The 57671-nt window shown below is 45.6% G+C and carries 27 protein-coding genes, 2 tRNA genes, 15 pseudogenes and 1 other annotated feature (2 of these 45 running past the window's edge); of the genes and pseudogenes, 17 read left to right on the plus strand and 27 right to left on the minus strand.

Features of this window, described 5'->3' with window-relative positions:
* The 10 genes and pseudogenes from infB to rlmE form a co-directional block, all read right to left on the minus strand.
* Window positions 1-1658: the 5' portion of a translation initiation factor IF-2 gene (gene infB / locus AC0L66_RS14815; protein WP_265673715.1), read on the minus strand. The gene continues 1060 nt to the left of window position 1, outside the view; 1658 of the gene's 2718 nt are visible here — the first part of the coding sequence; the start codon lies at window positions 1656-1658; the stop codon falls past the left edge of the window.
* A 22-nt stretch (window positions 1659-1680) separates the two neighbouring features.
* Window positions 1681-3169: pseudogene (gene nusA / locus AC0L66_RS14820) on the minus strand (transcription termination factor NusA).
* 33 nt (window positions 3170-3202) lie between these two features.
* Window positions 3203-3658 carry a ribosome maturation factor RimP gene (gene rimP, locus AC0L66_RS14825; RefSeq protein ID WP_250615706.1) on the minus strand — a complete coding sequence of 152 codons (456 nt, stop codon included), beginning with the start codon at window positions 3656-3658 and terminating at the stop codon, window positions 3203-3205.
* Window positions 3659-3903: 245 nt separating this feature from the next.
* Window positions 3904-3981: transfer RNA gene (locus tag AC0L66_RS14830), tRNA-Met, on the minus strand.
* A 55-nt stretch (window positions 3982-4036) separates the two neighbouring features.
* Window positions 4037-4121: transfer RNA gene (locus AC0L66_RS14835), tRNA-Leu, on the minus strand.
* A gap of 13 nt (window positions 4122-4134) precedes the next feature.
* Entirely contained in the window at window positions 4135-4473 is a 339-nt protein-coding gene (gene secG / locus AC0L66_RS14840) for a preprotein translocase subunit SecG (RefSeq protein ID WP_250615707.1), read from the minus strand.
* Window positions 4474-4763: 290 nt separating this feature from the next.
* Complete coding sequence (gene glmM, locus AC0L66_RS14845) at window positions 4764-6101, minus strand: phosphoglucosamine mutase (protein ID WP_473567819.1); 1338 nt, start codon at window positions 6099-6101, stop codon at window positions 4764-4766.
* A 20-nt stretch (window positions 6102-6121) separates the two neighbouring features.
* Window positions 6122-6953: pseudogene (gene folP, locus AC0L66_RS14850) on the minus strand (dihydropteroate synthase).
* Window positions 6954-7020: 67 nt separating this feature from the next.
* Window positions 7021-9007 (minus strand): annotated as a pseudogene (gene ftsH / locus AC0L66_RS14855) (ATP-dependent zinc metalloprotease FtsH).
* A 105-nt stretch (window positions 9008-9112) separates the two neighbouring features.
* Window positions 9113-9742, minus strand: a complete 630-nt coding sequence (rlmE, locus tag AC0L66_RS14860; RefSeq protein WP_265673710.1) for a 23S rRNA (uridine(2552)-2'-O)-methyltransferase RlmE — start codon at window positions 9740-9742, stop codon at window positions 9113-9115.
* Window positions 9743-9854: 112 nt separating this feature from the next.
* On the opposite strand from rlmE, the gene yhbY reads away from it, so the two are divergent.
* Window positions 9855-10151 carry a ribosome assembly RNA-binding protein YhbY gene (gene yhbY / locus AC0L66_RS14865; protein ID WP_250615712.1) on the plus strand — a complete coding sequence of 99 codons (297 nt, stop codon included), beginning with the start codon at window positions 9855-9857 and terminating at the stop codon, window positions 10149-10151.
* Window positions 10152-10334: 183 nt separating this feature from the next.
* Here the strand turns inward: yhbY and greA are convergent, their stop codons facing one another.
* Window positions 10335-10808: a transcription elongation factor GreA gene (gene greA / locus AC0L66_RS14870; protein ID WP_265673709.1), complete on the minus strand. Its 474-nt coding sequence runs from the start codon at window positions 10806-10808 to the stop codon at window positions 10335-10337.
* A 427-nt stretch (window positions 10809-11235) separates the two neighbouring features.
* Here greA and dacB point away from each other — a divergent pair, with 427 nt between their 5' ends.
* Window positions 11236-12675, plus strand: a complete 1440-nt coding sequence (dacB, locus tag AC0L66_RS14875; protein ID WP_473567821.1) for a serine-type D-Ala-D-Ala carboxypeptidase — start codon at window positions 11236-11238, stop codon at window positions 12673-12675.
* A 71-nt stretch (window positions 12676-12746) separates the two neighbouring features.
* On the opposite strand, the gene AC0L66_RS14880 is transcribed toward dacB, so the two are convergent.
* On the minus strand, window positions 12747-13592 hold the full coding sequence (locus tag AC0L66_RS14880; RefSeq protein ID WP_265673707.1) for a magnesium transporter: 846 nt from the start codon (window positions 13590-13592) through the stop codon (window positions 12747-12749).
* Between the two features lie 470 nt (window positions 13593-14062).
* On the opposite strand from AC0L66_RS14880, the gene AC0L66_RS14885 reads away from it, so the two are divergent.
* A complete protein-coding gene (locus AC0L66_RS14885) occupies window positions 14063-15823 on the plus strand; it encodes a hypothetical protein (protein ID WP_473567824.1) in 1761 nt (586 codons plus the stop codon).
* Between the two features lie 68 nt (window positions 15824-15891).
* Here AC0L66_RS14885 and AC0L66_RS14890 read toward each other — a convergent pair whose 3' ends face one another.
* From AC0L66_RS14890 to thrA, 4 genes and pseudogenes are all read right to left on the minus strand, one after another.
* A complete protein-coding gene (locus AC0L66_RS14890; protein WP_473569272.1) occupies window positions 15892-16674 on the minus strand; it encodes an arylamine N-acetyltransferase family protein in 783 nt (260 codons plus the stop codon).
* A 185-nt stretch (window positions 16675-16859) separates the two neighbouring features.
* Window positions 16860-18141: pseudogene (gene thrC, locus AC0L66_RS14895) on the minus strand (threonine synthase).
* Window positions 18138-19101 (minus strand): annotated as a pseudogene (thrB, locus tag AC0L66_RS14900) (homoserine kinase). The pseudogenes thrC and thrB overlap by 4 nt, the downstream one beginning before the upstream one ends.
* A gap of 1 nt (window position 19102) precedes the next feature.
* Window positions 19103-21564, minus strand: a pseudogene (gene thrA, locus AC0L66_RS14905) (bifunctional aspartate kinase/homoserine dehydrogenase I).
* A 29-nt stretch (window positions 21565-21593) separates the two neighbouring features.
* Window positions 21594-21711: a sequence feature (Thr leader region), on the minus strand.
* A gap of 277 nt (window positions 21712-21988) precedes the next feature.
* Between thrA and AC0L66_RS14910 the strand changes: the two are divergent.
* Window positions 21989-22459: a ribonuclease regulator gene (locus AC0L66_RS14910; RefSeq protein WP_473567825.1), complete on the plus strand. Its 471-nt coding sequence runs from the start codon at window positions 21989-21991 to the stop codon at window positions 22457-22459.
* A gap of 7 nt (window positions 22460-22466) precedes the next feature.
* Here the strand turns inward: AC0L66_RS14910 and AC0L66_RS14915 are convergent, their stop codons facing one another.
* Together AC0L66_RS14915 and AC0L66_RS14920 are read right to left on the minus strand one after the other, a co-directional pair.
* Complete coding sequence (locus AC0L66_RS14915) at window positions 22467-22949, minus strand: putative 4-hydroxy-4-methyl-2-oxoglutarate aldolase (RefSeq protein ID WP_265673700.1); 483 nt, start codon at window positions 22947-22949, stop codon at window positions 22467-22469.
* An 85-nt stretch (window positions 22950-23034) separates the two neighbouring features.
* A complete protein-coding gene (locus tag AC0L66_RS14920) occupies window positions 23035-23427 on the minus strand; it encodes a DUF3293 domain-containing protein (protein ID WP_473567826.1) in 393 nt (130 codons plus the stop codon).
* Window positions 23428-23756: 329 nt separating this feature from the next.
* Here AC0L66_RS14920 and arcA point away from each other — a divergent pair, with 329 nt between their 5' ends.
* Window positions 23757-24473, plus strand: coding sequence for a two-component system response regulator ArcA (gene arcA, locus AC0L66_RS14925; protein ID WP_265673698.1), 717 nt, complete (start codon window positions 23757-23759; stop codon window positions 24471-24473).
* A gap of 58 nt (window positions 24474-24531) precedes the next feature.
* On the opposite strand, the gene AC0L66_RS14930 is transcribed toward arcA, so the two are convergent.
* The 3 genes from AC0L66_RS14930 to mnmL form a co-directional block, all read right to left on the minus strand.
* Entirely contained in the window at window positions 24532-25020 is a 489-nt protein-coding gene (locus AC0L66_RS14930; RefSeq protein WP_473567828.1) for a hypothetical protein, read from the minus strand.
* The gene (arcB, locus tag AC0L66_RS14935; RefSeq protein WP_473567829.1) at window positions 25020-27374 is read right to left on the minus strand and encodes an aerobic respiration two-component sensor histidine kinase ArcB; all 2355 of its coding nucleotides are present in this window, start codon (window positions 27372-27374) and stop codon (window positions 25020-25022) included. The genes AC0L66_RS14930 and arcB overlap by 1 nt, the downstream gene beginning before the upstream one ends.
* 69 nt (window positions 27375-27443) lie before the next feature.
* Window positions 27444-28382 (minus strand): tRNA modification radical SAM protein MnmL/YtqA, encoded by a 939-nt coding sequence (mnmL, locus tag AC0L66_RS14940; RefSeq protein WP_265673695.1) that lies wholly within the window; start codon window positions 28380-28382, stop codon window positions 27444-27446.
* Between the two features lie 526 nt (window positions 28383-28908).
* On the opposite strand from mnmL, the pseudogene gltB (AC0L66_RS14945) reads away from it, so the two are divergent.
* The 12 genes and pseudogenes from gltB (AC0L66_RS14945) (at window position 28909) to AC0L66_RS15000 (ending at window position 48277) form a co-directional block, all read left to right on the plus strand.
* Window positions 28909-33458 (plus strand): annotated as a pseudogene (gltB, locus tag AC0L66_RS14945) (glutamate synthase large subunit).
* Window positions 33458-34928, plus strand: a pseudogene (locus AC0L66_RS14950) (glutamate synthase subunit beta). Before gltB (AC0L66_RS14945) ends, AC0L66_RS14950 begins: the two co-directional pseudogenes overlap by 1 nt.
* Window positions 34929-35295: 367 nt before the next feature.
* A pseudogene (gene gltB, locus AC0L66_RS14955) lies at window positions 35296-39760 on the plus strand (glutamate synthase large subunit).
* A gap of 18 nt (window positions 39761-39778) precedes the next feature.
* Window positions 39779-41192, plus strand: a pseudogene (locus AC0L66_RS14960) (FAD-dependent oxidoreductase).
* A 160-nt stretch (window positions 41193-41352) separates the two neighbouring features.
* Window positions 41353-41787, plus strand: a complete 435-nt coding sequence (locus tag AC0L66_RS14965) for a DUF1499 domain-containing protein (protein WP_473567831.1) — start codon at window positions 41353-41355, stop codon at window positions 41785-41787.
* Between the two features lie 108 nt (window positions 41788-41895).
* Window positions 41896-42591, plus strand: coding sequence for a 5'-methylthioadenosine/S-adenosylhomocysteine nucleosidase (gene mtnN, locus AC0L66_RS14970; RefSeq protein WP_265673689.1), 696 nt, complete (start codon window positions 41896-41898; stop codon window positions 42589-42591).
* Between the two features lie 95 nt (window positions 42592-42686).
* Window positions 42687-43640, plus strand: coding sequence for a cobalamin biosynthesis family protein (locus tag AC0L66_RS14975; protein WP_473567833.1), 954 nt, complete (start codon window positions 42687-42689; stop codon window positions 43638-43640).
* Between the two features lie 3 nt (window positions 43641-43643).
* Window positions 43644-44464, plus strand: a pseudogene (gene btuF / locus AC0L66_RS14980) (vitamin B12 ABC transporter substrate-binding protein BtuF).
* Between the two features lie 98 nt (window positions 44465-44562).
* Window positions 44563-45180 (plus strand): TRIC cation channel family protein, encoded by a 618-nt coding sequence (locus AC0L66_RS14985; RefSeq protein ID WP_265673686.1) that lies wholly within the window; start codon window positions 44563-44565, stop codon window positions 45178-45180.
* Between the two features lie 147 nt (window positions 45181-45327).
* Window positions 45328-46798: pseudogene (gene modF, locus AC0L66_RS14990) on the plus strand (molybdate ABC transporter ATP-binding protein ModF).
* Window positions 46788-47360 (plus strand): flavodoxin family protein, encoded by a 573-nt coding sequence (locus tag AC0L66_RS14995; protein WP_265673813.1) that lies wholly within the window; start codon window positions 46788-46790, stop codon window positions 47358-47360. The pseudogene modF and the gene AC0L66_RS14995 overlap by 11 nt, the downstream one beginning before the upstream one ends.
* A gap of 48 nt (window positions 47361-47408) precedes the next feature.
* A pseudogene (locus tag AC0L66_RS15000) lies at window positions 47409-48277 on the plus strand (LysR family transcriptional regulator).
* On the opposite strand, the gene AC0L66_RS15005 reads toward AC0L66_RS15000, so the two are convergent.
* The 6 genes and pseudogenes from AC0L66_RS15005 to secA form a co-directional block, all read right to left on the minus strand.
* Window positions 48207-48986 (minus strand): TSUP family transporter, encoded by a 780-nt coding sequence (locus AC0L66_RS15005; protein WP_265673683.1) that lies wholly within the window; start codon window positions 48984-48986, stop codon window positions 48207-48209. The pseudogene AC0L66_RS15000 and the gene AC0L66_RS15005 sit on opposite strands and share 71 nt — an antisense overlap.
* A gap of 231 nt (window positions 48987-49217) precedes the next feature.
* A pseudogene (carB, locus tag AC0L66_RS15010) lies at window positions 49218-52450 on the minus strand (carbamoyl-phosphate synthase large subunit).
* A gap of 16 nt (window positions 52451-52466) precedes the next feature.
* The gene (carA, locus tag AC0L66_RS15015) at window positions 52467-53606 is read right to left on the minus strand and encodes a glutamine-hydrolyzing carbamoyl-phosphate synthase small subunit (RefSeq protein ID WP_265673681.1); all 1140 of its coding nucleotides are present in this window, start codon (window positions 53604-53606) and stop codon (window positions 52467-52469) included.
* 550 nt (window positions 53607-54156) lie between these two features.
* Window positions 54157-54969, minus strand: a pseudogene (gene dapB / locus AC0L66_RS15020) (4-hydroxy-tetrahydrodipicolinate reductase).
* Window positions 54970-55042: 73 nt separating this feature from the next.
* Entirely contained in the window at window positions 55043-55441 is a 399-nt protein-coding gene (gene mutT, locus AC0L66_RS15025) for an 8-oxo-dGTP diphosphatase MutT (protein ID WP_265673679.1), read from the minus strand.
* 58 nt (window positions 55442-55499) lie between these two features.
* Window positions 55500-57671 carry the 3' portion of a preprotein translocase subunit SecA gene (gene secA, locus AC0L66_RS15030; RefSeq protein WP_265673678.1) on the minus strand. 561 nt of this gene lie beyond the right edge of the window, so 2172 of the gene's 2733 nt are visible here — the last part of the coding sequence; the start codon falls outside the window, past its right edge — the gene reads right to left on this strand; its stop codon occupies window positions 55500-55502.

A 57671-nucleotide genomic window follows, 5' to 3' on the forward strand; every position in this document is an offset into this window, starting at 1 on the left:
CCCTGTTTTGCAGAGATGTGAACGAAGATGTTCTCACCGCCCCACTCTTCAGGAATAACGTCGTATTGAGCAAGCTCATTCTTAACGTTATCTGGGTTTGCACCCTCTTTATCAATTTTGTTTACTGCGATAATCAAAGGTACGCCAGCCGCTTTCGCGTGTTGGATAGCTTCAACAGTCTGTGGCATTACGCCATCATCTGCAGCAACAACTAGAACAACGATATCTGTCGCTTGAGCACCACGAGCACGCATTGCAGTAAATGCTGCGTGTCCAGGAGTATCAAGGAAGGTAATCATACCGTTTTCAGTTTCTACGTGGTATGCACCGATGTGCTGAGTAATACCACCCGCTTCGCCTGACGCTACGTGCGTACGACGAATGTAGTCAAGTGTTGATGTCTTACCGTGGTCAACGTGACCCATGATAGTCACAACTGGAGCACGAGATACGGCTTCAGACGTTGCATCACGATCAGATAGTACCGCTTCTTCAAGTTCGTTTTCTTTACGAAGCACCACTTTGTGACCCATTTCTTCAGCAACAAGCGCTGCTGTTTCTTGGTCAATCACTTGGTTGATTGTCGCCATTGCACCCATTTTCATCATTACTTTGATGACTTCGGTGCCTTTTACTGACATCTTTTGTGCCAGTTCAGAAACAACAATCGTTTCGCCAATAACAACATCTTGCTTAGCAACGGTTGCAGACTTATCAAAGCCATGTTGCATTGAGCTAGGTTTCGCCAACTTGCCTTTACGACCACGTTGGTTACGACCACCACGGCCACCGCGAGAATCATCACGATCTTGCGTTGATTTCTTTTTACGACGACGAGGGGTTTTCTCTTCGCTACGATCTTGAGCATCTTCCGCTTCACGAGCGTAAGTTGAAGTCGTTACGTGATAGTCACCTTTCTCGCTTTCTTTCGACTTCTTCTCTTGCTCAGACCAGCGCTCAGCATTCTCTTCAGCTAGCTTCTTCGCTTCTTCCGCGAGACGAGCGGCTTCCGCTTCAGCCTTGCGTTGTGCCTCTTGTTCTTGACGGCGCTTCAACTCGTCAGCTTCTTTTTTCGCTTCAGCATTCTTTGCGTTCATTTGTTTCTTGGCCTTTTCCGCTTCGTCGCGCTTTTGATCTGTTGAATCTGCATTGCGTTTTTCATCAGCTTTACGGTTAGCAGTTTCCTCTGCTGCACGTTTTTCTTCAGCTTCTCGCTTTGCTTTCTCTTCAGCTTCGCGCTGTGCTTTCTCTGCAGCGTCACGTTTGGCTAGCTCTTCGGCTTCACGTTGTGCACGTTCTTCCGCCTCGCGTGTTGCTGCTTCCTCAGCTTCACGTTTCTCTTGCTCGTCAATAGCGCTGCGCTTTACATAAGTACGCTTTTTACGTACTTCGATTTGTACATCTTTGCTCTTACCACCACCTGACGCAACAGATAGCGTACTACGTGTTTTACGTTGTAGCGTTAGTCGCGTTGGTTCTGATTCGCCAGATGTATCACCATGTTCTTTTTTCAGGTGTGTAAGAAGCGTTTGCTTCTCATCATCATTGACCTGATCACTTTCTGATTTTTTAAGACCAGCATCAGCAAGTTGTTCAATTAGGCGTTCAACTGGCGTACCAATTTCTTCGCTAAGTGCTTTAACCGTAAGTTTTGTCATGCAACTACCTCCTTGCTGATTATTATTCTTCGTCGCCGAACCAACAAATGTTACGTGCAGCCATGATAAGTTCACCTAGCACGCTCTTCCGTTAATCCTTCGATACCCTCAAGCTCGTCGACACCTTGGTCAGCAAGATCTTCAAGAGTGGCTACACCTTTAGCAGCCAGTTTAAATGCCATTTCACGCTCAAGACCTTCCAATGCAAGTAAGTCTTCAGCTGGCTCAACGCCTTCAAATGATTCTTCTTGTGCAAGAGCCATTGTTGTTAGTGCGTCTTTAGCACGGCCACGAAGTTCTTCAATGATTTCTTCGTTCAGGCCATCGATGTCTAGAAGCTCGTTCACTGGCACGTACGCCACTTCTTCTAGAGTCGAGAAGCCTTCTTCTACTAGCATCTGTGCGAAATCTTCTTCAATATCAAGATATTTCATGAAGTTTTCAATTGAAGCAGACGCTTCTTCTTGGTGTTTCTTCTGTAGATCAGCAACTGTCATTACATTCAGTTCCCAACCAGTCAGTTGAGAAGCAAGGCGAACGTTTTGACCGTTACGACCAATCGCTTGTGCTAGGTTATCGGCTTCAACCGCGATATCCATTGCATGAGCGTCTTCATCAACAATGATTGAAGCAACATCTGCTGGTGCCATTGCATTGATAACGAATTGTGCTGGGTTATCATCCCAAAGCACGATATCAATACGTTCACCACCAAGCTCACCAGAAACGGCTTGTACACGTGCACCACGCATACCAACACACGCACCTACAGGGTCGATACGACGGTCGTTTGTTTTCACTGCGATCTTAGCACGAGAGCCTGGATCGCGAGCGGCTGCTTTCAGTTCGATTAGCTCTTCCGCGATTTCTGGCACTTCAACACGGAATAGTTCTGCTAGCATTTCAGGCTTAGAGCGAGTAATGAATAGTTGGAAACCACGCGCTTCAGGGCGAACAGCGTAAAGCAAACCACGAACTCGGTCACCTGGACGGAAGTTTTCACGTGGCAGTTGGTCATCACGCAGGATAACGGCTTCAGCGTTGTTACCTAGATCAAGAATGATCGTTTCACGAGTCACTTTCTTAACAACACCAGTAACTAAGTCACCTTCGTTATCAATGAATTGCTCAACAATTTGAGCGCGCTCAGCTTCACGAACTTTTTGTACGATAACTTGTTTCGCAGTTTGAGTCGTAATACGGTCAAACGTTACCGATTCAATTTCATCTTCAACGTAGTCGCCGATTTGAACAGATTCGTCTTCAAATTGTGCTGCTTCAATTGAGATTTCGGTGGTTGGCGTTTCTACTTCAGCAACGGCCATCCAACGACGGTAAGTCACAAACTCACCTGTTTTACGATCAATTTCAACGCGAACTTCAATTTCTAGTTCGTGCTTCTTCTTCGTTGAAGTTGCTAGCGCTGTTTCTAACGCTTCGAAAATACGCTCACGAGGTACCGCTTTCTCGTTAGAAACCGCCTCAACTACCGCTAAAATTTCTTTACTCATTTATCTAGCCTCTAAGCTTTCTTTTTTAGGGACCTAAAATTTAGGAATCAGGTTAGCTTTAGAAATGTTGCTAAGCACCATTTCTTCTTCGTTACCATCAGCAAGGATTGTGATGTTTTCGCCATCAACAGATTGGATAGTGCCTTTCCACTTACGACGGTTACCCACAGCCATTTTGAGAACGATGTTGACCTCGTGACCAATGAATTGTACGTAGTGTGCTGCTTTAAACAGTGGACGTTCAAGACCTGGTGAAGACACCTCTAGGTTGTAAGCCACCGTAATGGGATCTTCGACGTCCATCACTGCACTTGTTTGACGACTCACTTCTGCGCAATCATCAACGGTGATACCATTTTCATGGTCGATATACATACGAAGCGTTGAATGCTCACCAGCACGGATGAACTCTAAACCAACCAATTCGTAACCTAAAGCTTCAACCGGAGCTTCAAGTAATTCTGTAAGTTGTCTTTCTAAACCAGTCATTTAACCACTCCAGAAACAAAAAAAGGGCTTAAAGCCCAATTTAAATTCCAAGCACACATACCTGAACTTTAAAAAGCTCAGATAACAAAAAACCCCGAAAAAGTCGGGGTTTTTTGTTGCTGGACCCTGATGCATTAAGGATAAGCAATAAATGATAAACTTAAAAAATTATTCATTTATTTCCTTAATGTGCAGTGATTTTTTCACACTGCTAAACTTGCAATCCATCAACACTTAGAAAGTATTGGTTGCGGGGGCCGGATTTGAACCGACGACCTTTCGGGTTATGAGCCCGACGAGCTACCAAACTGCTCCACCCCGCGTCCGACTTGCTGTGCATTATACGCTCAACAAACTGTATTACAAGTTTATAAATAATGGTGCCGAGAGAGGGACTCGAACCCTCACACCATAAGGCACTAGCACCTCATGCTAGCGTGTCTACCAATTTCACCATCTCGGCTTAAGCTGTTCGCTTATTGAGGAATTTCGTCGCTTGATTTAGCTGGAATTTCACTCACAGTATTATCAGCTTGCTGTTCAATAACTTGACCTTGTGAAGGGTCAACCCATTGAGACTCGCCTTTGTGGGTATACATGTTACCCAACACTAAGCTAATAACAAAGAATACAATTGCAAAAATTGCAGTCATTCGGGTTAGAAAATTTCCTGAGCCGCTAGCACCAAACACTGTGTTTGACGCGCCAGCACCGAATGAGGCTCCCATGTCTGCGCCTTTACCTTGTTGAATCAACACTAGGCCAATAACACCAAGCGCCGCCAACAGGTAAATCACAAGTAGAACTTGAATCATATGTCCACCTATGTTCCTAATTGTTGAGCCAGCGCTGCTTTCTTCATAATGGTAAAGTATTCACCATATTTAGAAAACCTGGCTATGACCTCCTAAGAGAAGGCGGTGGCAATACTAACGAATGCCGCACTGACTGACAAGATAAAAATAAGAAAAACCGTAGCTTTAGAGCCTAAATGCTCAAAAAAGGGGCAAATAGGCTCATTTCAATAAAAACTCACGATACCGATTGACTATAATAAACAGAAATCAATCCCATTATTCCTAGTGCTCGTACCCATCGGTTGTGATTAGCAACTCGCTTTAACAGCATCGGCAATATACTGCGCCGATTGATTCACTAAAGCATCGTCTTCGCCTTCCACCATGACACGAAGCAAAGGCTCCGTACCTGATTTACGTAAAAGCACTCGACCTTTATCACCTAATTCACTTTCTACTTTTAACACAGCTTGCTTAACGGCATTAGCTTCGAGTGGATTAGCATCACCACTAAATCTTACGTTGATAAGTACTTGAGGATAAAGTGTCATGCCACTTGCTAGTTCATTGAGTGTCATTTTCGAACCAACAACTGAGGCTAACACTTGTAAACCAGCAACAATCGCATCACCTGTGGTCACTTTATCAAGCAAAATGACATGACCTGAGTTTTCTGCACCAATTCTCCAGCCCTTTTCTAGCAATTGCTCCATAACATAGCGATCACCGACAGCTGCACGCACAAATGGGATACCTAGCTGCTTCAATCCGTTTTCCATACCAAGGTTAGTCATTAATGTTCCAACAACACCACCTTTAAGCTCGCCGCGACGTAATGCATCTCGAGCGATGATATAAGCAATTTGGTCGCCATCGACTTTATTGCCTAAGTGATCAACCATGATAATACGGTCACCATCACCATCAAACGCAAGACCAAGTACCGCCTGCTCTTCTAATACACGAGCTTGCAATGCCGCGACATCGGTTGCACCAACTTTATCGTTAATGTTAGTACCATCCGGTTCAGCGCCCATCACAATCAAGTCTGCACCTAGTTCACTAAAGACCGCTGGCGCAATTTTGTATGTGGCACCGTGTGCACAGTCGATAACAATTTTCACGCCTGATAAATCTAAGTCGTGCGGAAAAGTACTTTTACAAAACTCAATATAACGCCCTGCCGCGTCATTCAAACGACTTGCTTTACCTAATTGCGCAGATTCGACACATTCAATGTCTTTGTCGAGTTCAGCTTCAATAGCAAGCTCAATCGCATCAGGAAGCTTTGTCCCTTCGGAAGAAAAGAATTTAATGCCATTATCATAGTACGGGTTGTGAGAGGCAGAGATAACAATCCCCGCCTCGGCACGGAACGTTTGCGTCAAATACGCCACGGCAGGAGTCGGCAATGGGCTGCAGAAAATTGCTTTTAGCCCCGCCGCCGATAAACCAGCCTCTAATGCTGATTCCAGCATATAACCAGAAATACGGGTGTCTTTGCCAATAATGACTTTTTTTGTGCCTTGCTTTGCAAGAACACGACCTGCAGCCCAGCCAAGCTTTAGTACAAAATCAGGGGTGATTGGATATTGTCCTACCTTACCGCGTACACCATCAGTACCAAAATAACGTCGTTGTGACATGTGATTTCCTTTTTCTATTTTTATATATTGTTCTGCATCATCTCAACAATAGCCATTGCTTCGATGGTTTCTTTTGTATCGTGCACCCGAATAATTTGCGCCCCTTTTTGTGCAGCAAGTATTGCGCAGGTGACACTTCCGACCATGCAATCATGCCGGTTTTTTATCGAGTAATTTAAATATCATCGATTTTCGCGACATCCCCGCCAGCACAGGTAAACCAAACTGATGAAATTTATCGAGATGGGCCAATAAGTGGTAATTGTGCTCAAGAGTTTTACCAAAACCGAACCCAGGGTCAAGAATCAGCTGTTCTCTTGAAATGCCGACACTTTCACAAGCTTTAATCCTTTCGTCCAAAAAATCCTGTATATCCTTAAGCAGATCATGATACGTCGGTGCGTGTTGCATGGTTCTCGGTTGACCTTGCATATGCATAAGACAAATAGGCACATTAGCCGCTGCTGCTACCTCTAGTGCTCCGGGCTCTTGTAGTGCCCGCACGTCATTGATGATATCAGCACCAGCTTCAATAGCTTGCTTCATAACTTCAGCTTTACTGGTATCAATTGAAATCCAAACATCATGATGTTGACGAATAGCCTGGATAACCGGAATAACACGTGACAACTCTTCACTTAGCGTAACGTCAGGCGCGCCCGGCCGTGTGGATTCACCACCGACATCAATAATAGTCACACCAGCTTGGATCATTGCTGCTGCTTGCTCAAGCGCATTATCAATCGAGTTGAACTTACCGCCATCTGAGAAAGAGTCAGGCGTCACGTTGAGGATGCCCATAATTTGCGGACGATCTAAATGAAGGGTTTTATTATTAGCATTTAATAACATGGCAATAAATCGTGGCTGTATAAACGAAAAAAGCCCCGAGAAATCCTCGGGGCTTAATAATTAAAGACTACTCAGAATCTTTTTTTGAGGATGCTGTTGAACTGTTATCGTCAACCTCTTCAGCGTTAGTCTCTGCTGCTTTAGTTTCGGCAGTTTCAGGCTCTGGTGTTGCCTCTGCTTTCGCAGGCTCACTCTTAGCTTCTGATTTTGAAGCGTCTTGAGTGTTGGCTTGGTCACCCCAACCAGCTGGTTCACGAATGGTCTCTTTGCGTTCCATCAAGTCATCAATTTGACCCGCATCGATGGTTTCATATTTCATGAGCGCATCTTTCATTGCATGCATCAAATCCATGTTGTCTTCAAGGATCTGCTTAGCTCGATCGTAGTTACGGTCAATTAATACGCGAATTTCTTCATCGATTAATCGAGTCGTTTCGTCAGAAACATGCTTCGCTTGACTCATGCCGCGACCTAGGAAAACTTCACCTTCTTCTTCAGCATAAAGAAGTGGACCAAGTTTTTCAGAGAAGCCCCACTGCGTCACCATCTTACGAGCGATATCTGTTGCTCGTTCGATATCGTTTGATGCACCAGTGGAAACATTGTCTTTACCGTAAATAAGCTCTTCTGCTAGTCGACCACCATACAAACTAGAAATCATAGACTCTAGATGCTGACGAGACATACTGACGCGATCTTGTTCTGGCAAGTACATAGTTACACCGAGCGCTCGACCCCGTGGAATGATTGACACTTTGTATACTGGATCATGCTCTGGTACTAAACGACCTACAATTGCGTGACCCGCTTCGTGATACGCAGTTGAAGCCTTCGTCTCTTCAGACATCACCATAGAGCGGCGCTCCGCACCCATCATGATCTTATCTTTAGCAAGTTCAAACTCCACCATAGATACATTGCGCTTGTTACCACGCGCAGCAAATAGTGCAGCTTCGTTAACCAAGTTAGCAAGGTCGGCACCAGAGAAACCTGGTGTACCACGTGCAATCAATGATGGCTCAACGTCTGATGCTAGAGGGACTTTACGCATGTGAACTTTCAAAATCTGTTCACGACCACGAACATCAGGTAGACCAACCACAACTTGACGGTCGAAACGACCAGGACGAAGCAGTGCAGGATCAAGTACGTCAGGACGGTTAGTTGCTGCGATAACGATAATACCTTCGTTACCTTCAAAGCCATCCATTTCAACTAGCATTTGGTTAAGGGTCTGCTCACGCTCATCGTGACCACCACCTACACTCAGCGCCACGCTGACGGCCAACGGCATCGATTTCATCGATAAAGATGATACATGGTGCCGCTTTCTTCGCTTGTTCGAACATGTCACGCACACGAGATGCACCAACACCCACAAACATTTCTACAAAGTCAGAACCTGAAATTGTGAAAAACGGCACTTTCGCCTCACCCGCAATGGCTTTTGCAAGCAAGGTTTTACCCGTACCAGGAGGACCGACTAAAAGAATACCCGTTGGGATTTTACCACCGAGTTTTTGGAATCGGCTTGGGTCACGTAAGTAATCCACCAGCTCTTTCACGTCTTCTTTTGCTTCGTCACAGCCTGCAACGTCAGAAAACATCGTTTTGATTTGCTCTTCACTCATCATTCGAGCTTTGCTCTTACCAAACGACATGGCACCTTTGCCACCGCCGCCTTGCATTTGACGCATGAAGAAAATCCAAACACCAATAAGAAGAATCATTGGGAACCACGAAATAAAGATAGTGCCTAATAGGCTCTGCTCTTCTGGCGGTGTACCTGAAACTTTTACGTTTTGGTTGATAAGGTCATCAAGAAGTTTTTGATCATAAACAAGCATGTAAGTCACAAAGCGACTACCGCCACGGCGAGTAAAGGTTATCTCGCTGTCTTTAAACTGCGCTTCTTGAATCTGGCCATTGCCAACTTCCTGTACGAACGTGGTGTAATCTACCGCTCGACCATTGCTCTCGCCAGGTCCAAAGCTTTGGAATACCGACATCAACACAACGGCGATGACTAACCACAAAATTAAATTCTTTGCCATGTCACTCAAGGTGTCAGTCCTCGATAACTAATTGTAATTAAAGGTAGGGTACTACAGTTTTTCAGCTGTAGCTACAATGTTAATTTTCTCTTTGTAAACTAATGTTCAGCCTTTGTATCCATTAGCTACAATAAATACCTCACGAGAGCGAGCTCTAGATGAGTCCGGTTTGCGAATCTTCACAACTTTGAACATTTCGCGCACTTCTTTTACGTACTGATCAAACCCTTCGCCCTGAAACACTTTGACGACAAAACTGCCTCCAGGAGCCAAGGCTTGTCTACACATATCTAATGCTAGTTCAACAAGATACATTGCTCTAGGTTGATCAACAGATAAATTTCCAGCCATGTTTGGTGCCATATCTGACATCACAACATCGACCATATCTGGTTGTATTTTTTCCAACAGTGCATCCAGTACCGCTTCATCTCTAAAGTCACCCTGTAAAAAACTGACTCCAGCAATCGAATCCATCGGCAATAAGTCACAAGCAATGACCTGTCCTTCGTCACCGACAACTTTAGCGGCATACTGTGACCAACCTCCAGGTGCTGCACCCAAATCGACCACAGTCATTCCAGGTTTCAGTAACTTATCTTTGTTTTGAATCTCTTCAATTTTAAAGATAGCACGAGATCGATACCCTTTTCTTCTGGCTTCATTCGCATATTTATCATCAAAATGCTCCTTCAACCAACGGCCTGAACTGGCCGAGTGTTTTTGCTTACTCATTCAAAATCCAACGTAACAAGGGCAAACCCTTAGAATAAAGTATAGTCTTCGTCATTAGATGGCGTTAAAATACGACTTTTCAACCCTAACACTAAATAAATTTGGCCGCGTTATGAACTTAAGCACGAAACAAAAACAGCACCTAAAAGGCCTAGCACACGCACTGAAACCCGTTGTGCTTCTAGGCGCAAATGGACTAACAGAGGCTGTTCTAGCGGAAATCGAAATCGCTCTTGACCACCACGAACTAATTAAAGTTAAAGTGGCTTCGGAAGACCGTGAAACTAAGCTATTGATTGTTGATGCGATTATCCGTGAGACAAAAGCAGAAAAAGTACAAGTTATCGGTAAGACACTTGTTCTTTATCGCCAATCAGAGCAAAAGAAAATCGAATTACCTCGTAAGTAACGAGTACTCTATTCGTCACATTGTTGAAACATTTCGTTTCAACTTAAAAAGGTCGTGTAATGCGGCCTTTTTTGACCGTGGCGAAAACATCTTACTCACTAATGGTATGCACGAACCGTACACACCAACGATACAACGTATAAAAAAAGCCGCGCAACGCGACTTTTTATCATAAGTGAAGATTTAGATGTATGCGACTTTGTCGATATCAAAATCTTTTTGACCACCTGGCGTTGTGATCGTCACTTCATCACCTTCCATTTTGCCAATCAAACCACGTGCAATTGGAGAACTGACCGAAATACGACCCGCTTTAATATCCGCCTCATCATCACCAACGATCTGATACGTCTTTTCTTCGTCAGTATCAACATCAATCAAGGTAACGGTAGTACCGAAGATGATTTTTCCATTGTTATCCATTTTTGTCACATCAATCACTTGTGCGACAGAAAGCTTGTATTCGATGTCACGAATCTGAGCTTCGCAAATACCTTGCTCTTCACGCGCGGCATGGTATTCAGCATTTTCTTTTAAATCACCAAGCTCACGCGCTTCCGCTATTGCTTGAGAAATAAGAGGACGAAGTTTAAGTAGTCGCTCTAGTTCTTCACGTAATTTAAGCTCACCGCGAGCGGTCATTGGAACCTTTTCCATTTTAACAACCTCTTTTCCAAATTTTACTTTGGACAAAAAAACCCTACTCAAACAAAGCTTGAGTACAATTTAAAAATAACTGGATTAAGCCTAGTGTAATCAATCTATGGATACAAATCATCGAAATTCATAACTTGATGCGATGTTGTATCTGTATTGAACTTTAACCTACTGACTTTATAACAATGAGATCACGTCAACATGCCTGATTAGGCACCTAACAGCCAATCAATATAACGCAGAAATCTCTGTTGCTGCAAGTTCAACAGAAACAGAAACGTTCGGGATCGTGCACAGTTTTTTTGTTCAACATATGGCGACTCGGCTATCTAAGTAAATTTAACCCAAAGTTTCTTAATTAGCGCTTTATCTCAGGAATATTGGTTGCTAGCCTACAGCAACCCCCCTTAAGACTGACTCAACGGTTATGACCATCAAGCACACGCTAGTCGCACTTACTTTGTCTATTGTTTCACCACTCATCTATGCCGCTGATGTCAGTACATTACTCCCTGCGGGGAGCCGCGCGAGTGTTTACCTAGACTCTATCGAACAAACGTCTTCACCTTTGATCAACCAACACACTCAAGATTACTTTCCACCAGCTAGCACACTGAAGGTCGTCACCGCCCTAGCAGCAAAGCTCTCCCTTGGCGATGAGTTTCGTTTCAAAACAACGCTCTCTACAGCAGGAAATGACGTCATCATTCGCTACTCTGGAGACCCATCATTTTCAAGGAAAGATCTCCGTGCCATGCTACGCAAAGTAAAAGCATCCACGGGAAGTAAGATCCATTCTGTCTGGCTCGATAACCGCGCCTTTTCTGGCTACAACCGCGCGGTGGGGTGGCCTTGGGACATATTAGGTGTGTGCTACAGTGCTCCCGCATCGGCAATCACACTAGACGGAAATTGCGTCCAAGGCGCGCTGTATACCAATAACGATGGAACGACACGCATCCATATCCCTGCGCATCAACCCATAGTAGCAATGTCAACCGCCCGCAGCGTGACCAAGCAACAACAACAAGACCAGCATTGCGATCTTGAGCTGAGAACCACACCTGAGAATCGTTATTCCCTTGATGGCTGTGTGGTACAACGTCAGTCTCCTCTGCCACTAAATTTTTCGGTCTCCTCTCCGGCTACATTTACTCAAGCCGTCATTCGAGATGAAATGGATAAACTTGGCGTGACGATCACGGGTAGTATCAGCATTGGCGCACCCGAAAATACCGAATTCATTGAACGAGTGAGCCACCAATCCGCGCCTTTACCTGAACTACTCGCCACGATGCTGCGTGATTCCAATAACCTTTACGCTGATAACATCCTTAAAACGATTGGGGCAACACACTTCAAACAACCGGGATCTTTTAATAACGGGACCGCTGCTGTAAAAGCGATTTTAAAGCAACAAGCCAATATTGATATCGACAGTGCGGTATTAGAAGATGGCTCAGGACTTTCACGTAACAATCGCGTTACGGCTACGCAAATGGCCGATGTGCTCCATTATGTCTATCGCCACGACGCCACTCTCGATCTGATTACTTTGTTACCGATATCCGGCAATAATGGCACCTTGAAGTACCGTCAAAGTATGAGAAAGCCGCCAATTAAAGGCGCGCTATCCGCGAAAAGCGGGTCTTTATTCGGAACCTACAACATGATGGGCTACGGGCTTAACTCCCAAGGCAAGGTAGAAACTATTTTCGTGCAACTGGTAACCGATTACCATTTGGACAAATCACAGGCAGCGAAACCCGTGATATCACCATTGACCAATTTTGAGCAAACCTTGTATCAGCAGATCATCGATTATAGTAACGCTCTAGAGCGCTCAAACAACAAAGCACAGCCGTAGCTGTGCTTTGTTGTTCACTGGGTTATTGGTTTGCTGGATTATGATTTACTGATTGCTCATTGTACGACGCGTTACGCTAACCCTAGGAAGTAGTTCACAACCGTAAAATAAATCCACATACCAGATATATCCACAATGGAAGCCAATACTGGACTCACTAGCACCGCTGGGTCCAAGCGAAATACTCGCGCAATAATCGGCAACACGCCACCAAGCGTGGTAGAAATCGTCACCTGAATAAATAATGCCACCGCAATCGACAATGCAATGGTATTTAAATCAAAGCCATTTCCGGCATCGGGGTGGCTAAACAATAAAATTCTGGCCACCATGACTAAAGCCACTGCAGACGCAAGGCAAATAGCGACTCGGCTCTCTTTCCAAAGCACATCTAACCACTGCCGCTTTCTCAACTCACCAGTTGCCAAAGCACGTATCACCAACGTTGCTGCCTGTGTTCCAGTATTTCCACCCGCAGCAGCGATAACAGGCATGTACACCGCCAGTAATACTAGCTGGCTGAGTATATCTTCATACTGGGCAATAATAAGCCCGGAGACAATCCCCATTAAAGCAAGAGTTATAATCCAGCCAATACGCTGTTTAACGTGCTCTAGCACTCCCGTCGTTAAATACCCTTGTGTGGTTTCTGCTTCTGAGTGAATAAAACCAAGTTGGTGGGCGAAATGTCGTGCCCGTTTATCATGCCCCTGTAAATCTAGCTGTTGAATCAGGTGTTGGACTTGTCCAAACGCACAGTGTTGCAACACGCCTACCGCCTCATCAATTGGCATTACTGTCAATAAATTGAGTTGCTGATCGTCGTCGTACTGCAAGAAAGCTTTGGTTGCCGCACTGATCTCTTCTTCTGAGAAACGAGGCGTGTTTTCAATATAAGTGTTGCTCATTACCGTCATGGCGAATCTCCCGATTAGCGTTGGTAACGACCATCAATTGTCACAAATATCCGCCTACCAAACTCGGTTGGCATTCATTTGCACAATAGTAGAAAAGGAGAAAAATAAGAAAGGAATATAGATAAATAGCCTCCCACCTTGACGGCAGGAACGAAGATCGCAAAATACCGAAAAAGTGTTACTTTTCTCCTTTGATACTAGGAGGATGGTCGGTATTGTTCATAGGTATCTCCGAAAAAGCTATCGACTCGATAGCGGCGCTAGAATACCAAAAACACTCACTGAGTAAAGCCCCTTTTCTCTGTTGAAACTAATTTTTACCTTTCTTAACTATTTAGCGATTTATCATGTGTCTTATTTTCTCTCGTGTGCTTGCAATTTCTTTGTTGAGCGTGTTGTTACTCGCTGGGTGTAACTCAAAAAAATCGTCTCCGGCCGCACAACCAAAGCCACCAGTTACCGATTGTAAAGTGAACTGGCAAACTGAATTCCAACACCTCAATCGCACATGGCAACGCTCTCGCTATGATCACAATTGCAGTGAAGTGAACACTAACTTCCCCAATATAAAAGCCGATCAAACCGCGAACCAGTCACTGAACTACCAAAACATTTTTGACCGAGAAAGAGAGCTCTACGGCTATAACCCACGTTTTATTCCAGGTCGCCCCTACTTTGATGCTAACAATCTTCCTTGGATGATTGTCAATAATATGAATCAGTTCAATCGCGGGGACGATCAACCGGGTCATCATCAAGACCCGATTACCTTAGAGAAAACCGGGAAGCCGCTGCACGCACTCACCTATGATGATCGTGTCTATTCATCGCTATATCCTAGTGGTACCGAGTGTACTGATTGCGACTCTCACCTAGTGCGACTAACGGCGAATGGGGAGTGGGTTTCCATTTCTTTAAGAGGGTTAGAGCAAGAGTTTGGTTTTAGACAAAATGCCGATGGGCTTGACGGCTATCGCTACCGCTATATTGAACAGGTATATTTCCGAGACAATGGCGATGTCTTTTTTAAGCTCGATCATGGCGTTGTTCGTTACCAAGCCGCAACCAATACATGGCAAGGTTACTCACAGCACTGGATCGCGCAAACCGAAATGGTTGGCAACGGACAGGACGCCCCTTTATTTGTCCGTTCCAAAGACAGCACCTACACCATCTTACGCTTGGTCGAACAAGGGAATGATGCGCTCGAGTGGCAACAAGAAACCTTAACGCTACCGCTATCACTTGGTCTATACCGAGGTAGTCATCCGATTGTATGGGAAGGCAATACGCTTCATATCGCGGCTATTAGCTTTGAAAGCGATGACAATAACCGACAGTCGTACAATACTGGGCAATACTATGTCCGCTACCAATTAGGTAGTGAAGCGGCAGATGTGCTGTTTATGGGCTGGAGTGGCTCAACGTCACAAGCGACGCCTGACTCACATAACCAACCGATTATTCTTATCGATAGTCACAAGCGTTTGCACTACATTTCTGGGGCGCACAATCATCAGATTTGGCATCGCTACTCTCTGCAACCAGTCACCGATACAGATTGGAACAGCGATCATAACCTATGGGGGAATACGGTAGAGGCGAATGATAAATTTTCCACTGGACCTAATGAAGCATTTGGTCGATACCCAGAAGATAAACCTCTTTCCGATACTGTAAATTATGTAGGGCAACCTTATGGGCGCTACACCTACATCCACGCAGCCTTAACAAACAACGATGATATCTACTTAGCGATGAGAAACACCGCGCCAAATACAGTGGCACCACAAGGCTATCGTTTAGAGTGGGTTAAAGGCTCGTTAGAAGATTCTGGAGAATACCAATGGCAAGACCAAGGCGTAGTGGTGATGCCAAACTGGCAGCAGTATTCAAACTACACCCAGAAGCTGCATCAAGATAAGCGCGGTAATCTATTTTTACTCTATACCTATGAGATTCAAAACTTCAAAGAAAGCACTTGGTTCAACACGCAAGCACGAAGTTCATATAGCAATGCTGAAGAGTGCGCGCTGGCCACATCAAGCCAGGATTGTATCAACGCCTATCAAGTACATTATCAGCGTTGGCCCAATGAAGAGCTGGCAGGTAACTCCAACCGATATAGTCAAGCTTATCAACACGATCCAGTGTTGCTTGTCAGCTCTGATAACGGACAGACTTGGCAACCCGCCACCACCGCAGGGTTTATAGCAAACAAAACACCATAAAAGTTCGGCCTAGTTGTCACTCTAATCGGTCATCGACTAGGCCATAATTCTGGTGAGCTCCCGGTCTGCTACTCCTCTTTGAGAGAATGGGCTTCCATGTCAATGTTAAAGTGCTTTTTTACTTGTTCCGCGTAGCGATCGTCGAAGGGGGCCTCAATACTCACCACGCTATCACCTTGGGTGATTTTTAGTGTGTTATCGAGCAAAGTAATCATTCCATTTTCGATAGGAAGCGCCGCTATTGTCGCCGATGTAAATACCGAGTGTTGACTGGTTGACGTATAGTGATTGCCACATTCGATGTCCCCCTGACACACAAAGGAAAGATCGAGGCTATATAAATCGAACCATTCATTATCACGCTTAACTTGTAACATAAAGCCATAGCGCTCTTCTGCAATAAACCGAAACGTTTGATAATCAATATGCTGCTCTTGCCCTACTTCAAGTAATAAAGGCTGCCTAGGCGTCTGAGAGCCAAAGCCAGCATCAACAATCCAGCGTTGGTCGTTCAATGTGATTAAAGAAACCTGATGCGTTCTACCCGACGGCTCACCAGAAAGGTGAACACGTGCGAGCAATGCCCTGCCATCAAAACCAACCGCTTGTAATACATGGAGCAATAAACCGTTCACTTCAAAGCAATAGCCGCCCCGTTCACTTAAAACTAACTTCTCGAAAAGGTTATCTAGCCCCAAACGAATCGCACGTCCAGCGGCAACATCAAAGTTCTCAAACGGTATCCTACGATGTTGACACTTGTGCAGCTTACGCAAACCGTCTAGATCGACAGTGATGGGACAAGCAACACCTAGCTTAGAGAGATATTGATTAAGTTGGATTGACGTCATCATTGTTGGCTTCCCTAACCAGTAAAATGCGAATAGCTCATTGGTGATTGCTGATTGATACTACGCGGATACAAAAAAACGCTCAAATATGACGTCACTTTCCCTTGCTAACTCACTTAGCGGTAAGAGTGATTCATACTCAAGCGTTTACGTTCGCCGTTCTACATTCAGATAGGCTAAACGCCCTATTGAACGCGTCTTAACACCACTTTTAGCGCTTCGAAATCATTGTTCAGATCTTCAGATAACAATTCCATTGCTGCATGCTTTGCAAGGGGAGCTGGCAGTTCAATATCAGTGCCTAGAATGTCATCAACGACTTCTTTAAATTTTGCCGGATGCGCGGTACACAAGAATAGTTGCAGTCTCACCCTCTTGCAGTTGCTCATCTAGAACGCGATACGCGATCGCACCATGTGGCTCGCACAGGTAACCTAATGTATTGAGTTCACGTACTGACGCAGCACTTTGCTCATCAGTCACTGCGCCTTTGCCTAGCGTATCAAGCCCCCAGCCTTTCAGCTGACATAGCTCTTCAATACGTGGCCAGTTATTCGGCTGACTCACATCCATGGCATTAGATGTTGTCGCCACGGTCGGTTTAGGATCCCACTGCCCCGTTTCTAGGTAACGTGGTACGGTATCATTGGCGTTGGTTGCCGCAATAAAGCGTTTAATTGGCAGACCCAGTGCTTTGGCAAGCAAACCCGCGGTCAAGTTACCAAAGTTACCACTTGGCACTGAGATAACCAGGTTTTCACGCTGTGCTTTGCTTAGCTGTGACGCCGCTTCAAAGTAGTAACAAATCTGCGCCATTAATCGGCTAATGTTGATTGAGTTTGCCGAGTTAAGACCAATTTCTTTTCGCAACTCCGCATCATCAAAGGCTTGCTTCACTAACGCCTGACAGGCATCAAAATCGCCATCAATCGCCACGGTGTGGATGTTTTTACCTAGCGTGCAAAATAGCTTCTCTTGCAGTGGGCTGATTTTCCCTTTTGGATACAAAATGACGACATTAATGTCTTCCATACCATAAAAAGCATGAGCAACAGCAGCGCCAGTATCACCAGACGTTGCCGTTAAGATCGTGATTTTTCCGCCATCCGATACCGCAGCAAGGGAGTTAGCCATAAAGCGGCCACCAAAATCTTTAAACGCTAGCGTCGGGCCGTGAAAAAGCTCTAACGCATACACGCCCTCTTTCACTTCTTTGATTGGTGCAGAGAATTGGAACGCGGCATCCACCATTTCCGTCACTTTCTCTTTTGGAAGCTCATCCCCAATCAGTGCCGAGAGAATTTTTGCGCTGCGGGATACAAAATCTTCCGCTAATAGCGCATCGATATCCTCAAACTTTGGTAGTTCAGAGGGAAAGAATAGCCCTTGGTTACGGCCTAGCCCTTGACGGACGGCCTGACCAAAAGAGACTTGTTCATCGTTTTCTTTGATATTGTAAAGCTTCATTGCTCACTTCCTGTTACTTTCGAGCCTTGCTTGTCCAAACGACAAACATGCACGAATCCTTCGTTATTCTGTACGTAATTTTCTTCTAACCATCGAGCAACGCGCTCTGCCACGTCTTTTTCTTTGCAGATACTAAACAGCGTTGGTCCACTACCGGAGATACTCGGTTGCTAACGCACCCGCCGCCTTTGCATACTCTCTTGCTTGGCTAAAGCCAGGTAGCAATTTGGCGCGATAGGGTTCAGCGATCACATCTTTGATCATCTTCGCGGCTAATTCAGGCTGACCAGAGTGGCACGCATGAATGAAGCCAGCAAGATGACGACCATGGGCGATGATATCTTGTCGACGATATTGAGAAGGTAAAATTTCTCTTGCTTCCGCCGTCGAAACTTTGATTCCTGGATACGCCATGACCCAGTACCAATCATCAAAACAAGGGACCTCTTGGCTAATAATACCAAGCTCTTCAAGCATCAGTTGCACGCCGCCTAGATAGCAAGGTGCCACATTGTCATAATGGATACCACCAGAAATTTGCCCTTCCATTTCACCCATTAGAGCGAGCAGGGCCATTTCATCCAGTGGATTACCATGATATTGATTGAGCGCGTCCAATGCAGCCACAATAGAGCAAGCACTTGAGCCTAGCCCTGAGCCAATTGGCATGTTCTTTTCAAGCGTCATATGAATCGGCTTAAGTGGTACGCCTTTTTTATCTAGCTCTCTAGCAAACACTTTCCAACAATCATAAACAATATTTTCTTGTGGATCGGATGGTAACTTATCGACAAATCGGCCTTTCGTTGTGAGCTCGAAAGCGACATCACTGGCTTTAATTTCCACACAATCACCCAGTAATGTGCCATCAATAGGCGACACTGCTGCCCCTAACACATCAAAACCAACGCTCACGTTGCCGATAGACGCGGGAGCATAAACCACGACTTTTTGACTCATTTTATACTCCTAATTTCCATCCAAGTGTACGCATCACATCAGAGAAGACACCAGCAGCGGTCACTTCCGTACCAGCGCCGTAGCCACGTAGTACAAGAGGGATTGGTTGATAATAACGACTGTAGAAAGCCAGCGCATTTTCACCATCTTTGATCTTAAACATAGGGTCATTTTCATCAACAGACGCGATACGAACTCGACACTTACCATCGGCAATTTCACCAACATAACGCAGCACTTTACCTTCTTCTGCTGCGTCAGCAACAAGTTTAGAGAAGTGCGCATCGGCTTCAGGTAAGCGAGCCATAAAGTCTTCAATTGAACCGGAATCATCAAAGCCAGGTGGCAATGCTTGATCCACTTCCACATCTTCAAGCTCCAGCGCCATGCCAGCTTCTCGAGCCAATATTAGCAGCTTCCGAGCCACATCCATTCCGGATAAGTCATCTCGTGGATCTGGTTCCGTAAACCCTTTGTCTTTGGCAACATTCGTCGCCTGACTCAGCGTAAGACCTTCATCTAATTTACCAAAAATAAATGACAAGGAACCGGATAAAATACCGTTGAATTTTTCCAATTCGTCACCAGGCAGAAATTAAGTTCTGTAGGTTTTCAATAACAGGTAGACCTGCACCTACCGTTGTTTCATACATCAGTTTACGACGTGAGCTACGCGCCACATCACGAAGCTGATGGTAATAAGCCATGCTGGAGGTGTTGGCCTTTTTATTCGGGGTCACCACATGGAATCCGGCCGCTAAAAACTCAGCGTACTGGTTCGCGATAGTTTCACTCGATGTACAGTCTACGAGTACAGGGTTAATGATGTGATTACGTTGAACCAATGCCGCTAATCCAGCGACACTGAACCGTTCCGTGACATCATTCATGCGATCTCGCCATTGCTCAAGAGGTAAGCCCTGACCGTCGAGAAGTACCCCTTTACTATTCGCAAGACCACAAACACGAATGATGATGCCTTTTTCCGCCAACTTTACTTGCTGACGTTGAATTTGATCGACCAGTTCACCACCAACACCACCAACACCAACCACAAACACATCCAAGAAGTGCTTAGAGTTGAACAGGTTTTCATGGCAAGCCTTGATCGCTTCTGAGATTTTATCTTCCGGAATCACAGCAGAAATAGCGCGCTCTGAAGAGCCTTGTGCGATCGCTACAATGTTGACATTCACTTCCGCCAACGATAGGAAGAACTGAGATGCCACACCGCGTGATGTTCTCATTCCATCACCCACTAGCGTTACAATCGCCACATCATCCATAAACTCTACTGGCTCAAGTAAGCCATTTTTCAGTTCTAGCTCAAAGGTTTCTTCTAAAATCAACGCCGCTTTTACTCGGTCTTCTTCTTCAATACAGAAACTAATGCTGTATTCCGAAGATGATTGAGTGATTAGCACAATTGAAACCCCAGCCGAAGACATAGCCCCAAACACACGGCTCGCCATGCCGACCATGCCCTTCATGCCTGGACCGGATACGTTAACCATGATTAAGTTAGATAACGTGGTAATGCCTTTAATTGGTAGGTTGTCTTCAACTGGCATCTTGCCCAATCAAAGTACCCGCCCCCTGAGGGTTAAATGAGTTTTTGATAAGGCATGGAATATGGAATTGAGCAATAGGTGCAATTGTTTTAGGGTGAAGAACTGAGGCACCGAAATACGATAGCTCCATTGCTTCTTGATAACTCAATGATTTGAGCAAACGCGCATCATCAACTAAACGCGGGTCACAGTTGTAAACGCCATCTACATCTGTCCAAATTTCGCAGCAGTCCGCTCGTAAACAGGCAGCAAGTACTGCTGCAGAGTAATCAGAGCCATTACGACCCAATGTGACCAACTCGCCTTTTGCATTGCCTGCCGTAAAGCCTGGCATGATGTGAACAACGCCTTCCTCCAATGGGCTAGCTTGAAAATTTTGAGTAGACACACCCACATCAACCATCGCTTCAAGATAGTCACCATTTGCATACAGGTATTTCACAGGGTCAATTAATGCCGCTGCTTGGCCCTTGGCTTCAAGTACCGCCTTCATCAATTGAATAGAGATGCGTTCACCCTTCGAGATGATGCGAGCATTCACATGATCAGGGCAGGTGCCAAGTAAACGGATACCATGTACAAATTGGTGCAGTTGAAACAAAGAGGTTTTTACCTGATTGTCAAAGTCTGTACTTTGAATATTGGGAAGAACCGATTGGATACTGGCAAACAATGCTTTGAATGATGCCTCCAGCTCCGAAATCTGCAGTTCGACTTCACTATTTTTTAGTGCCGCATCAATGACAGCAACGAGCTTATTGGTTGTCTTCCCTGGCGCAGATAGCACCACGGCTAAATTTTCTTGTTGGGCGTTGTTGGCAATGATATCTGCCGCTCGTAAAAAGCGATCTGCATCGGCTAATGATGAGCCGCCAAATTTTAGTACTCGCATCCTTTCCTCCCGAAATACTCAAAACAGGTAAAAAAAAGGCCCGTATCTTGGTGATACAGGCCTTGTTTTTTGAATTTCTTCCGTCTACCAGCCTGCTCCAACATTGGTCATGTCGGTAATAATAATCGTGGTGGTCATTACTACTAGCTGGCTTCTATACATAGGGTTATCTACAAACTTTCTTATGTGCTTACCCATACGTTTACCGCACTTCTTGTAGACTAGTCAATCAAAATTTGTACTTTTCTTAAATCAAGAGCGTTATTCGGGTCAATCACCGAAAAATGACATTTATTGTAGATATATGTCATTAGGTTATGAGTAAATCGTTAAATGCTATATCGATTTACAACTTTTTGCTTAGATATTGTGCTTTAATTAGTGGACAAATAAAAAACAATAATAATGAACAAGGAGTGGTGCTATGAAGGCAATAATTGTGTCTACTTTGTTCGTATTATTGTCATTAAACACCGCACGAGCGGCTGAGCTCCCTACATTGCCCTCTCAGCATGACGCCTCACCCCATAATTTTTTCCTTTCGTCTGACAGTAAGTCATCAGGTAATAATTTAGATCAGTGGAATGTCGACAGTGGGTACGCCTACTCAGTCTTCGACTCCGTCGATGTCTATATCGGTGCGCGCCTTAATAATTCTCTAGAATCAAGCGATAGAGGGTTTCTCAGCGGTATGAGCTATCAAATTTCCGAACGAATTTCGGTAAAAAGTATGCTACGCGGCTACCAGTATGAAGAAAATGACGTGAAACAAGCGGGGATGGCGGCGGAAATATCAAGCCGAATGCGGCTAACAGAAAACCTAGACGTACACGCCACCTTTGACTTTGAGAAAGTTCAACAAGGCATCGAAGTCGGTCTAGGCTTTCGTTTTTAGCGTGTAATTAAAACGACAATGCTTCCTTGGCGATTAAGATACCATTCCAATCTGAGTAAATATAATGTCCCGGCTGAACTATCTGGTTGTTCATCGTAAGGGTAACATTTACTTCCCCTGCGCCACGCTTTTCGGTCTTAAACGGGCACGCCCCCAACGCCTTAACGCCTAAGTCCATTTCAGACATCGCTGCAACATCTCGAATGGCACCATTGACAATAACGCCCTCCCAACCGTTTTCTATCGCCATGATAGCAAGCTGGTCACCGAGCAACGCTTTTTGGCAAGAACCGTTACCGTCAACGAAAAGGACTTTTCCTGCGCCATTTGTCGCCAGTATTTCACGCACTTTTGAGTTATCGTGATAGCAACGAATCGTCACTATCTCTCCCCAAAAAGCGGCCCTTTGACCAAAGTTTTGCAGCGGTACATTCAGCAGCATCACTTTATCTTCGTGTTGGTCACAAATATCAGGTGTGATATCTCTCATCTTTCCTCCATGAATTCTACTCAATAGGCGTACCTTTAGAGAGCATTAAATTAAAAATCCTTTTCATCTACCCAGCAGTATGTAGCTAATCAGCCACATACTCACCCAATAAACCTAAATTTTTTGGTTGGCGATCACCATCACAAGGCACCAAAAACAGTACACCATTGTCGACAAAATAAATGGCATTTTGATGATATTTTTGTCCTAAGTCACACGCTTCAGAAAGCGTCATTTCAACAGCATAGCTCTCTTCATACCAATCAAAAGTGGCGTCGCCAACGATAACCTTTAATCTTAATTTATGGCCAAAATCTAAATTTAACTCTTTGTTTTTAATAAGGTTACGTTCATTAGACACCCAAACGCTTCTAGGGTTCCATGCCGTGATAATCGCGTACTGTTCAACTGACCATGCTCGTTCAAACCTAAAGCAAGCATTTGCATAAGAAGCCCATAACTGCGCATTAACACACATATTGATTACCGCTCCCGATTTACCTATTACTATTAATATTTGTTACAAGTCAGCTATTGATTTAAATCAACAAACTGCAAGGAATTAACATTTGACCATTGTTAGCATGCTGTTAACATATTAGAATTCGCCTCAATGACCTAGCGGAATAATAAGAGATTTAAGGGATTTCTCGTTAGCTGGCAGCTTCATGGATGGCGACGCATATCGTAACTGTTTCTCTGATTGTAAGCAGAACATCCAAGAAACATTACCTATATGTTAACTTATTGCCTAGAATTTATTCTACTACAGCCCGATTTATCACAAGTTTAATTTAGGTACAGCCAATGCAAAGCCCGCAAATTCTTATTGTTGAAGATGAGCAAGTAACACGTAACACTCTTAAGAGCATTTTTGAAGCAGAAGGATATGCTGTATTTGAGGCCAGCGATGGTCAAGAAATGCATCAGGTCTTGTCTGACAACTCAGTAAACCTTGTTATCATGGATATCAACCTTCCAGGTAAGAACGGTCTACTTCTCGCTCGTGAACTTAGAGAGCAGGCAAATGTTGCCCTTATGTTCTTGACGGGACGTGACAATGAAGTGGATAAAATTCTTGGTTTAGAGATCGGCGCAGATGATTACATCACTAAGCCATTTAACCCACGTGAACTAACGATTCGTGCGCGCAACCTTCTTACTCGCTCTATGAGCAGCAACGTATCTCAAGAAGAGAAACGCAGTGTTGAGAAGTACGAGTTTAATGGTTGGGTACTTGATATCAACAGCCGTTCACTTGTAAGCCCTAGCGGTGAAGGTTACAAACTACCACGCTCAGAGTTCCGTGCCCTGCTTCACTTCTGTGAAAACCCAGGCAAGATTCAAACTCGCGCCGACCTTTTGAAAAAAATGACAGGCCGTGAGCTTAAGCCTCACGATCGTACTGTTGATGTGACTATTCGTCGTATCCGTAAGCACTTTGAGTCTGTCTCTGGTACGCCAGAGATCATCGCGACTATTCACGGTGAAGGCTACCGCTTCTGTGGCGATCTAGAAGAATAATCACAACATGATTGTAAAAAAGGGACGCATCAGCGTCCCTTTTTATTGATTATCATTTTTATTGCCTCAGTTCGCTTAGTAAACGGTATCTACTGAGTACCTGCTTATTGAGCAACCATGTTTCTTTACCTTGATTCACCAGCAATAGTGCCACATCCATCGGTTCTGAGTTATTGAACTCTAGTTGCCACTGAAAGGCCACTTCCCACTGCTGTTCACTATGGTTACGTAGCTCAAAGTCATCAGCACTTAGCTCCCATACCTCATCACCTTGCTTTAAGACCACTTTCAATGCGTCCATATCCGCTGGTAGCTGACCCTTGCTGCTAAGATTCAGCGCCCCATGGATCGTTTGTTCCTTCATCAATGGCAACGTTTCACCCACCTTTGGCATCATATCGATCCACAAATTTGATGCCAATAAGATCGATTGTTGCTCAACAGCCGCGGTGTCACTTGCACTCCATGCATCGAGGTGGTTATTCGATGATGTAACGCACCCACCAAGCGCAATAGCCAATGCCATTGTTGTGATCATTCTTTTCATTATGAACCCTTACTTTCTAACCAAGATTTTAAGACTTGGATATCGTTACGATATTCGTTCTCTATTTCTTCAATCCAGTCTTCTATATTTTCCCACCACGCGCGTAAATCTGGAGATTGTGCTTGTTGCGCCACAGATTGAATTCGCTTCAGACCGATAGACCCTGCCGCGCCTTTAATTTTATGAGCTTCAGACGTAATTCCTGGCTGATCCCGGGCCGTCATGTTGGATTGAAGGATCTCCATGTAATCCGGCATCATGTCTTCAAACATGGTGATACTATCGAGTACTGGCTTCGTTCCCACGATATCAACGTACGAGTCTAGCATCCCAATATCAAGTAAGCGTTCGTATAAATCACGATTAGCATTCATTAACTCTTCATCCTTTTCATTAGGTATCATGACTGACTTCGGTTCCATCGAAGATGAGAAGTCATTGATCACTTCGGTCAGAGCCTTCACATTGAGTGGCTTGCTGAGCGCGTCATCCATTCCTTGCTCAAGGTAATCTTGCTTGTTCTTAACCACATTCGCTGTCAATGCAACAAGCGGAGGCAGTTGTTCGTAATGGTTTCGATAATACTGGGCGACGTCAAAACCCGTCATATCAGGTAACTGAATATCCAATAATGCTAAATCGTAGTCTTGTGGCTGAAAAACACTTATCGCTTCTTTACCTGTCATTGCCACCGTCACGGTATGCCCTAGGCTCTCCAGTAGACTACGTGCCACGGTAATATTTAATTCAATATCCTCAAGCATGAATATTCGTAGCCCCTGTGGGGAACGTACTGGCTCGACAACCAATTGTCCTTCGTCAGCACAAGGCACATTGATCGAGATAGTAAAGGTGCTACCGAACCCTTCTTCACTATCAACGGTGATCTCTCCATCCATCATGTGAATTAACTGTTGAGACACCGCTAACCCAATACCAGTACCGACAGCATGCAAATTATCCGTTTTCGATTTTACCTGGTAATACATGGCAAAAATCTTATCGACCTCAGTTTGTGGGATACCCACACCAGTATCTTCCACCTCAATAACGATGTGAGCAATACCATCGATGACATCAGCACTGACCGTCATCACTACGCCACCGTGCTTAGTAAATTTCATCGCATTACTAACAAGGTTCCATATCACCTGCCGTAATCGCGTCGCATCCACGCAGATCCCTTCAGGCAGTTCCGTTAATCTTTCTAAATCAAAGCGTAAGCCTTTTTGCTCTGCCATTAATGCTGAAATGCTCTCAATTTCAACAATGAAATCATCAAATTTAAGTGGCTCTGGATAGAGCTCCAGTTTACGTCGGTCAAATTTATCCATATCGATAATGTCATTAAAGATATGACCCAGCGTTATTGCACTCACATTGATCGTTTGCATGTGACTACGCTGTTCTTTGTCGAGTGGACTCTCGAGTAACATGCGGCTAAGGCCCACAATACCATTTAGCGGCGTTCTCAATTCATGGCTAATTGTCGAGATAAACGTCGTTTTATCTCGACTGGCTTTCTCTAGTGACTCTTGATGGCGTTTGCGTTCGGTGATGTCGCGTCCAAAACCAACGAGGCCAAGGTGGCGTCCATCTTTACTGTAGAAGGGGACTTTACGCAGCTCGTAGTAACATTTCTTACCATCGGGGTACTCTAACCATTGTTCATACGTCAGTGCTTGGTTATTGCTCATGACTTTATGGTCGGTTTCAACCACTTGCTCAGCAATTTCTTCCGAGTACACATCCCACGGAGTTAACCCCACCAACTCTTTTTCTTTTTCATCGGTTAGGTCTTCCATCGCTTTGTTGCAGCCAGAGAACACGCCTTCTGCATTTCGGTAATAGATCAAATCCGGAGAAGCATCAATAAACGACCGAAGCAGTGCTGTTCGTTCAGCAAGTTCTAGCTGAGTTCGCTCACGCTGATACACCTCATTCTCAAGGTCCTTCATCGCCTCTTTGCGTGCATCTTCAGCTTTTTCCCGTTCTTCAATTTCTAAGTTCAGCTTACTGATGTTTTGCTGCAGCTTGATGTTCATCTCTTGGTCACGAGAACGCATATCCTTAAGTTTGGATACCATTTTAGCTAATCGTTGTCGCGACTCTTCCAACTGATCGACGACCACTGACAAGAAATAGACCGCCCAAGGGGTGATGATGAGACCAAAGAATACCGAGCGAACGATATCGATATCATCCACTCGACCATTTAATACTAAGGTAATACCGACCTGCACAACCACGGCTAGAGCCACGAGCGCAAGAGCGAGTAGAATAGAGAAACGAACAATGCCAAGTCTCACTAAGAGATCGACATAATATTGAGCGAGGTTTTTGATGGGTTTCATTCAGCACTCCGTGCATGGTTACTCAGCTAAGTGTATCACTTCGCCTAGTTGCCATGCACGAATGCTCGACTATTTGAGTATAGGTTTGTGATAAACGAAAGGATTATCAAGCAGTGAGCCTTGTGGTCCCTCAAGACACAGTTTTCTCCCTAATTCCGTCATCGCTAACCAGCGATTTTCACACCATAGCGGCGCTAGCAGTGTTGGTCTTCGCGCAGAAGATGCCACACGATGGAAAACAATGTCTGATGGCGTGCGGCGAATCATTTCACCTGCGACATCGAGATAAAAATCTAATGTTGGCGCTTCTAGCCGACCAGCATGCCATGCTTTAGCCATGGTACTGCCTTCAACAATATGCAAACCATGCAGTTTTATCCCGTCCGTCCCCGTTAGCAATACTTTATCTAGCGTATCGAGGTTGTCTTGCTTACTTTCTTTCGGCAGCCCAACAATAAGGTGAGTACAAACCTTAATACCTAGCGCCCGTGCGCGTTTGGTAATAGCATCATATACCTCAAAGTCATGGCCACGATTAATACGCTTTAACGTCTGATTGTTTGCGGTTTGCAGACCCAGCTCTAACCATATTTCATAGCCTTGCTTGACATAATCGGCCAATAAATCTAGTACAGCATCAGGGACACAATCTGGACGAGTGCCCACGCATAACCCGACGATGTCGGCATATTTTAATGCCTCTTCATACATGCTTTTAAGGACTTGCACTTCGGCGTAGGTGTTTGTATAGGCTTGGAAGTAAGCCAGATATTTTTTTGCTCGTTTGACCTCGCCAGCTCGATCGGTCAATTGCTCATGGATAGATTGTATTCTGGTATTTTCATTGGCAAACGAGGCAACATTACAAAAAGTGCACCCACCGCGCCCAATAGTACCGTCTCTATTTGGGCAGCTAAATCCACCATGTAACGTCAGCTTATGGACTTTTTCGCCATAGCGACGCTGAAGATCTTGACCAATGGTATTAACTAATTCGTGTAACTGCATATCAAACAAACTCGATTAAATAAGAATGACTATCACTCTAATTTTTGAAACTAAATTACATCCCTGCAAAATAAAACCAGGCACAGTAGCAATACCCGCCTACTTTCAACTTAATCAAAATCAATAAATATGCACAAAAACAAGAAAAAAGCGCCGAATGTTAGCGTTATGTTACCAATTGTATTCAATTTCAAATAAAAAAAATGGGTTACAGAAGAAACTTTAGTTGGAATTACCGAGAACAAAATTGTAGGATACTTACACAATTCTTCTGATTCTGCTGTTAGGATTACAGCTCAGATTAGTAGAATAAAGGCGATATTCCTTTCCCACCAAAATAATTCACTAGAAAGTGAGTAGACGTTGCGGAATATCACCACGGATTGTTTTTCTCGCAATACTTTTCCTGCGAGATGCAGAATGGAATCGACACTGCCCCCTCTGGCAGTCAAGAATCAAAATTACAAAGGACAAGGCACAACCACACACTTTTGTTGTGCCTGGATTTAACTGGAAGGAAGTATCTATGGTAGATAGAGAGCAGAATACACAAGGTCTGTATACTCCAGAACTGGAGCATGACGCTTGTGGTATCGGTTTTGTTGCTCACCTTAAAAACCGTAAATCGCATGATGTAGTCACACAAGCCCTCGATATGCTTGCGCGTATGGAACACCGTGGCGGTCAAGGCTGCGATCCATGCAGTGGCGACGGCGCTGGCATCTTACTGCAAAAGCCCCATGAATTTCTTTTAGAAGAAGCGGTAAAACTTGGTATCAAGTTGCCTTCTTTTGAAAAGTACGGTGTTGGTGTTGTTCTATTCCCTAAGGACGAGCACAAACGCGCACAATGTCGCGATATCTTAGAGCGTAATGCTCAACGCCTTGACCTTGAAGTCATTGGCTACCGCGTATTGCCAACAGATAACTCCATGATTGGTGCAGACCCTCTAAGCACAGAGCCGCAATTTGAGCATGTATTTGTATCCGGCGGTCCAGGTTGCACACCTGAAGAATTAGAGCGTAAGCTTTATGTACTGCGTAACTACACGGTACGTGTATGTTTAGAAAGTATTTCTAACATCGGTGATGACTTTTACATCAACTCAATGTCATACAAGACATTGGTCTATAAAGGTCAACTAACCACCGAGCAAGTCCCTCAGTACTTCTTAGATCTACAAAACCCAACCATGGTAACTGCGCTTGCACTCGTGCACTCTCGCTTCTCTACCAATACTTTCCCTCGCTGGCGTTTAGCACAGCCTTTCCGTTACATCGCCCACAATGGTGAAATCAATACGGTACGAGGCAACCTAAACTGGATGAAAGCACGTGAAGCGATCCTTGAATCGGATCTGTTTACACAAGCTGAAATCGACATGCTGTTGCCTATCTGTCAGGAAGGTAGCTCAGATTCATCAAACTTTGATATGGCGTTAGAGCTGCTGGTTCTGTCTGGTCGCACTTTGCCACATGCATTAATGATGATGATTCCGGAAGCATGGCAAGAAAACAAAAACATGGACCCAACACGTCGCGCATTTTATCAATATCATGCCAACGTCATGGAACCATGGGATGGTCCGGCTTCTGTGTGTTTCACTGATGGCGTTCAAGTAGGTGCGACACTAGACCGTAACGGTCTGCGCCCATCTCGCTACACCGTGACTAAAGATGACTTCCTAGTCATGGCATCTGAATCTGGCGTTGTTGAAATCGCACCAGAAAACGTAGAGTACCGTGGTCGTCTACAACCTGGTCGTATCTTCGTTGCTGATCTTGAGCAAGGCCGCATCATTTCGGATGAAGAAGTGAAAGATGGTATCGCTAAAGCACAGCCTTACGAAAAGTGGGTTGAAGAAAACCTACTGAGCTTGAAAAAGCTACCCGATGCGAGCAACGAATTTAGCCAACCTTCTCCAGAAAAACTGCTACACAAACAACAATCGTTTGGTGTCAGCTCTGAAGAAGTGAACGAAATTATTCTCCCTCTGGCGAAAACAGGCTACGAGCCACTTTCTGCCATGGGTGCTGACTGGCCGCTCGCGATTCTTTCTCATCAATCGCAGCACCTTTCAAACTACTTCAAGCAACTTTTTGCTCAGGTAACTAACCCACCAATCGACCCGATTCGTGAACGCATGGTCATGTCTCTGAACACTTACCTAGGTAAAGATCAGAACCTCCTTGCTGAAACCCCTGAACACTGTCAAAAAGTAGAGCTTGAGTCACCTGGTTCTTTCTAACTCTGAGCTAGAAAAGCTACGTGCTATTGATAATGAGCACCTGCAAGCGAAGACGTTGGATATCGTATTCCAAGCAAACGAAGAGCCAGGTAAGTTAGAACGTGCACTGAAACGTATTTGCCAGTATGCCGAAGACGCAGTTATTGATGGTTACTCCATTATTCTACTGACAGACCGTGCGGTGAACTCTAACCACGCCGCTATTCCAGCTATGCTGGCTGTTGGTGCTGTTCACCACCACCTGATCCGTAAAGGCTTACGTGCTAAGTGTGACATCGTGGTTGAAACGGGCGATGCTCGTGAAACGCACCACTTTGCAACATTAATTGGCTACGGTGCGAATGCCGTCAACCCATACTTGGTTATTGAAACCATCGTTGAGTTGCAGCGCACTAAAAAGCTAGACCCAAGCCTTCACCCTCGCGAGTTGTTCGACAACTACCGCAAAGGGGTCAATGGCGGTCTACTGAAAATTTTCTCTAAGATGGGCATCTCTACGCTGCAGTCTTACCACGGTGCACAAATCTTTGAAGCGCTTGGTATCAGCAAATCAGTGGTTGAGAAATACTTCACTGGTACTGTATCTCGTATCCAAGGTCTAACGATTGACGATATCGCACGTGAAGTTCTAGTTCGTCACCGCGTTGGTTACCCAGCTCGTGAAATCCCAGCTCAAATCCTTGATGTTGGCGGTGTTTACCAGTGGAAACAACGTGGTGAGAAGCACCTCTTCAATCCAGAAACCATTTCTCTACTTCAAGAATCGACGCGTAACAAAGATTACGGTCAGTTCAAGAAGTACGCTAAAGCCGTTGATGACCAAGGCGACAACGCAGCAACGCTACGTAGTCAACTGGATTTCATCAAGAATCCCGCAGGCTCTATTCCTCTGGAAGAAGTTGAACCGATCGAGAACATCCTTAAGCGTTTTGCCACTGGCGCAATGAGCTTTGGTTCCATCTCGCACGAGGCTCACTCAACACTGGCTGTTGCCATGAACCGCATTGGCGCGAAATCAAACTCGGGTGAAGGTGGTGAAGATCCAGCTCGATTCGAACGCAAAGAAAACGGTGACTGGGAACGCTCGGCTATCAAACAAGTGGCTTCTGGTCGCTTTGGTGTCACGTCTTACTACCTATCTAACGCTGATGAGCTACAAATTAAGATGGCTCAAGGCGCGAAGCCTGGTGAAGGTGGTCAACTACCGGGTGATAAGGTCGATGATTGGATTGGTGCAACACGTCACTCGACTCCGGGCGTCGGTCTTATCTCGCCACCGCCACATCACGATATCTACTCAATCGAAGATTTGGCTCAGCTGATCTACGATCTGAAAAATGCCAACCGTAATGGCCGTGTAAACGTGAAGCTCGTTTCAGAAGCTGAGCGTAGGTACGATTGCATCAGGTGTAGCGAAAGCGAAAGCGGACGTGGTACTTATCGCTGGTTTTGATGGCGGTACGGGCGCGTCTCCAATGTCTTCTATCCGTCACACAGGCCTGCCTTGGGAACTTGGTCTAGCAGAAACTCACCAAACACTACTGAAAAACGGCCTACGTAACCGTATCGTGGTTCAGTCTGATGGTCAGATGAAAACCCCACGTGACCTTGCAGTAGCGACGTTACTTGGCGCAGAAGAATGGGGCGTAGCAACCGCAGCACTGGTTGTTGAAGGCTGTATCATGATGCGTAAGTGTCACAAGAATACTTGTCCTGTTGGTATCGCAACACAGAACAAAACACTGCGTGAGCGTTTCGACGGCCGCGTAGAAGACGTCGTGACGTTCTTCCAGTACATGGCGGAAGGTCTACGTGAAGTCATGGCTGAGCTAGGTTACCGTTCTATTAACGAAATGGTGGGGCAATCTCACAAACTTAAAGTTCGTGATGACATCGGTCACTGGAAATACAAGAACCTCGATCTCACACCAGTTCTGCATATTGAACAGGCTCGTGCAGAAGACGGGATCTATAACCAGACACAACAAAACCATAACCTAGAAGAGGTTCTAGACCGCAAGTTGATTCAAGCCGCTATTCCAGCGCTTGAGAAAGGCGAAGCCGTTAACGCGACCTTCCCTATCATCAACACAGACCGCTCTGCGGGTACCATGCTGTCGAACGAAATCTCGAAGGTTTACAAAGACCAAGGTTTACCACAACCAATGAACGTCAAGTTCCACGGTAGTGCTGGCCAATCTTTCGGTGCCTTCCTTGCGAAAGGCGTGAAATTCGAAGTCGAAGGCGACGCGAACGATTACTGGGGTAAAGGTCTATCTGGCGGTACGCTAGTGCTGTATCCAGATGCGAAATCATCTATCGTTGCTGAAGATAACATCGTGGTGGGCAACGTCTGTTTCTACGGTGCCACCTCAGGCGAATCCTTCATTCGCGGGTTGGCTGGCGAACGTTTCTGTGTTCGTAACTCAGGTGCGAAGGTTGTTGTTGAGGGTGTCGGTGACCACGGTTGTGAATACATGACTGGCGGTGTGGCTATTATCCTCGGCTCAACAGGCCGCAACTTTGCGGCGGGTATGAGTGGTGGTGTGGCTTACGTTTGGGATAGAGCGGGTGATTTTGAAACCAAGCTTAACCCAGAATTGGTCGACCTCGATCCAATCGAGCAAGAAGATAAAGATCTTCTACTTGATATGCTAACTAAGCACGTTGAATTCACAGGAAGTGAAGTTGCTCAGTCTTTCCTTGCTAATTTTGAAACCAGCCTAACCTCTTTGGTTAAGGTCATGCCGCGTGATTACAAGGCGGTTCTTCAAAAGCGCAAAGCTGAAGCACAACAAGCACAATCGGAAGAAGTGGAGGCAGTATAATGGGTAAGCCTACTGGATTTTTAGAACACGGTCGCGAGCTGCCAAACAAGCTTGACCCGTCGGTTCGTATTGAAAACAACAAAGAATTTGTTCTCAATGAAGAGTTTGGTTCAAAAATCAATACTCAAGCATCTCGTTGTATGGATTGTGGCGTGCCGTTTTGTCATAACGGTTGCCCAATCGGTAACATCATCCCAGAGTTCAATGACGCGGTTTTTCGTGACAGCTGGGAAGAAGCATGGAACATTCTAAGCTCGACCAATAACTTCCCGGAGTTTACTGGCCGTGTCTGCCCTGCTCCTTGCGAAAGTGCTTGTGTACTGGGGATCAACCAAGACCCTATTACCATTTGTAATATCGAAAAAACCATCGTTGAAACAGCGTATCGCGAAGGCTACGCCAAGCCGAAAAAACCGCGCATTCGCAGTGGAAAAACGGTCGCGATCATTGGCTCAGGCCCTGCAGGACTTGCTGCAGCCGAACAGCTTAATAGCGCAGGTCACTCTGTGACGGTTTTTGAGCGTGATGAAAAAGTCGGTGGTTTACTTCGCTTTGGTATCCCTGACTTCAAACTGGGCATGGACATCATTGATCGTAAGATCAACTTAATGGCCGATGCTGGCGTTAAATTTGAAGTCAATGCGCATATCGGTGTCGACATCAATGCACAACAGCTACGCCAAGACTTCGATGTGGTTCTGCTCACAGGTGGCTCAACGGTACCTCGCGATTTACCTATCCCCGGCCGCGAGCTACAAGGCGTCCATTTTGCCATGGAATTCTTAGGTCAGAACAACCGTCGTGCTAACGATATGGATTTGAAAACCAAAGAAATTCATGCAAAAGATAAGCATGTTGTGGTTATCGGTGGTGGTGACACTGGTTCCGACTGTGTTGGTACTTCTAACCGCCACAAAGCCAGCAGCATCACTCAAGTGGAAATCATGCCGATTCCACCAGAGAAGCGTCCTGCAAATATGCCTTGGCCTCAATACCCAATGATCATGAAAACCACGACCTCGCATGAAGAAGGCTGTGAGCGTCATTGGAATATCTTAACCAAAGAATTTATTGGTAATGATAAAGGCGAAGTCACGGGTTTACGTATTGCCGACATCGTATGGCAAGACGCAAAACCAGGCGAGCGTCCTGGCTTTGATGAAGTCGCGGGCAGCGAGCGTGTTATTCCATGTGATTTAGCGTTCCTTGCTATGGGCTTCCTACACCCTGAACCAACAGGCGTACTGGCACAATTGGACGTGAAACTTGATGATCGTGGCAATGTGGCAACGCAAGACTTCCAAACGAATCAACAAGGCGTGTTTGCTGCTGGGGACATGCGTACCGAGTCAATCTTTAGTGGTACGTTGTATCAACGAAGGACGTGAGTGTGCACGTTCTATCGATGAATACCTAATGGGTAACACCAACCTTGAAGCGAAGGCTAATTCATTAATGCTTTCCGCTTAGCAATAAATGCATGGCTGCATCAATAAGCAGCCAGCACATTCCTTCCTAATTTGGCCAGCACTTGCTGGCCTTTTTTGTCGCTTTTTCCTATGCATTCCCCGTCATTTTTCCTGCCATGTTTCAATATTCGCTGCAACACCACCTGACGATTCAGGTAAATGCATGGTTTTTCTCAGTTCTACATGATGACATGCTGAATACTTGACGTTTACAACCATAAGCTATACGTTGTGAAGTTGGTGCAAATAAAATTCGCACTATTTGTTAAAAATATAACTCATGGATTTTTGATTCTTATAAAAAGAAAAATCATTAAAAAGCATCAATTTACTGTCAGGAAGACAGCACGCTCAAAGGGAGAAAGGCAATGGCTCTTTATGACCCAAGTCTTGAGAAGGACAACTGCGGATTTGGCCTTATCGCACATATGCAAGGCCAGCCCAGCCACAAATTAGTTCGTACCGCCATCTCTGCGCTCGATCGCATGACACACCGTGGTGGTATCGCTGCCGATGGAAAAACAGGCGATGGTTGCGGTCTACTACTGCAAAAACCAGACACTTACTTTCGTCTTCTCGCACAAGAAAATCAATGGAATCTGAGTAAACAATACGCTGTCGGCATGCTGTTTCTATCCAATGATCCTGTCAAAGCACAGGCAACCAAAGACACTATCACCAAAGAACTCGCGCAAGAAACCTTAACTATTTCAGGATGGCGCACAGTTCCAGTCAACCCGGACGTGCTAGGCCCCATCGCAGCAGAATCACTGCCTAACATAGTGCAATGTTTTGTCTCAGCACCAGCAGGCTGGCGTGAGCAAGATGTTGAGCGTCGCCTTTACATTGCTAGAAGACGCATTGAGCAAGCCACCGCTGACGACTCAGAGTTCTATATTTGTAGCTTATCCACACAGGTTATTGTCTACAAAGGTCTCTGTATGCCTGCGGATCTTCCGCGCTTCTACCTTGATCTTGCCGATCTTAGAATGGAGTCAGCGATCTGTTTATTCCACCAGCGATTTTCTACGAATACCCAGCCTCGTTGGCCACTGGCACAACCCTTTCGCTATCTTGCTCATAATGGTGAAATCAACACTATTGAAGGTAACCGTCAATGGGCAAAAGCGCGCGCATACAAATTTGCTTCTCCTCTGCTGCCTGATTTACAAACCGCCGCACCATTTGTTAACGAAACAGGTTCAGACTCTTCAAGCCTAGATAATATGCTCGATCTATTTTTATCGGGAGGGATGGATATATTCAGAGCGATGCGAATGCTCGTGCCACCCGCGTGGCAAAACCACCCTGATATGGATCCCGACCTTCGCGCATTTTATGATTTTAATTCAAAACATATGGAACCGTGGGACGGTCCTGCAGGTATTGTACTTTCTGATGGACGCTACGCAGCGTGTAACCTTGACCGCAACGGGTTAAGACCTGCCCGCTATGTCATCACTAAAGACAACCTTATTACTCTTGCTTCTGAAGTGGGCATTTGGGATTACGCCCCAGATGAAGTTGCAGAAAAAGGACGAGTCGGACCCGGAGAACTATTAGTTGTCGATACTCAAGATGGCAAATTATGGCATTCAAATGAAATTGATGACGATCTAAAAAGTCGCCACCCTTATCGAGAGTGGATGGAGAATAATGTCCATAAGTTAACGCCTTTTTCTGAGTTGTCGGACGATGAAGTGGGTAAACGCAGTTTCGATGCTACACAATTAAGTACGTATCAGAAACAATTTGCCATGAGCAATGAAGAAACCGATCAAGTACTACGGGTATTAGGTGATATGGGTCAAGAGGCGGTGGGGTCCATGGGTGATGATACGCCGATGGCAGTCCTGTCCTCAAAAGAGCGTCTCATTACTGACTACTTCAGGCAGAAGTTTGCTCAAGTCACCAACCCACCCATCGATCCGCTACGCGAAAAGCATGTCATGTCACTGGCTACCAGCGTAGGGCAAGAGATGAATGTTTTTTGTGAAACAGATGGACATGCCTACCGCGTCGCTTTTAACTCACCAGTTCTGCTTTACTCAGACATGCAGCAACTCCTTAACCTAAGTGAAGAGCATTATCGACACACCGTTCTGGACATCAACTTTGACCCGCAGCAAAAAGACCTTAAGCAAGCCATTGTCGATTTATGTGTCCGAGCGGAAGAAGTGGTTAAAGCCGGAACTGTGTTGCTGGTGCTTTCTGATCGAGAACTCACGAAAGGCCGCTTACCGATTCCCGCGGCTATGGCGGTTGGCGCAGTACAAACACAACTGATAAATGCCAACGTACGTTGCGACACCAATCTATTAGTGGAAACCGCCACGGCAAGGGATCCTCATCAATTTGCTGTTCTATTAGGCTTTGGGGCAACGGCGGTCTACCCTTACCTTGCCTATGAAACACTCAGTAAAATGGTCGAAGATGGCGTACTCGACAAGAGCTATCGCGTTGCCATGCAAAACTATCAAAACGGCATTAATAAAGGCCTGTATAAAATCATGTCGAAAATGGGCATTTCAACCATCGCCTCCTATCGATGCTCACAGCTTTTCGAAGCCGTCGGACTCCATGATGACGTGGTTGAGCTCTGCTTCAAAGGCGTGACGGCCCGAATTCAAGGCGCGAGCTTTGAAGATTTCCAGCAAGATATTTTCAATTTATCACGCAAAGCTTGGACAAAACGCAAACCAACCGAACACGGTGGTCTATTAAAATATGTCCACGGCGGAGAGTATCATGCCTATAACCCTGACGTGGTTGGCACCTTACAACAAGCCGTTAAGACGGGTGACACACAAGACTATCAATCCTTTGCCACGCAAGTGAATACTCGCCCAGTCGCCATGTTGCGCGATCTCATGACGTTGAAAACATCTCTGTCTCCGCTTTCCTTATCGCAAGTTGAGCCTGCTAGCGATCTATTCAAACGTTTTGATTCTGCTGCCATGTCTATTGGTGCGCTAAGCCCTGAGGCACATGAAGCGCTCGCCATGGCGATGAATCAACTTGGTGGGTATTCTAACTCAGGCGAAGGGGGAGAAGATCCAAGACGCTTTGGCACCAACCGAAACTCAAGAATCAAGCAAATTGCCTCTGGGCGATTTGGGGTGACTCCGCATTATTTATGTAATGCAGACGTACTACAAATCAAAGTGGCACAAGGAGCCAAGCCGGGAGAAGGCGGGCAACTACCGGGCCATAAAGTCACCGCAGAAATCGCTAAGCTACGTTACTCCGTACAAGGGGTGACGTTAATTTCCCCTCCCCCTCATCATGACATTTACTCCATTGAGGATCTTGCTCAGCTTATTTTCGACCTTAAGCAAGTGAACCCGAATGCACTGGTTTCAGTCAAGCTGGTTTCTGAACCCGGTGTCGGGACCATTGCCACTGGAGTTGCCAAAGCCTACGCCGATCTTATTACCATTTCAGGCTATGATGGTGGCACCGCAGCCAGTCCGCTGACCTCGGTTAAATACGCTGGTTGCCCGTGGGAGTTAGGGCTTGCAGAAACGCAACAAGCGTTAGTCGCCAATAGTTTACGTCATAAGATTCGCCTACAAGTTGATGGCGGATTAAAGACAGGGCTTGATGTGGTGAAGGCGGCTATTTTAGGCGCGGAAAGCTTTGGGTTTGGCACGGCTCCCATGGTGGCAATGGGCTGTAAATTTTTAAGAATCTGTCACTTAAACAACTGCGCTACAGGGGTGGCGACTCAAGACGAAACCTTGCGAAAAGAGTACTTTAAAGGGCTGCCAGACATGGTGGTTAACTACTTCACAGGCTTAGCCGATGAAGTACGTTCGCTCCTAGCGCAGCTGGGTGTCGAAAAACTCACCGATCTCATCGGACGTACGGACCTACTGCAAGCAGTGGAAGGGTTAACAGCCAAGCAAAGTAAACTGGATTTATCGCCAATATTGGAAGCCCCGATATCGCCACAGAATTTCCCATTGTACTGGACTCAACCCAACAACCCGTTTGATAAAGCCGAACTCAATAGCAAAATTGTAGAAGATGCACTCACAGCCGTGGAAAAAAGACAATCCACCCGCTTATTTTACAACGTACGAAATACAGACCGCTCCCTCGGTGCACGCTTGTCGGGTGAAATTGCCAAGCGTTATGGCAACCAAGGAATGGCAAGCAGCCCCATTCAACTTCACCTCGATGGAACGGCGGGCCAGTCTCTAGGGGTTTGGAATGCGGGCGGGGTGGATATTACCCTAACTGGGGATGCGAATGACTACGTAGGAAAAGGCATGGCGGGTGGCAAAATTGTCATTAAGCCTCATGTCGGCACCACCTTTATCTGTAACGAAGCCACTATCATTGGTAACACCTGCCTGTATGGCGCCACTGGCGGTAAACTGTTTGCGGCAGGTACAGCCTAGCGAACGTTTTGGTGTACGTAATTCTGGCACCATCACGGTAATAGAAGGGGCGGGAGATAATGCCTGTGAATACATGACTGGAGGTATTGTCGCTATCTTAGGATCAACAGGCGTGAACTTTGGTGCTGGTATGACCGACGGATTTGCTTATGTTCTTGACGCGAATGAAGACTTCAATGGTCGCGTCAACGAAGAATCTGTTGAAGCGCTTGCTCTGGCTGACCTTTACATTCACCAAGAACATTTAAGAGGTCTAATTGCAGAGCACCTTGAAGAAACGGGGTCGGTGCACGCCGAGAATATTCTAGCGAATTTTGATGAATGGATTCCGAAATTCTACCTAGTTAAACCAAAAGCTGCGGATTTGCGTACGCTGCTGGGTCACCAAAGCCGAAGCGCCGCCGAACTGCGCGTTCAAGCCCAATAATGGCAAGGAGCTAAAATTATGAGCCAGAACGTTTACCAATTTATCGATGTCAGTCGTGTGGATCCGGCAAAGAAACCGATCAAGATTCGTAAAATTGAATTTGTTGAAATTTACGAACCCTTTACCAAGCAGCAAGCCACCGCTCAAGCCGATCGATGTCTAGACTGTGGGAATCCTTATTGTGAATGGAAATGCCCGGTCCACAATTATATTCCTCAATGGTTAAAGCTTGCCAATGAAGGGCGAATTATCGAAGCCGTCGAGCTCTCTCACCAAACGAATAGTCTGCCGGAAGTGTGTGGAAGGGTATGCCCACAAGATAGGCTATGTGAAGGCGCCTGTACCTTAAATGATGACTTTGGTGCAGTAACGATTGGCAATGTGGAAAAATACATCACCGATAAAGCGTTTGAAATGGGGTGGAAGCCGGATATTTCTCACGTTGAATGGACGGATAAAAAAGTCGCCATCATTGGTGCAGGACCTGCTCAACCTCGCCGCGGCAGACGTGCTCGTTCGCAATGGCGTCACACCCGTTGTCTTCGACCGCTACCCTGAGATTGGCGGACTCCTTACCTTCGGCATACCGTCATTCAAACTAGAGAAAGACGTCATGACCAATCGTCGCCGAATTTTTAGCGACATGGGGGTCGAATTTAGACTCAATACTGAAGTAGGAAAAGACGTTAAAATGTCAGAGTTAGTCAGCGACTATGACGCCGTATTCTTAGGGGTGGGGACTTACAAAAACATGCGTGCTGGGTTGGACAATGAGAATGCGCCCGGCGTTTACGATGCGCTGCCCTTTTTGATATCCAACACCTACAAGGTCATGGACCTTCCCACTACTCAGCCGTTTATGAACATGGCCGGGAAAAATGTCGTGGTGTTAGGCGGCGGTGATACTGCGATGGACTGTGTACGAACCTCCATTCGCCAAGGAGCGAACAACGTCGTCTGTGCCTACCGCCGTGACGAAATAAACATGCCAGGCTCCCGACGCGAAGTGAAAAACGCCAAAGAAGAAGGTGTTAACTTCATGTTCAACCTACAACCGCTCGGCATAGAGATCGATAGCAACGGCAATACCTGCGGCGTCAAGGTTGTCAAAACTGCGCTAGGCGAGCCGGATGAAGCTGGCAGACGCCGACCTGAACCAGTTGAAGGCAGCGAACATGTGTTAGCCGCTGAGGTTGTAATAATGGCGTTTGGTTTTCAGCCTCACCAAATGACATGGTTGGAACCTTTTGGTGTCGAGCTTGACCAATGGGGACGAATTAAAGCCCCGTCGACACAAGAGTTTATGTATCAAACGACGAATAAAAAGATCTTTGCTGGCGGCGATGCCGTAAGAGGATCCGATTTGGTTGTCACAGCAATAGATGAAGGACGTAAGGGCGCAGAAGGTATACTAGACTTCTTAGAAGTCTAAATGCTTTGTTAACACGTACTACTGTCGTCACCCTTGAAAGCAAGGGTGACCTTAACGTTGCGACTTGTCAGTGTTAACCATCACGACATAAAGTGAGTATTGGCAGTGTCTATACACTCAACGTGCACTCACGAAAGACCATGCATGACAAGGAAGATTAATGAACAACATCACTATCGTCTCCCTCTCTCTTTTATTACTCACCGCATGCGGTGCAGGGACTACTACTATGACCGACCGTTCCCATCTACCATGTGGTGACAGCCCTCGCTGTGTCTCCACTCAAGATGACCGTGAAGACTTCAATATTGCGCCATTTGAACTCACCAACGGCACGAATATTGACCAAATAGAAACCGTCGCGTTAAGCTTTCCTCGTTCAAGCGTGGCCGCAAAAGAAGGTAACTACCTACGCATAGAATATAAATCGAAAGTCTTTCGCTATGTTGACGATATGGAATTAAAAATCGAAGACGGCCAGCTACTCGTGCGCTCAGAAGCTCGTATCGGCTACTACGATTTCAAGGTGAATAGAAATCGAGTCGAAGCATTTAGAGCCAAACTCATCGAAACGGGTCTCATAGTACAACCTTGATTGTAAGAGGTAAGCGAAGGTAAATAGGCGGATAGAAGATAGTTGGGGTGAACCAAGACTATTGCTATACTGCACGCCGAATACGTTTTCCAACTTGAGAGAGTCTCTATGAAAATCGGCGTAATTGGCGCAATGGAACAAGAAGTTTCTATCCTTAAATCTGCTCTAGAAAATTTAGTCGAAGTGAAAAAAGGCGGCTGTACCTTTTTCACGGGACAACTCAATGGTGCAGACGTTGTGTTACTTCAATCGGGTATCGGTAAAGTGGCAGCAGCGGTTGGCACCACGGTTCTTCTTAGTGACTATCAACCTGACGTCGTTATCAACACCGGTTCTGCAGGTGGCTTTGAATCATCGCTTAACCTAGGTGATGTGGTTATCTCAACTGAAGTTCGTCACCACGATGCTGACGTCACTGCTTTTGGCTACGAAATCGGACAAATGGCAGGTCAACCAGCGGCATTCACTGCTGATAAAAAGCTAATGGACATTGCTGAACAAGCGCTGGCTCAGATGCAAGATAAACACGCGGTACGTGGTCTTATCTGTACTGGTGACGAATTTGTATGTCGCCCAGAGCGCCAAGCAGCGATCCGCGCTAACTTCCCTGGCGTCATTGCGGTTGAGATGGAAGCGTCTGCGATTGCTCAAACTTGTCATCAATTCAACACGCCGTTTGTGGTTGTTCGTGCGATTTCTGATGTTGCCGATAAAGAATCACCAATGAGCTTTGAAGAATTTCTACCATTAGCAGCACAAAGCTCATCTGAAATGGTTGTGAAAATGGTCAGCTTACTCAAATAAGCTCAAGCTTGATCTTGGGTTCTGCTGTCAACAAAGATTTGATAACAAGAACCAAATTGCAAGGACGAGTTAATTAGAATAACAAGGATTCGTTAATGAACTCTTTTCTAGAGAGTTTCTATGCCAATGGTGCGCTTCTCGTGATGTGGGGCGCACTTATTTTTCACCTGTTGATTCCTATTCCCCAAAGTGCTCACCCTATTTATTACTGGCGGCGCTTAGCGATAGCCGTCGCAGGTAAAGTCAATCAGCCAACTAGCACCGCGCCCCAACAAGCGTTTTCCGGATTGCTAGCATGGGCACTTTTTATCCTTCCTACCATTGCAGTATTACTCGCCATGCAATCATTGGCTTGGCAAGCGCAGTTTTATCAACTAGCACTGCTACTTTTAGCATTGGACTGGCGAGGCAATGAGACCTTAACGCAGCTGCTCATACGCGGTTTATCCAAAGAAGATAAAGCCTATGTGCGCACCACATTACAAACGAGTGTAAATAGAGAAACATCACCTTTGTCTTTGATTGGATTAGGTAAAGCCTCCGCAGAAACACTCATATTGGGCTACTCTCGACGCGTCATTGGCGTGCTGTTTTGGTATGGTCTACTTGGTGGAATCGGCGCGCTCATCTACCGATTGGCGATGGAATTAGCTCGCAGTTGGAGCCCCGCTCAGCCTCACTATCAACATTTTGGTAAGCCTGCTCTTGTCGCCTTTTCTTTGCTTGATGCAGCGCCACAAAAACTGTTCGCACTGCTCATCATGATAGGCGCATCACGACAAAGTATTGCTTCAGCCATAGAACAAAGCCGGACTTGGCACAACCCAATCACCAATTGGCTGCTATGTGGGTACGCAAACAAGTTTGGGCTTTCGTTCGGTGGGCCAGCTATGTACGACTCAACGAAGTATCAACGCGCCCGAATTGGCGGAAAAATAGTCCCATCGGCGTATCACCTCGCCGTCTTACAGAAAGATATCGCGTGGCGGGTCTATATTTGGTTAATGCTACAAAGCACCATCATGATAATGATTCATAAAGGATTTTAATCGATGAAACATATTCTGGCAGTCATGATTATGGCGTGCCTTTCCTCACCTGCGCTAGCCACAGCACAGCGAGTCATTAGTCTTGCCCCTCACGCCACTGAACTGGCTTATGCGGCAGGCTTAGGCGAACAACTCATTGCTGTTAGTGAATACAGTGACTATCCGGAAGCGGCAAAAAAACTCGAGCGTGTGGCTAACTATCAAGGCATTAAACTCGAACGTATCGTCGCACTGCAACCTGACTTAATACTCGTTTGGCCAGCAGGGAACCCTGCCCGTGAGTTAGATAAACTTCGCCAACTTGGCTTTAACCTTGTCTATTCAAAAACCAAAACACTTGAGAATATCGCTGATAATATCGAAGCGCTCAGTGCTTATGCTAACGACCCTACTATCGGCCAAAGCGCTGCCGCCGATTTTCGACAACGATTAGACTCGCTAAAATCAGCCTCACAAACCGATAAACCCGTTCGTTATTTTTATCAACTGAGTGAAAAACCAATCATTACTCTGGCACAAGGCAGCTGGCCAAGTGAAGTCTTTCGCTTCTGCGGCGGGGAAAATATCTTTGCCAACAGTAAAGCACCTTACCCTCAGGTCAGCCCAGAGCAAATTATTGTTCGCCAACCAGACGCTATTTTCACGTCAGAGCACGCCATTAAAGATGGCGGTATGTGGCAGAAGTGGTCTGCAGAACTCCCCGCTGTCGAGAAAAAGCATATGTGGACACTGACGTCTGACTGGCTCAACCGACCAACCCCCGTACTTTGTTGGCCATCGAACAAGTTTGCCAGCATTTCGATACCGTTAGGCAGTCTCAATAAGAATTCGCTCGCACTATGACAAGATCAGGTGCGAAGCGTCTATAATTACCGTAAAATTGCCGCACTTTTAATAAGACATTTTTCAATGAGTATTTAACGTGGACTCCATGCTCTATTTAGTCGATCTATTCGGCACAATGGTATTTGCGATATCAGGCGTGATTCTCGCAGGAAGACTAAGGATGGATCCTTTTGGCGTTATGGTATTGGGCAGCGTCACTGCAATCGGTGGTGGCACCATCCGAGATATGTCGTTGGGCGCGACACCCGTCTTCTGGATCACCGATACCACCTACCTATGGGTCATTATTGTCACATGCTTACTCACGATGATGCTCATCAGACACCCTCGCCGACTGCCATGGTGGGTACTCCCTGTCTCAGATGCTATCGGACTGGCCGTTTTTGTTGGTATCGGAGTAGAGAAAGCACTGAATTATCAAGACTCGGCCTTAGTCGCCATTATTATGGGGGTGATAACAGGCTGCGGCGGCGGTATTATTCGAGATGTCCTCGCCCGAGAAATTCCGATGATTTTACGCCGCGAAGTCTACGCGACTGCCTGTATTATTGGCGGAGCCTTTTACACCACGACGCTCATGCTCGGTGCGACGCCAGAAAGTGCCTTTTTAAGTTGTGTCATTACCACGCTCATCATTCGGCTTGGTGCCATTCGCTGGCAACTCTCTCTACCAACGTTTGCACTCGATAAATAGCCCGTTCTCACAATATGAATGTCAGAGTTGCGCCATTCTCTGACATTCATACTTCAATTTTCCTTATTGCTCTAGTATGTTGAATACCTGACCGTTTTTTATTCAAGTAATGCGGAAAGATGGATTTATTCGAGATAAGGAGATCTCATGGCGATCACGTTCAATCAAGTTCAATTCAATCAATCTCAAACGCTATGTATTCCTTTTTGGCAACTTAAGCATAAAGAGCACTGGGGTGTCTTTGAGACCCAAGGTAATGTTGGGTCCGTGATTGGAGATCTACTCTGTAAAGAAATCGAGCCTAATACGGGCAGTGTCGATACCAACCACTGCCACATTGCTCAGGTCTCACTGGCCGAACAACAACGACTGCTCGAATTAGAACATGCCAACGATGACACTGACTTCTTAGACAGAATCGATCATGGCCGGAGTGTGATACAGCTGATTTCTGAACAGTGCGACAACCCCGTGATCATAGAGCAGCTGCTGCAGGAGTTAGACTTACTGCACTTAAAGGACCGCGGCTTCAAACAGCTTTCAACCTAGTGAAACTCGTCGCGTGATGTTGGCTCGTGCACTCTCCTCTTCGCCACAAGTCCTCGTCCTTGATGAGCCTTTTGTTGGTCTCGATCATGCCCACAGAAAAATACTCGCCGACTACCTTTACGATCTATCCGCTCATGTACAACTCATTCTCATTACCTCACGAGAAGATGAAATTCCAACGTGGGTTAATCATATTGCCTTATTTGAAAACGGGACACTAAAAGAAGAACTCAGTTACCAGCAATGGGCCTGCCATCCCCTGATCGCCCAATTGCTGTCTCAATCCGCGATTCAGAGTGAACAGTGGATGGAATTAATCCGTAAGCACCAACATACCTCTGCATTTAGTGACCCGCTCATTCAAATTACCAATGGTTGTGTCGAATACGTTGACCAAAAGATATTTTCCAATGTTAATTGGCAGATCAATCATGGTGAGCACTGGCAAGTCCGAGGCCCTAATGGATGTGGGAAAAGTACCCTGCTGGGTCTGATTTTTGGCGACCACCCACAGTGTTACAGCAACGATATTCAAATTTATGGCATGAAACGCGGCAGTGGTGAAACCGTGTGGGACATCAAACAACATACTGGGATGGTGTCATCCTCACTACACTTGCAATATCGAGTCAGTTGCAATGCGCTTGATGTATTGCTCTCTGGCTTTTTTGACTCGATAGGGCTCTACGATAAGCCCACAAAAAAACAAATTGATACCGCAAAAGAATGGTTGACCTTACTGCACATGGCACACCTTGCCCAATCCTCATTTAAGGCGCTTGAATACAGCCAACAACGGCTACTATTAATTGCCCGAGCCATTATAAAACAACCGACCATTCTCATTCTAGATGAGCCGTATCAAGGACTTGATTACCTTGGTAGAAAACTGGTTATGAACGCGCTCAACATGATTGCCAAAGAGAACCTTAGCCAACTGTTATACGTCTCGCATTACACCGAAGATACGCTAGACAGTATCCAGAACTTTGTTGATTTTATTCCTAACCTCCAAGAAGATGGCTATCAAATAAAAATCACCAACAAGGCTAAGGTCACTGATGAGTAAGAAAATGGCTATCGTGTATTTTTCTCACACTGGCGCAACGAGAATGCTGGCAGAAAGAATATCCGCAGGCTCCACTGCTGCCGGAGTGACCACTACTCAGATTGAGATTCTATCTAGCGACATTGTTGAAGGTCGCTATATCCGTCAGGACATCTTTAACGTCTTGCAGCAGCAAGACGCCATTGTGTTTGGTAGCCCCACTTATATGGGGTCTGCCGCAGCGCAATTTAAAGCATTCATGGATGCCAGTAGCAATGATTACGTCGACCTGGCATGGCGAAATAAGTTGGCAGCAGGCTTCACTGTTGGAGGAAGCCTCAATGGAGAGCAACAGCAAACCTTGCTTAGCTTTTTCACCCTAGCCTGCCAGCATGCCATGCTTTGGGCGGGTTTAGACACCTCACAGCACAACGACCAACTTAAGCTTAATAGAACAGGTTCGTCTATTGGACTCGTTGCCAGTACCTTACCCGACTCCAGTTTAGTTGATGACAACGACCTTGCCACCGCTTACTACTTTGGCCAACGTCTCGCACACTGCCTTTCATTACACAACCACTAAAATCGTGATAACCTAGACATTATCCATTCCCATATTTCATTGATAGCCATGCTACTTGAAGGTATTGAAACACTCTTGGTCTTGTCGCAAGAAAAAACCATGAGCCGTACAGGCAGCCGACTTTACATCGGCCAGTCTGCGGTGAGTAAGCGTATTGCTAACTTAGAAAAACGTTTAGGAAAGAAGCTCATCGAACCGGACGGTCGACAGATAAAGCTCACACCAGATGCGTTAGATCTCATTGAGCGCATTGGCACCAGCGTTAATGAACTGAAAGGATTGATATCAGAAGAGCAGCAACATAGCGATCAAACCCTGATTCGTATTGACTGCTCTGAAACGCTCGTTGCTGGCTACCTTAGCGAGTTTATTAGCCCATTACTGGCTCAAGACCCATACCTCACCATCACGACTAATCACACTCCAAGAATTGTTGAGCATGTCCGTTCGGGTGATGCCATGATTGGTTTCTGTGCGGGGCACCTCAGTGCAAAATTAGGACTACACGCGACTCACTTATTTGATGAACCGTTTAAAATTGTTAGTCATCAACCTTTAAACTGTGCGCCAAAAACTCTAATCACCAACGATCTCAATAACCCAGCTAACACATACCAAGCCGCCTTACTACAGCAATCCCAAATTGTTCCTTGCATGCAAATGGATTCGTACACGGCCGCCGCCCAGCTTGCGATTAAAGGGGCGGGACCTAGCTTCTCGTACCGATGTCCATTATTAAGACATTACATATTGATGAGGCGCTGTGTTTTGACTTTGCCTTTTTATCCGCTCTTACTCGGCCAATACACCTGATTTACCGACCAACGGCATTAAAGAATAATCGAGCTAAAACAGTGATTGAAACCATTGAGGATGCTGTTCCAAGAGTAGTTTTATCGCCATCACCATTGACATGATGACCACCAACGGGCGGATGAACTTCTTGCCCTTTGTGACCACCATTTTGGCTCCCATACGCGCGCCAATGAAGCCTCCTATCGCCATCACTAAACCGATTTCCCACACAGGGAGGCCAGCCAAAACAAAGAATAATAACGCGGCTATATTTGAGGTAAAGTTCAGAACCTTGGTTCGCGCCGTGGCGTGCACAATAGAAAGTTGGGCAATGGCGACAAAACAAATCGTAAAAATAGAACCCGTTCCTGGACCAAAAAAACCATCATAAAACCCGACACCAGTCCCAACAGAAAAGGCAAACATGGTCTCAGACAGCTTTGGCTTACCCCCGCCCTCTCCAGCTTGAGGTGCTAGCAAAAAGTATAACGAAATACCCAGTAGTAAGACCGGAATAAGACTCGTCAAGATACCAGCATCAATATGTTGAACCAGCTCTGCCCCCACCGCTGAGCCAATAAAAGTACACGCAATCGCTAAGCGCATTTCTTTAATATCAACAATACCGTTTCGAACGAAATACCACGTGGCAGAAAAGCTCCCAAATGAGCTTTGCAATTTGTTGGTCGCTAGCGCTTGTGTTGGGGGCACCCCAACAGACAAAAGTGCTGGCAACGTTAAGAGTCCGCCCCCTCCTGCCATTGCATCAATAAAACCAGCCAAACCAGCTACAAAAAATAGCATCATCAATATGTCGAAAGTAACGTCCATGAACTCCACTCACCCGCATCAAATTAAACAAAATTGTACGGGTTCATACCATAAATTAAAGCGAAACAATGGATAACAACCTATTCCAATTAGGAAACAGTGTGGAACGTGATTCTTACTTATATTACAAATAAAAAAATCCCGCTCGAAAGCGGGATTTTTTAAACTAGAGCTCAGCTAGAACTAGAGCTATCCATTAGAACTTAGCTAGTAACTGGTGCTTCGTGAGCTTTAAGCTTTCGCTGCGTTCACTTGAGCATGCAGCTCTTGAACTGAGGTCACTGATGTTTTCGCATCAGCCGTGTGAGCCATACACGTTGCAAACGCTGCATTTAGCGTAGTGGTGTAGTTCACTTTCTCAGCCAAAGCGCCGCGACGAAGGACTTTAGAATCTTCAATCGCTTGACGACCAGCCGCCGTGTTCACAATGTAGGTGTACTCATTGTTCTTGATACGGTCAAGAATGTGAGGACGACCTTCATGCACTTTGTTCACTAGACGTGGGTTGATGCCCGCTTCGCCCAGAATCACTGCCGTACCGTGAGTCGCATCCAACTGGTAACCCAGTTTCGTTAGCTTAGAAGCAAGGTCAACGACGCGCTCTTTATCGCCTTCACGAACAGAAAGCAGTGCACGACCACCCTCAGGGTAGATGTGACCACAACCCAATTCAGCTTTTGAGTAAGCTTCAGCAAATGTTGCCCCAACACCCATAACTTCACCAGTAGAGCGCATTTCTGGGCCTAATAGTGGGTCAACGCCAGGGAACTTGTTGAATGGCAGTACTACTTCTTTCACTGAGTAGTATGGCGGAATGATCTCTTTAGTGAAGCCTTGAGACTCTAGAGATTGACCCGCCATGACACGTGCCGCAATCTTAGCGATTGGTGCGCCTGTTGCTTTCGATACAAACGGAACCGTACGCGCTGCACGAGGGTTCACCTCAATGAGGTACACTTCGTTGTTCTTAACAGCAAACTGCGTATTCATCAGGCCACGAACACCTAACTCAAATGCTAGTTTTTCAACTTGCTCGCGCATGACGTCTTGGATTTCTTGGCTTAGCGTGTAGGCAGGAAGAGAACATGCTGAGTCACCTGAGTGAACACCCGCTTGCTCAATGTGCTCCATGATACCGCCGATAACAACACGCTCACCATCACAAATCGCATCAACGTCCACTTCAATCGCGTCATCTAAGAAGCTATCAAGTAGTACTGGAGATTCGTTTGATACGCTTACTGCTTCGTTGAAGTAGCGGCGTAAGTCTTGCTCATCGTATACGATTTCCATCGCACGACCACCAAGTACGTAAGAAGGACGTACAACCAATGGGAAGCCGATTTCGCGAGATTTCTCTACTGCTTGCTCCATGGTAGTCACTGTCGCGTTCTCTGGCTGAAGCAGACCTAGACGGTCTACTGCCACTTGGAAACGCTCACGGTCTTCTGCACGGTCGATGGCGTCAGGGCTAGTACCGATAATAGGTACGCCAGCCGCTTCAAGAGCGCGAGCCAGTTTAAGTGGCGTTTGACCACCGTACTGAACGATAACGCCTTTTGGCTTCTCAACGCGAGCGATTGCAAGTACGTCTTCCAGTGTTACTGGCTCGAAGTACAAACGGTCAGACGTATCGTAGTCTGTAGAAACAGTCTCAGGGTTACAGTTAACCATGATAGTTTCGTAGCCATCTTCACGTAGTGCTAGTGATGCGTGTACACAACAGTAGTCAAATTCAATACCTTGGCCGATACGGTTTGGACCGCCGCCTAGAATCATGATTTTTTCTTTGTCTGTTGGGTTCGCTTCACACTCATCATCGTAAGATGAGTACATGTAAGCCGTATCTGATGAGAACTCAGCGGCACACGTATCCACACGCTTGTATACCGGGTGGATATCGTATTGGTCACGTAGACGACGAATTTCGCTTTCCGCTACACCTAGAATCTTAGATAGGCGCGCATCGGCAAAACCTTTACGTTTGAGCTTGTTTAACTCGTCTTTATTTAGACCAGCAAAACCTTTCGCCTTCAGTTCTTGCTCTAACTTAACAATGTCTTCGATTTGAACGAGGAACCAACGGTCGATTTGCGTTAGGTTGAATACACCATCTACCGACATACCAGCACGGAATGCGTCAGCGATGTACCAAATGCGCTCTGCGCCCGCTTCTTTCAGCTCATGACGGATAGTGGTTAGCGCATCAGGTGCATCTAGGTCTACCATTTCGTCAAAACCCGTTGCGCCTACTTCTAGGCCGCGAAGTGCTTTTTGTAGCGATTCTTGTTGGTTACGGCCGATCGCCATCACTTCACCAACCGACTTCATTTGTGTCGTTAGACGGTCGTTAGCACCTAAGCAAATTTCTCGAAGTTAAAACGAGGAATCTTAGTGACTACGTAGTCGATTGTTGGTTCGAACGATGCTGGCGTTGCGCCGCCAGTGATGTCATTCATTAGCTCGTCTAGCGTGAAGCCAACAGCCAGTTTCGCTGCAATCTTAGCGATTGGGAAACCTGTTGCTTTAGATGCTAGTGCAGAAGAGCGAGATACACGTGGGTTCATCTCGATGATAACCATACGGCCATCTTTCGGGTTGATACCAAACTGTACGTTTGAACCACCTGTTTCAACACCAATCTCACGCAGTACTGCTAGAGATGCGTTACGCATGAGTTGGTATTCTTTGTCTGTCAGCGTTTGAGCTGGCGCCACAGTGATTGAGTCACCTGTGTGAATACCCATTGGGTCAAAGTTTTCAATCGCACATACGATGATGCAGTTGTCGTTTTTGTCACGAACCACTTCCATCTCGTATTCTTTCCAACCGATAAGTGATTCATCGATAAGAAGTTCATTAGTTGGAGATAAGTCCAAACCACGACGACAGATTTCTTCAAATTCTTCTTTGTTGTAAGCGATACCGCCGCCCGTACCACCCATCGTAAACGATGGACGAATGATACAAGGGAAGCCAACCATGTCTAAAACTTTGTAAGCTTCTTCCATCGTTTTCGCCGTATCCGCGGTAGGACACTCAAGACCAATCGACTTCATTGCTTTATCAAAGCGTGAACGGTCTTCTGCTTTATCAATCGCGTCTGCCGTTGCACCAATCATTTCTACGCCGAACTCTTCAAGAACGCCGTGCTTTTCTAGGTCTAGTGCACAGTTAAGCGCCGTTTGACCACCCATCGTTGGGAGAACCGCATCTGGCTTTTCTTTCGCAATAATGTTGCGAACGACTTCCCACTGGATTGGTTCGATGTAAGTGGCATCGGCCATGTCAGGGTCAGTCATGATTGTCGCTGGGTTAGAGTTAACAAGAATAACTCGGTAACCTTCTTCGCGAAGCGCTTTACAAGCTTGAGCACCAGAGTAATCAAACTCACATGCTTGACCGATTACGATCGGGCCAGCACCTAAAATTAGAATACTTTTAATGTCAGTACGTTTTGGCATTCTCTACTACTCCGGATTAAGCGTTGTGCTGTTTAATTAGTTCAATGAAGTGGTCGAATAACGGCGCTGCGTCTTCAGGACCTGGGCTTGCTTCAGGGTGCCCCTGGAAGCTAAATGCTGGCTTGTCGGTACGGTGAATACCTTGTAGAGAACCGTCAAACAGTGACTTGTGCGTCGCACGTAGATTCTCTGGAAGCGTCGCTTCATCAGCCGCAAAGCCGTGGTTTTGTGAGGTAATCATCACAACATCACGATCCAAATCTTTTACAGGGTGGTTAGCACCATGGTGACCAAATTTCATTTTTACCGTTTTAGCACCGGATGCTAAAGCTAGAATTTGGTGACCTAAACAAATGCCAAAGATTGGTAGACCTTTCTCTAGGAACACTTTTGTCGCTTCGATAGCGTAAGTACACGGTTCCGGGTCACCAGGGCCATTTGAAAGGAATACGCCGTCAGGGTTAAGTGCAAGCACTTCTTCTGCAGACGTTTCAGCAGGAACTACGGTTAAGCGGCAACCACGGTCAACCAGCATGCGTAGGATGTTTCTTTTTGCACCGAAGTCATAAGCAACAACGTGGAATGGCAATTCACTGTCTGCTTTCGCCTCAGGAAGTCCACCCGTGAGCGTCCACGAACCTTGTTTCCATTGATACGCTTCTTTTGTCGTCACTTCTTTCGCAAGATCCATACCTTTTAGGCCTGGGAATTCTTTTGCTTTAGCTAGCGCTAGAGCTTCATCAATATTGTGACCCGCAACAACACAACCGTTTTGAGCGCCTTTCTCACGTAAAATACGTGTCAGCTTACGTGTATCGATATCGGCGATACCCACAATATTTTGCGATTTTAGATAATCAGAAAGAGATTGTTCATTACGGAAGTTAGAAGCGATAAGAGGAAGATCGCGAATCACAAGGCCTTGAGCGTGGATTGAAGAAGATTCTTCATCTTCGGAATTGGTTCCGGTATTGCCAATGTGAGGGTAAGTAAGAGTAACGATTTGCTGAGAATAGGAAGGATCAGTGAGGATTTCTTGGTACCCCGTCATCGAGGTATTAAAAACAACTTCACCAACGGACAACCCGTCTGCTCCAATGGAAATACCGTGGAACACAGTCCCATCTTCTAGGACTAACAGTGCTGGTTTACTCAAGATAACCTCCAGAATAAAGATGCAAAAAATATAAATAAAATATCAATGCTGACACCCTACATACGGCTTAAAAGCACCATGAGGTAGTACAGACAAATTGGCGGTATTCTAATTAGCACTGTGACGAGTGTCAACAACAAGATAAAAAATAAGCTAACTTTTATTGCATCTGAGCACGTTTTTAAGCTAAAGCCTCAAAAAAGTACATTTAAAGATCAAAATTCAATCGGTTAGCGAATTGCATTTATTTGATAGACCACATTTTCCTATCTGAGTTATCATTATTTTACATATAGGAAAGCAAACGTTAACCAGGCAAGGTTAACTTGCAAAAACAACGCAAAAACAACGCAAACCCAACAAGATGGTCATTAACACCATTAAAAAACTTAAATTGCGGCTAAAATTCACTCATTACACATTTTTATCGCGCTGAATATCCACACTTAGTACTAAGTCTGCATTTGAGCATAACTATGTAGCTTAGCTCACTCTAATATCGCCTTTTTTAAACGAAAAAAAAGCACTTCATTATGAAGTGCTTTTTCATTTAAATTTGGTCTAATCCCAAAACTTCGGTCATGGTATAAAGCCCCGCGGGTTTATCATCTAACCAAACCGCCGCTCTCACAGCACCATTCGCAAAGGTCATCCTATCGGTCGCCTTATGCGTGATCTCAACTCGCTCACCGATATCAGCAAACATTGCAGTATGCTCACCTATAATGTCACCTAGCTCGAATCGTGGCAAAGCCAATTTCATCTCGGCTACGTTCGCCAGTAATCCCTTCACGAGCATAAACAGCCACATCACTTAACTCGTTACCCATCGCGCTTAAGCAATCGCCTCACCCATACCAATAGCCGTACCAGAAGGGGCATCAACTTTGTGGCGGTGGTGAGCCTCGACGATCTCAACATCACAATAGTCACCCATCACTTTCGCCGCCTTTTCAAGCAACTTGAAAACGAGGTTTACACCTACGCTATAGTTTGGTGCCATCACTAACGGAACCACTTTCGCAGCTTCATCGATTTGTAGTTTCTCTTCATCTGAGAATCCAGTCGTACCGATAATCATTTTTTTGCCATATTGCTGGCATAACGCAAGATTTGCTAGGGTACTTTTCGGTGCCGTAAAATCGATAATGACATCAAACTTATCAATCGACTTCGTTAAGTCATCGACTAACGCGACATCAAAGCGCCCTTCACCACACAATTCACCGACATCGACGCCGACCAGTGATGATTCTGGTCTTTCTGAACCCGCACCTACTGTCGCCCCTTCATTATGAAATGTTGCTTTTACTAAGTTGCGACCCATGCGGCCCGCTGCTCCTGCAATCGCAATTCTAACCATTGCGTCATTCTCCGTTGATTATTTGCTACCAATGTAACGTAAAGTATTTCTACTCGCTATAGGCTAACTCTGGTTAGCGGTATTTTTCGATGACTTTATTTAATATTGGTACATTTGCTTCAGGGAAAGCATAGTCGGCAAGCTCAGTAATGTTAACCCAAGCACCTTGCTGCCCTTCCTTACCGTAAGGTTGGCGATCAAATGCCGTCACTTCAAAAAAATCGAACGACAATGATTTATCGGTGTAGTCATGAAGTAAATGCTCAAACAACGCTAGCTCTGTCACCTCAATATCAATCTCTTCATAAAGCTCACGCTTTAGCGCATCTTCTGCCTGCTCATCAATTTCAACTTTACCACCAGGAAACTCCCACAGCCCACCTTGATGTGCTTTGTCGGGACGCTTAGTAATGTAGATTTGTGATTTGTCAGCGTTAAATATAATAGCAGCGACAATATGTACCCGTTTCATTGTAAATTTTCCTTAAAAAAAGAGCCGCGAAAGCGGCTCTTTTTAATTACATCATTATTTAATTAATCTGACCATGACACTGCTTGTACTTCTTACCCGATCCGCATGGACAAGGCTCATTACGGCCAACTTTACGCTCTTCACGAACAACTGGCTGGTGAGCATCGTTTTGCTCTTCGTCACTGTGGTCAGCGAGTTGATTTTCAGCACTTGCATGTTGAGGCTTAGCACGGCGCGCCGCTTCTTCTGCTTGAGCTTGACGCTGAGCTTCCATACGCTCAACTTCTTCTTGCTGCTGAACTCGAACTTTAGACAAGATGGTAATCACATCCAGCTTAAGTGACTCAAGTAACTGTTCAAACAGTTCAAATGATTCACGCTTATACTCTTGTTTCGGGTTCTTCTGTGCGTAACCACGTAAATGGATACCTTGACGTAGATGATCCATTGCAGCCAAGTGCTCTTTCCACAATGTATCGAGCGTTTGCAACATGACTGACTTTTCGAAATTGCGCAGTACAGAAGCTCCAACCGTTTCTTCTTTTTGGTTATAAACCGTAACGGCGGTCTCTAGAATCTTCTCTCGAAGTGCTTCTTCATACAGCTTGTCATCTTCTTCTAGCCATGTAGTAAGAGGAAGATCTAAGTCGAAGTCGTTTTTCAGGCGCTCTTGAAGACCTTTCACATCCCACATATCTTCCAGAGATTGCGGGGCGATATACTCATCAATGACCGACGTAAAGACATCTGCGCGATTATGCTCAAGCATTTCGCGAATATCTTCCGCCGTCATTAACTCATCACGAAGCTCGTAAACGACTTTACGTTGATCGTTGGCAACATCATCGAATTCAAGTAGTTGCTTACGAATATCGAAGTTGCGTCCTTCCACTTTACGTTGCGCTTTTTCAATCGAGCGAGACAACATCTTACTTTCAATAGCCTCACCTTCATCCATACCACTTTGAATCAAGCCCGCCATACGATCAGAAGTGAAGATACGCAGTAGCTGATCTTCCATAGAGAGATAGAAACGTGAAGAACCTGCATCGCCCTGACGACCAGAACGACCACGTAATTGGTTATCGATACGACGTGATTCGTGACGTTCCGTACCAATAATGTGCAAACCACCTGACTCTAATACTTTATCGTGCACTACTCGCCAGTCTGCTTTGATCGCATCAATTTGTTCTTGCGTCGCATTACCTAGCGCTTCAACTTGAGATTGCCAGCTGCCGCCTAACACAATATCCGTACCACGACCTGCCATGTTAGTTGCAATAGTTACCGCGCCTGGTGTACCCGCTTCGGCAACAATTTCAGCTTCTCTTTCATGGAATTTCGCATTCAGTACATTGTGTTTTACTTTTGCTTCTTTCAAAGCATTAGACAGCAATTCCGATTTTTCAATCGACACAGTACCCACAAGAATCGGTTGACCATTCGCAGCACGTACTTTGATATCTTCAATGATAGCGTTGAATTTTTCTGCTTCAGTACGATAAACCACATCTGGCATGTCATCACGAACCATTGGTTTATTGGTTGGGATAACGACTGTTTCCAATCCATAGATAGACTGGAATTCAAACGCTTCCGTATCAGCAGTACCTGTCATGCCTGACAGTTTTTCATACAAACGGAAGAAGTTTTGGAAAGTAATCGAAGCCAGCGTTTGGTTTTCATTTTGAATCTTAACGCCTTCTTTGGCTTCCACAGCTTGGTGGAGACCTTCAGACCAACGACGACCCGGCATAGTACGGCCAGTGTGCTCATCAACAATGACGACCTCACCTTCTTCGGTAACGATATAGTCAACGTTAACTTCAAACAACACATGAGCACGCAACGCGGCATTCACGTGATGCAGTAAGCTAATGTTGGTTGGAGAATACAGAGTATCTCCTTCTTCCATCATGCCATTTTTAATCAGTAGTTCTTCAACGAACTCCTGACCAGTCTCAGTCAAATGAACCTGTTTTGATTTTTCATCAACAGTATAGTGGCCGTCGCCGCGGTACTCTTCCGAGTCTTCCTGCTCTTGCACCTGAAGGTGTGGGATTAACGTGTTGATGCGAGTATAAAGCTCTGAGCTATCTTCTGCTGGACCTGAAATGATAAGCGGCGTACGCGCTTCATCAATCAAGATAGAATCCACTTCATCGACAACAGCAAAGAAACGAGCGCGTTGTACGCGATCTTCTTCGCGGAACGCCATATTGTCGCG

The sequence above is a fragment of the Vibrio sp. GJ43-1 genome, from assembly GCF_055808835.1.

Coding starts and splice junctions, on each gene's coding strand:
- mutT (WP_265673679.1), bottom strand. CDS start 55,441: ATGAAACGGGTACATATTGTCGCTGCTATTATATTTAACGCTGACAAA.
- AC0L66_RS14975 (WP_473567833.1), top strand. CDS start 42,687: ATGAACTCTTTTCTAGAGAGTTTCTATGCCAATGGTGCGCTTCTCGTG.
- glmM (WP_473567819.1), bottom strand. CDS start 6,101: ATGTCACAACGACGTTATTTTGGTACTGATGGTGTACGCGGTAAGGTA.
- AC0L66_RS14930 (WP_473567828.1), bottom strand. CDS start 25,020: ATGAAAAGAATGATCACAACAATGGCATTGGCTATTGCGCTTGGTGGG.
- secG (WP_250615707.1), bottom strand. CDS start 4,473: ATGATTCAAGTTCTACTTGTGATTTACCTGTTGGCGGCGCTTGGTGTT.
- AC0L66_RS14920 (WP_473567826.1), bottom strand. CDS start 23,427: ATGTGTGTTAATGCGCAGTTATGGGCTTCTTATGCAAATGCTTGCTTT.
- greA (WP_265673709.1), bottom strand. CDS start 10,808: ATGGAAAAGGTTCCAATGACCGCTCGCGGTGAGCTTAAATTACGTGAA.
- AC0L66_RS14890 (WP_473569272.1), bottom strand. CDS start 16,674: ATGACGTCAATCCAACTTAATCAATATCTCTCTAAGCTAGGTGTTGCT.
- rimP (WP_250615706.1), bottom strand. CDS start 3,658: ATGACTGGTTTAGAAAGACAACTTACAGAATTACTTGAAGCTCCGGTT.
- arcB (WP_473567829.1), bottom strand. CDS start 27,374: ATGAAACCCATCAAAAACCTCGCTCAATATTATGTCGATCTCTTAGTG.
- AC0L66_RS14880 (WP_265673707.1), bottom strand. CDS start 13,592: ATGACGGTAATGAGCAACACTTATATTGAAAACACGCCTCGTTTCTCA.
- AC0L66_RS15005 (WP_265673683.1), bottom strand. CDS start 48,986: ATGGACGTTACTTTCGACATATTGATGATGCTATTTTTTGTAGCTGGT.
- yhbY (WP_250615712.1), top strand. CDS start 9,855: ATGAACTTAAGCACGAAACAAAAACAGCACCTAAAAGGCCTAGCACAC.
- AC0L66_RS14965 (WP_473567831.1), top strand. CDS start 41,353: ATGAACAACATCACTATCGTCTCCCTCTCTCTTTTATTACTCACCGCA.
- dacB (WP_473567821.1), top strand. CDS start 11,236: ATGACCATCAAGCACACGCTAGTCGCACTTACTTTGTCTATTGTTTCA.
- AC0L66_RS14910 (WP_473567825.1), top strand. CDS start 21,989: ATGAAGGCAATAATTGTGTCTACTTTGTTCGTATTATTGTCATTAAAC.
- AC0L66_RS14915 (WP_265673700.1), bottom strand. CDS start 22,949: ATGAGAGATATCACACCTGATATTTGTGACCAACACGAAGATAAAGTG.
- mtnN (WP_265673689.1), top strand. CDS start 41,896: ATGAAAATCGGCGTAATTGGCGCAATGGAACAAGAAGTTTCTATCCTT.
- rlmE (WP_265673710.1), bottom strand. CDS start 9,742: ATGAGTAAGCAAAAACACTCGGCCAGTTCAGGCCGTTGGTTGAAGGAG.
- arcA (WP_265673698.1), top strand. CDS start 23,757: ATGCAAAGCCCGCAAATTCTTATTGTTGAAGATGAGCAAGTAACACGT.
- mnmL (WP_265673695.1), bottom strand. CDS start 28,382: ATGCAGTTACACGAATTAGTTAATACCATTGGTCAAGATCTTCAGCGT.